We start from the raw sequence: 56,955 nt of genomic DNA on the forward strand, positions 1-56,955 counted from the left end.
GAAAATCCGTACGGCGGCGTCGTGCCCGAGCTGCTGGAGAACCTGCGCGCCGGGCGGATGGCCGAGCAGTTCCAGCTGATGCTGCTGGAGGCGACGACCTACGGCTGCAACCTGTCGGTGCCGTACGGGGGCTGGATGGGCAACACGATCCGCGACGCGTTCTATGCGCCGAAGGCACCGACGATGGCGGTGCAGCAATTCCTGAAGCGCAACGCGCATCTGATCTCCGACGTGTCGGGAGCGGAGGTCGTCGTCAACTACAGCTACCCGAGCTACTATTACCGGGAGAACGACGCGGTGGAGAACGATCCGAATCAGGCGACGATGCTGTCGTCCACGGTAAACAAGGACGTGGTGATGCCGTTCTGGGACATCATCAAGGAGATGAGCCGGCAGCACGTGCCGTTCGACGTCTTGATCTCGTCCGACGGAGAGCTGTTCCAAGATACGTTCGACCTGGCGAGTCTGAGCAAGTACAAATGCCTCGTGCTGCCCGACAACAACAAAATGACGTCCGAGCAGCTGCGGGTCGTGCTGGACTATCTGGAGAAGGGCGGCAAGGTGGTCGTGTACGGCCGGCTGGCGAACGAGATGGGCGATGCGGCGCTGGCGGAGCGGATATTGGCGCATCCGGGAACGAAGGTGTGCGACCCGGCGGAGAAGCTGTGGGGATTTGTCGGTTCCATACGCGAAGTGCTGCCGGATCGCAGGTTCCAGCTTGAGGTGGAAGGGCGCCCGGATATCGGGCTGAACCCGCACCGGCTGACGGACGGGCGGACGGCGGTGCATCTGGTGAACTACCAGTTCCACCGGGAGCAGGACCGGGTCGTACCGATCGAGCGTGTGACGTTCCGGCTGCGGGTCGACCGTCCGGTGGAAGGGCTGGCGCTGCATACGCTGGACGGGCGGGAGCTGGGAGCGGAGTGCCGTTACGAGGACGGTTATTTGATGGTGACGATTCCGTCGATGCCGCTGTACGTGCTGGTAGAGTGCCTGACGGCGGAGTCCCCATGAGCGGACGGCCGGAGATCAAGACGTACAAGTCGTTGTGGGAATACGTCGGATTCGAGGGCTCGCCTCTCTCCGTTCGCATGGATCGCGATATCGGACGCACGTTCGAGCGGATCGCGGAGGCCGGCTACCGGGGCATCGAATGTCCGCTTCCCGTTCCGGAGCAAGAGCCGCTGTTTCGCGGGCTGCTGCGGGAGCACCGGCTGGCGTACATCGCGCAGGTGCTGACCGACGGACCCGATCACGCGCGCTCGTTCGAGCGGCAGGTCGAGCGGGCGGCGGCTTTCGAGCCGGCGCTGATCGTCTCGCAGAGCGGCAAGGACAGCGGTTCGCCGGAGGAGAGCCTGGCGTATTTCGAGCGGGCGCTGGAGACGGAGGCGCGAATCGGTATCCCCGTCGCTCATGAGACGCACCGGGGAAGGGCGCTCTATACGCCGTGGCATACGGCCGAACTGCTTCGCAAGCTTGAGGGACTGAAGCTGACCGCCGATTTCAGCCATTGGTGCTGCGTGACCGAATCGCTGCTCGAGGAGCACGAGGAGCGGATGGCTGCGGCATGCGTCCGCACGATTCATATTCACGGCCGCGTCGGGCATCGCGAAGGCCCGCAGGTGTCCGATCCCCGCGCGCCGGAATACGCGCAGGAACTGGAGGCGCACGAACGCTGGTGGAAGCGGATCGTCCAAGGACTGCTCGCCCGGGGCGCGACGGAGATCACTTTTACGCCGGAGTTCGGGCCGCCCGGATATTTGCCGACATTACCCTACACGAGGCAGCCGGTCGCCGATCCGTGGGAGCTGAATCGCTGGATGGCCGAGCGCTTCTCCCGGCTGGCCGCGGAAGCGGCGGCAGAATTCGCAAGGGGATGAGGCCCTGCGGAATGGGGTTCCAGGGGGCTATGCGGGCTCTATGGAAAAGAGAAAAGGAACGGTTTTACCGCAGAAAAGGAGGAAACGGATCATGACAACGATCGAACGGGAGGAAGCCCGTCAACGGACGATTCTCCAGCTCGAGAAGGCGGGCATCGTACTGACGGCCGAAGAGAAAGCCAACGTGGAAGTCGCCGATATGGGACTGGGAGAGCTTGCCGTCAGCGGCTTGCAGCTGATCACCTATGTCAATTCGGAGCGCTATTGCGCCAAGGATCTGGTGCTGTTCCCCCGGCAGACCTGCCCCGAGCACCGGCATCCGCCCCTGGGGGCGGACAATCCCGGCAAGCAGGAGACGTTCCGCTGCCGGGCGGGCCGGGTGCTGCTTTACGTGGAAGGGCCCGCGACCGCGGCTCCCCGCGCCAAGCCGCCGGCGGGCAGTGAAGCCTACTATACCGTCTTTCATGAAATCGAGCTGAATCCCGGAGAGCAATACACGATTCCTCCGAATACGCTGCATTGGTTCCAGGCCGGGGACGAAGGCGCCGTCGTATCGGAATTTTCCAGCATGAGCCGCGACGAATCGGATATTTTCACGGATCCGAGAATTCTCCGCGACGCGGGACTATGAAGGGCTTAACGGCGTTCCGCGGCAAGCGCGCGATCGTCGCGGCCACTGCGGCCGCGGCCGTTATCCTGGTCTTGATCGCGGTCTTCGCGACCCGCGGAGGCAGCAGCGGCGAACCGGAGAATTCACCGGACTCGACCCCGCCGCCTTCCCAAGAGGAGACGGCCGCAGCGGCCGGAATCCGCAAGGAGGCGCTGCTGCACGACAGCTGGGACCTGCGCTATCGCAGCCCGTTCGGCGCGGTCGAGCAGGGGACGGAGGTGACGCTCGCGTTCCGCACGGCCAAGGACGATGTCGACCGGGTGTCGCTGCTGCTGGACGGAGAAGCCGTGCCGATGGACAAAATCTCGTCCGACGAAGCTTACGACTATTACGAGGCGAAGCGCGTCTTTGGGGAAATCGGCGAAACCCGCTACGCTTTCGAGGCCGTTCGCGGCTCCGAAAGCGTCTATTATTCCGCGGCGTCCGGCCCCGGGGAAGCCTACGACGCTCAAGGCGCGGGAGACGAATACACGCTGGTGTCCTATATCGAAGGCTACCGGACGCCGGATTGGCTGAAGCTGTCCGTCACGTATCAGATTTTGCCCGACCGGTTCCGCAACGGGGATCCGTCCAACGATCGCGCCGTTCCTTTCTTTTACGCGGACGCCGAGCTTCAATACCCCGAATGGGAAGCCTACGACCGATACGAGGATTCGCGGTATAATTCGGTCAATGCCGAGGAGTATGCCAGATTGTCGGAGGAGTGGGGCTGGGACGAAAACTGGTTTAACGAGACGTACGGCGGGGATTTGCGGGGCATCGAGCAGAAGCTGGACTACCTGCAAGCTCTGGGGGTCAAGACGCTCTATTTGAATCCGATATTTTACTCCCTCAGCTCGCATAAATACGATACGGCCGATTACGACCGGATCGATCCCCGCTTCGGCACGGAGGAGGATTTTAAGCGCCTCGCGGCGGAGGCCAAGCGGCGCGGCATGTTTATCGTGCTCGACGGCACCTTTAACCATGTCAGCAACGACAGCAAGTATTTTAATCAATACGGTAAAAAATACGGCGAGGAATTGGGCGCTTACGAGGCTTGGGTGCTGAGGGGCGTGCGGGAAGGCAACGAAGCGGCCGAGCGAATCTACCGCGATTGGTTCGGCAACGCGTATTTCGGCGAGGCGCACCCGCTGGATTTCAGGGGGAAGGCCTATTACGAAGCGATATTGGCCGGTTCGCGGGACATCGTGTCGCCTTACGATCATTGGTTCACGATTCACGACGACGGCTCCTACGAGATGTGGGAAGGAATCCCGAATTTCGTGCAGCTGAATACGCCGGAGGGCAGCCATCTGAACCTGGAAGGCTTCGCCGAACAGATTTTGGGAGGGCCGGACGCGCTGTCGCGACAGTGGATCGAGAACGGCTCGAGCGGCTGGAGGCTGGACGTCTCGCCGCAGATCAACAGCGATTTCTGGAATGCGTTCCGCGACTCGATCAAGGGGGAGAACGCTCCGGAGTGGCCGAACGGAGAGCCGGTCATGATTGCGGAGAACTGGGAGGATTCCACCTCCGATTTCATTAACGGCACGTTCGATTCGACGCAAAATTATTTGTTCCGCAGCGCGGCGATCTCGTTCATCCTGGACGAACCGTACCAGTCGCGATACGATTTCGGCGGATCGAACGCGATGGAGCAATGGCAGCCGATCGACGCCTTCGAGCTGAACCGGGAGCTCATGACATTTTACGAGAAATACCCGAAGGAAACGTCGTTCGCCCTGCTTAACGCCTTCGGCAACCACGACGTGCCCCGGATTCTGACCGTGTTCGGCTACCTCGAACGCAACCGTCCGCTCTACCCGGGCGTCCGCGATTGGGTCGCCATGGAGCTGGACATCAGCCGCGACGTGCGGAGCGTGCTGTACTTGGACGACTTCGTCAAGGAAGGCTTCGCTTCGCAAGAGCAACTGGACGAGCTGATCCGGGAGCGCGACGAGTTGGCGGAGCGCCGGCTCATGCTGGCCACGATTCTGCAGATGGGGTACCCGGGCTCTCCGACGATCTACTACGGCGACGAAGCCGGACACCCGGGCCAAGGCGATCCCGACAACCGCAAGCAGATGAACTGGGAGAAGGCGACGCCGGACAATCCGCTGTGGGCCGCCATTGCCAAGATCGCGGGGATTCGCGACGATTACCAGGTACTGAAGACGGGCGAGCTCGTTCCGCTCTTTGCCGAAGCCGGCAGCTCCGTCTATGCGTTCGGGCGCTCGATTCAAGGGCAGACCGACGCGCTGGGCAGAAGCGAATATATTTATAATTACGCCACCGGCTCCAGGCTGGAGATAGCCGAGCATAACGGCCGGGCCGTCGTTGCCGTCAACAAGGACCGCAGCCGGGAGCAGGACGTACAACTGGACGTGGCGGGCTTCGCCCCGGACGGAACGGTGTTCGAGGATCGCCTGAACGGCGGAGAGTATACGGTGCGGGACGGCCGCCTTTCGCTGAAGCTCGGCCCGTTGACAGGCGCGATGCTGGTCGACAGGAATTCTCCAAAAGCACCCAAATAAGTTTATTGTTGCATTAGGATATTGACGATACGATGGCTTGGTGCTATGGTGAAAAGAATGAATAAAAACGTTTTTATGCACAGTGAGTCACAATGAAGAAAGAAGTTGGGAGAACATGAAAGCGACCATCAAGGAAGTGGCCAAGGAGGCGGGCGTCTCGATCTCCACCGTATCGCGGGTCATCAACGGCCGGGACAGAGTCAGCAAGCAAACGCTGCGCAAGGTGCAGCAGGCGGTCGACAAGCTGCAATTCCGCCCCGACCATGTCGCGCGAACGATGATCAACAAGAAGACGAAGACGATCGGCCTGATCGTCCCGCAGCTATCCAACGAATATTGGGCGCTCATGTCGGAAGTGATTCAGAACGAGCTGTGGTCGATGGGCTATACGACGCTGATTTGTTCGACGGACAGCGAGGTGGACAAGGAATCCGCCTATTTGAAAATGTACATCGAACGGCGCGTGGACGGCATCATCTACTGTTCGTTTCCGTACACGCAGGGCGCGACCCAGGACCAGGTCGACATTTTGCGCCAATCGGGCATTCCGGTCGTCACGCTCGATCCGGCGATCAGCGGCTTTAGCTGCGTCGTCGGGGACCACCTGTTCGGCTCCTTCTCCGCGGTCGAGCATCTGATCCAATTGGGACATCGCAGCATCGCCTATATCGGGGGACCGGCTGTGTCCATCGAGCGGGAATTCGGCTATCGCAAAGCTCTGATGATGTACGGGGTGAATGTCGAAGAATCGTTGATCTGCCTGGTTAACGGGCAATCTTTCTCCGACGGCCATAATGCGCTGATGAAGCTGCGGGAATCCGGGGCGGCCTTCGACGCCCTGTTCTGCGGCAACGACTTGCTCGCGTTCGGCGCGATCAAGGCGATGGAGGAAGCGGGCGTTCGCGTCCCCGAGGACGTCGCGGTCGTCGGCTACGACGACATTTTCTCGGCCCGGCTGTTCAAGCCGGCGCTCACGACGGTTCGTCAGCCGATTCCCGACATCGCCAAGGAGCTCGTCACGCTGTTGATCCAGGCGGTGGACCTGGACCCGGATCAGCGGCCCGCCCGCAAAATCGTTATTCCGACCGAGCTGGTCGTGCGGGAAAGCTCGGGCGCGGCCCAGCCCGTCGCGGCGTCGGACTGAACGTCGCGCGAATGGGTTCGGCGGACACGTCCCGGAGAAGTCGCCCCGGCCAAGAAAGAGAGCGTCTTGGCGCGGGGTTTTCTTTTATCGGATTTGTAAAAACGTTTCGACATTCGAGAGGAGAAGGTTCGATGCGGAAAATCAAAGTCGGCGTCGTCGGAATCGGAGCGATCGCCCACATTTTTCACCTGCCGAATTATCGTCGGCATCCTCAAGTGGAGCTTGCGGCGGTAACGGACGCGGACGCCGGACGCGCCGTCAAAGCGGCGGAAGAATGGGGAGCGAAAGCCTACGCGTCCGCGGACGAGATGTTCCGGCTTGCGGAACTGGACGCGGTCAGCATCTGCACGTTTAACGCCAGCCACGCGGAGCTTGCGATCCGCGCGCTCGAGGCGGGGCTGGACGTGCTGGTGGAGAAACCGATGTCGGCTACGGCCGAGGAGGCGGAGCGGCTTAAGCTCGCGGCCGAGAAATCGGGCAACATCGTCATGGTCGGCATGAGCAGCCGCCATCGCCACGACATTCGGGCTCTGCGGGGGATCGCAGAAGCCGGAGAGCTGGGGGAAATCTATTACGCCAAGGCCCGGATCATTCGCCGCAGGGGCGTGCCGCTCGGATGGTTCACATCCCGGGCGCTGTCCGGGGGCGGCCCGATGATGGACATCGGCGTGCATGCGCTGGACGCCGCGTGGTGGCTCATGGGCATGCCGAAGCCGGACAAGGCAATGGGCAAGCTATTTCGCAAAATCGCGCCGTACCAAACCGAAGCTTCCGGCTTTTATGAAGCGATGTCCGCGGACAACAAGATCGATCCGGTCTACGACGTGGAGGACATGGGCACGGCTTATTTCACGTTCGCCAACGGCGCCGCGCTGACGCTGGAGGCGAGCTGGGCGGCGAACGGCGTGCAGGACGACGCGATGAAGCTCGAGCTGTTCGGGACCAAAGGGGGCGCCAGCCTGGACCCGCTGTTCCTCTTCAAGGAAGCCGACCGCATTCCGGCGGAGTGTCGTCTCGACGTTCCGGAGAACGATTATTACCGGGACGAGATCGATCATTTCGTGCAGTGTGTCCTCCATCGCAGGCAGCCCATCTGCGACGTTCGACAAGGACTCGAAGTGGTAAAAATGCTCGATGCGGTTCGTCGTTCGTCCGAGTCCGGCGATGCCGTCCGAGTTTCGGGCTGAGGCTGCGGGAATGCGGAGCGTCTACGCGGGAGTCGATATCGGCGGCACGAACACGGTCCTCGTCCTGTACGACGAACGGAGGCGTCCGCTGGCCAAAACCAGGTTCCCCACGTTGGGAGAGCGACGCGAGCTTTACGGCAATCCTTCCGGATACATGGACCGTCTGGAGACGGAACTGCGGCGAGCGACGGAGGAGCTGTTTCCTTCCGGCGGCGCGAGATTGACGGCCGTCGGCATCGGCGTTCCGGGCCAGGTCGCGCCGGAGACGGGCATCGTCCGCGACGCGACCAACCTCGGATGGGGCGAGGTGGAGCTGGCGGGGCGGATGGCGGCCCGTCTTCGGACGCCGGTTCGCATCGAGCACGACGTGCGGGCGTTCGCTTGGGGAGAGACGATGGCGGGCTCCGCCCAAGGCAGTCGGGTCGCGATCTGCCTGACGATCGGCACCGGCATTGCGGCGGGCGTCGTGCTGGACGGCAGGCTGGTCTACGGCAGCCGTTATCTGGCGGGCGAGATCGGCCACGATTCCGTCGACGGTCTTCGGACGGCATGCGCATGCGGCAAAACCGGCTGTCTGGAGACGGTCGTATCCGCTCCCGGCATCGCGCGGCTGGCCGAGCAGGCCGGGCTGGGCGATGCCGGGGGCTATCCGTCCCGGCCGAGCGCCGCCGACGTATCGCGGATGTGCGAGGACAACGATGAACGCGCGCTGAATCTGTATCGTTACGTGGCCGGAACGCTCGCAGGAAAGCTGGGCACGGCCGTCGCGCTGCTCGATCCCGACGTCGTGGTAATCGGAGGCGGAGTGGCCGAGGCGGGAGAGTGGCTGTTCGGGCCGCTGCGCGAGCGGCTCGACGCGGCGTTCCCCTGGCTGGAAGGCAAGCTGCGAATCGTCAAGAGCGCTTTGGGAGAGGATGCGGTGCCGCTAGGCGCCTTGCATCTGGCGTATCCCGAAGATTAAGGAGGAGCGGGGCGAAAATGGCGGCAGAAAAGACGCTTTACCGCAACTGTACATTGTATACCGGGACGCGGGTCATTCGGGGCGGCAGCCTGCTTGTCGACGGGGCGGGCGTCGTTGTTGACGCAGGCGGCGGGCAAACGGTTTCGGTTCCGGCAGACGCCCGGGTCGTCGATCTGAAGGGCCGTCTCGTGCTGCCCGGGTTCGTCGACGTCCACGTTCACGGCGGGGGCGGCTGGGATATGCTGCGCGGAACGCCGGAGGATTTTGCGGGCGCCGCCCGCTACCATGCCGCCCACGGCACGACGTCCCTATTGGCGACGACCGGGGGAGCGCCCGAAGCGGATACGTCGGAGCTGCTGCGCCATGCCCGCAGAGCCATCGAGGAGCGCAACACCGGAGGAGCGGACGTGATCGGCGTTCATCTGGAAGGGCCGTTTCTTCATCCGGCGCGCAAGGGAGCTTTTCGGGAGGAATGGCTGCATCCGCCGGATTTCGGCGAAATGGATCGGTATCTCGACACGTCGGGAGGGACGATCCGCATCGTCACGCTGGCCCCGGAGCTGGAGGGCGGCGAAGCGTTCGTCCGGCGGCTGTGCGCGCTGGGCATACGGGTCTCGGTTGGGCATTCGGACGCGTCCTACGAGCAGATGCTGGATGCGGTAGAGTGGGGCGCGCGGCGTACGACGCATCATTTTAACGGCATGCGTCCGCTGCACCATCGCGATCCCGGGGCGGCCGGAGCGGGATTGATGCTCCCGGCGCTGACGACGGAGCTGATCGCCGACGGCCTGCACGTCCATCCGGCTGCGATCCGGTTTCTATTCGACGTGAAGGGCGTATGTAGCGTATGCGTGATTACCGACGCCGTGGCGCAGGCCGGGCTGCCGGACGGCGTTTACGGCTCCGTGGAGACGAGCGGGGGCGAGATTTATTTGTCGGGCACCCGCACGCTCGCCGGCAGCTCGTCCACGATGCTGGGGTCGCTTCGCAGGGTTCTGTCCTATACGGGGCGGACCTTGGAGAATGTCCTCCCTTCGTTTACGGCCGTTCCGGCCAGGGAGGCCGGCGCGGCAAGCCGCAAGGGCACGCTGGAAGCGGGGAAAGACGCGGATTTCCTCGTGCTGGACGAAAGCCTGGAGCTGCTGGAAACCTACGTGCGCGGCAGAAGAGTGTATGTCGGTGCTGGAGCAGCTTACGAAGACGAGCGAGGAGGCGATGGGTCATGTTGAAAATCGGATTGATCGGCGCGGGCATGATGGGGCGCGCGCATGCGGAAGCTTACGCGGCGGTTCGCGGAGCCCGGCTGGCCGGCATTGCCGACGAACGCGCGGAAGCCGCCGCCGAGTTGGCGGAGCGCATCGGCGTGCCGTATTACGCTTCGATGGAGGAACTGATCCGCGCGGAGCGGCCGGATGCCGTCGACTTGTGCCTGCCGACGGGGCTGCACAGGGAGTTTGCGGTCCGCGCGGCGGAAGCGGGCCTGCATGTGCTGTGCGAAAAGCCGATCGCCCTGACGATGGAGGATGCCGGGCGGATGATCGAGGCGTGCCGGAAGGCGGGAGTCATGCTGATGGTCGGCCATGCGCTTCGTTTCTCCCCGGACTATCGGATGGCGAAGACGATGGCGGATGAAGGAAAGCTCGGCAGGATCGGAACCGTCAGAATGATCCGGGAGAGCGCGATGCCCGGCTGGGGAGCCTGGTTCGCGGACAGAAGCCGTTCCGGCGGGGTGCTGCTGGATCTGGCGGTTCACGATCTGGATTGGCTGCGCTGGACGTTCGGCGAACCGAGACGGGTGTTTGCCAGGTCGGTATCCGCGGAGCAGGGGCTGCCGCGCGGCGAGCATGCTTTCGTATCCGTCCGCATGAAGAGCGGCGTCATCGCGCACGTGACGGGAAGCTGGGCGCAGCCGGACGGCTTCCGCTCGTATCTCGAGCTGGCCGGAACCGGAGGCGTGGCTGCGCTGGATTCGGACGAAACGCAGCCGATCCGGATCGCGCTTCGCGCCGAGGAGGGCGGGCAGTCCCGGAGGTTCTCGGAAAGTCCGCTTGCATTGGACGCTTACGCGGCCGAGCTGCAGCATTTCGTCGATTGCATTCGAACGGGGACGGAACCGCTCGTGAACGGAGAAGAAGCGGCTCTGACGCTGGAGCTGGCTCTGGCGGCGATTCGTTCCGCCGATACCGGGCAGGTCGTTCATTTCGATTAAAGGGGAGGCGCGCAAGATGAAAATCGGAATCGTCAGTTTTGCCCATATGCATGCCTGGTCTTACGCCCACGCGGTCCAGAGAAATCCGTACGCCGAGCTGGCCGGCATTTTCGACGACGATGCGGAACGCGGCCGCGGCATGGCCGAACAATTCGGAGTCAAAGAATACGGAAGGCTTGAGGAACTGCTGGCCGACGTCGACGCCGTGATCGTCTGTTCGGAGAACGCCAAGCACGCCGCCCATACGATCGCGGCCGCCGAAGCGGGCAAGCACGTGCTGTGCGAGAAGCCGATCGCGACGACGGTCGAAGACGGCAGGGCGATGATCGAAGCCGCGGAGCGCAACGGCGTGCAGCTGATGATCGCGTTTCCGTGCCGCTTCAGCACGGTCGCCCGGCGGATGAAGGAGCGGATCGCTTCCGGCGAGCTTGGCGAATTGGCGGCGCTGAACGGCACGAACCGGGGCTCGATGCCTTGGGGCTGGTTCGTCGACCGCTCCATGTCGGGCGGAGGCGCGGTGATGGACCATACCGTGCACGTCCTCGACGTGATGCGATGGTACATGCCCGGCGCGGAGGTGACCGAGGTTTACGCCGAAGCGGACCGCTTGTTCTACGAGACGGCCGAGATCGACGATTGCGGGCTGCTGACGTTTATTTTCGACAACGGCGCGATCGCTTCTCTGGACCCATCCTGGTCGAGATCGCAATCTTATCCGGTCTGGGGCGATCTGACCCTGGATATCATCGGGACGAAAGGCACGGCGAAAATCGACTTGTACCGGCAACACTTCACGCTGCACAGCGACGATACGATGAAGACGACGCAGCCGTTCTGGGGGGACGATCCCGACCAGGCGCTGATCGATCATTTTATCGCTTGCGTCGCGGAAGACAAGCCGGTCTCGGTTACGGGAACCGACGGCCTGCGCGCGTTGGAGGTGGCGCTGGCCGCTTACCGGTCGGCGGAGCTGAAGCAGCCGGTCGCATTGGCGCGATAGAAGGATTGCCGGGCGGGTCGTGGGCTGCTGCGCTTGTCTTCGCGAGCGCAGCGCCGATCGCAACGGTCGTTCCCGACGCTAATAATTGCGGGGCAAAACCTCCATACTATCCCTGTAACGCACAGGAGCGGAGGGAGTGCATGTCCGTAATCAAGTCGGCGACGCTTATTGGAGTTTGCCTGCTCATCGTCGCGGTGGCGTGCGGCTTTGAGGCGCAACCGGTCAGAAAAACGAGGGCGTATTACGAGGAACGCGAAGAGGTCGTATGGGAAGTGCCGATGAAAGAGAAGCTGATCGCTCTGACGTTCGACGACGGTCCCAATCCCGTCACCACCCCGAAAATACTCGATCTGCTGGCGGAGAACGAAGCGAAGTCAACCTTTTTCGTAGTCGGCAAACGGATGGACCGGTTCCCGGACGTCGTGAGACGCGAGGCGGAGGAAGGCCACGAAGTCGCGAATCATACATACAGTCATCTGTATTTGAACAACCGGATCAGTTCGGAGCGGCTGGTGGAGGAGCTTAACCGGACGGAAAAGCAAATCGTAAGCCTGACCGGGAAGCACAGCCCCTGGTTCAGGCCTCCGGGCGGCTTTTTCAACGATTCGGTCGTTCGGATCGCGCGCGAGCGCGGCTATACGATGGTGTTGTGGTCGTGGCATCAGGATACGAAGGATTGGAGCTCTCCCGGCACGGGCAAAATCATCGACAGAGTGCTGAAGAACGTTCGAAACGGCGATATCGTGCTGTTTCACGACCATGTCGAAGGTTCGATGCAGACGGTTCAAGCTTTGCAGACGATCCTTCCCGAGCTGAGAAAGCGCGGCTACCGCATGGTGACCGTCTCCGAACTGGTCAAGCACAGGAAATCGAATTCCTTGCTGGGAAAGCCGCATTCCTGAATACGCCCGCCCGGATCTGCCTTAAACGAGGCAGGTCTTTTTTTTATTTGGGAAAAAAAGAATCGGCCGTCATATCGCATCGACGCCTCCGTAAATATGTAAGAAGGGGAGAAAGGGGCGATGACGATGGAGTGGTGGGCGATCTGGCTCATTGCGGCGGGACTGCTGCTGATTGCCGAGCTGCTGACGTTAACCTATTACATGCTGTGGCTGAGCGCGGGCGCCGCGGTTGCATCCGTCGTTTCCCTGCTCGCGCCGGAAAATTACCTGATTCAGGCGCTGGCAGGAGGCGTTGCGGCGGTTGCGCTTACGCTTCTGACCAAGCCGTTGATGCGAAGGCTTAAGCGAGGAACGGGCTTTCGCGACGCGCACGAGGAATTGGTCGGCAAGCAAGGCGTCGTGCTCGAACGGATTTCCGCGGAGCGTCCCGGCATCGTAAAGGTCGGTTCCGAGACATGGAGCGCGACGTCCGGGGAAGAGCTTCATCCGGACGACCGGGTGACGATCGTCGGACGAAGCTCCACCGTGCTCAAAGTTCAAAAAACGGGAGGTATGCCGGAATGATGTATGTCGTATTGCTCATCGTAGTCGTCCTCGTGCTGGTCGTCGCGCTGTCGATCAAGATCGTGCCGCAGCAGAGGGTCGGCGTCGTCGAAAGATTGGGGAAATTCAATCGTCTGCTGACCCCGGGCGTGAACGTTCTCGTTCCGTTCATCGACAACGTTCGCGTATTCCACGACCTGAGAATTCAGCAGGCGAACGTTCCGCCGCAGACGGTCATCACCAAGGATAACGTCCAGGTGCAGATCGATACGATTATTTTCTACCAGATTGTCGCTCCCGAGCAGGCTACATACGGGATATCGGACTACGTGTACGGAGTGCGCAACATTACGACCGCGACGCTCCGCCAGATCATCGGGAACATGGAGCTGGACGAGACGTTGTCGGGCAGGGAGCGGATTTCCTCGAACATTCGCCTGGCCTTGGACGAAGCCACCGAGAAGTGGGGCGTGCGGATCGAACGGGTCGAGGTGCTCGACATCAAACCGCCGGGCGACATTCAGGAAGCGATGGATAAGCAGATGAAAGCGGAGCGGAGCAAACGCGCGATCGTCCTGGAGGCGGAGGCGGCCAAGCAGGATTTGATTCTTCGTTCCGAAGGGGATAAGCAGAGCAAAATCTTGAAGGCGGAAGGCGAAAAGGAGGCGCGGATTCGTCAAGCGGAGGGCTTGCGGCAGGCGCAGGAATTGGAGGCTCTCGGGGAAGCGAAGGCGATTCTGGCGGTGGCCGAGGCCGAGAAGGCGAGGATCGAGCTGCTTCGGGCGGCCGGGCTTGACGAGAAGGTGCTGGCGTACCGTTCGTTCGAGGCGCTCGGCGAAATCGCCAAAGGGCCCGCGAACAAGGTGTTCCTGCCCTCCAACGTGGCCGATACGATGGGCAGCTTGGGAGCGCTGGGGGATCTGTTCAAGTCCAAGAGCTAGAAGCGGGAAGCCGTCCCGGCTATGTATGGCCGGGACGGGACGGCTCCTCGCGCGATCAGAGCACTCTTCTCGCCGTGATATAACGCTTGGAATAGCTGCTCAACTTGCTGATGATAATGCCGTTGACGTTGCTGCCGATCGTGTTATGGATGAACTGCCCGTTGCCGATGTAGATGCCGACATGGTTCACTTTGCCCGGCTTCGATACGCTGAAGAAAACGAGATCGCCTGCTTTCAGATTGCTTTTGGATACGTAGACGCCCTGTTTGCTCTGCGCCTGGGAGCCCCACTTCAGACTGACGCCTTGCTTGGCGAAGACGTATTTCGTGAAGGAAGAGCAGTCGAATATGAGCTTGGCGGGGTTGTTGACTCCGAATTTGTATTTCACTTTGCCCTTAAGCTGCTTGGCCGCGGAGACGATGGCGTTCGCTTTCTGCGCGGAAGTCGCGCTGGCCGACACGGATGCCGCGTGCGCGGACGGCTGCTCCCAGGCGCCGGCGCCTGTCGCGAGTATCGCGAAGCAGGCCGTGCCGATTGCGATTTTTTTGAGCCGATTGGCGAAATTCATGTCAATCCCTCCTGAAGTTGATCTTGATGACAAAAAGGAGTATAACATGCTGCTTGTCCCTGTATTGAGAAATTAAGGGCATCTTAATATTGGCAATATGTACCGTCCTCTCGGTTCCCGCCGGGCGTCCCGGAATAGGCGTTCCTTCGGCTCAGGCGATTGACGATTCAAGCTTCCGTCTTCTATAATTAATAATTATCGGATAATTCTGTATATTGTAGCGGGACGTTTTTTCCTCACAAAAGAAGGAGAGGAGGCGTGTGCGGATGCTCGAAACGAATCGGAATCGGATTTTCGTCTTCACCGGTCCGGACGGTTCCGGAAGAAAGTCGGTCGCGGAAGCGGTCGGCCAAACCTTCGGCATGGAGAAGATCGTTTCCTATGCGACCAGATCGCCCCGGCCGGGAGAGGTGCAGGGACAGGATTACGTTTTCGTAAACCATGACGAGTACCGGGCAATGGAAAGGCAGGGCGAGTTTCTGGAAAGCGTGGAGATCGACGGGCAGCTGTACGGCATTCGCAGCCGGGATATCGAGAAGAAGCTGGATCACCGAGATTCCGTCTACCTGATTTTGAATCATGAAGGCGCTAGCATTCTGAAACAGATTTACGGGGACAAGGTCGTTCGCCTGTTCCTCTATGTCGACCGGCCGACGGCGGAGGAACGGCAGCGCAAGCTCGGCCTGGCGGAGGACGTCATCGCCAAGCACCTGAACCATTACGAACGGGAGCTGGACTACCGGGCCTCTTGCGAGCACGCGTTCGAGAACTACGATCTGGCGCAGACCACCTTCGAGATTACGAACACGCTGGAGACATACCTGCAGCGGGATCTGGTCGACAAGGATTAGCCGCGGCGCGGAGAAACGACCGTTGACGGCGATGGAAGGTTATGGTATCGTAAGGCTACAAATTCAATAAGTGGAAAGCGGAAGCACCGCAAATTTCGACGCGTTATTCGTCGGGGTTTGCGGTTTTTTTGTTTTCCGGAGGGGAGGCGCGGGGCGATAATGAGAATCGTGTTGGCCGCGGAGGAGAGGGAATATGTCGCCAAGCTGGCCGAATATTTGCGGGAAGAGGAGAAGGGCTGGGAAGTGGCGGCCTATTCGCACGGCAGCGCGCTCAGAATGGAATTGCAGAGCGGAGGGAAAGTCGACGCGTTGATTGGAGACCGGGAGATGGCCGGACAGGCGCTTGCTTCGGGCGGATACGCCGGCAAGATCATCGTACTGGAGGATTCGGACGCAGCAGCCGGCCGGGGCGAAGAGGGCGAGGAAGCGTGGCTGACGATCCCCCGCTACCAGCCGCTGCCGGCGCTGCTGTCCTGCATCCGCGGGGCGTTGGGGAACCGGGGAGCGAAGCGGAACGAGGGGTGCCAGGTGTGGACGGTGTTCTCGGCCTCGGGCGGCGCGGGCAAGACGACCGCGGCGTTAAACCTCGTCCGGCAAGCGGGGGAGAGAGGACTTCGCGTACTGTACCTGAATCTGGAGGAGCTGAACGCGACGTCGCTCCTGTTCGGCAGCGGCGAGCCGGACGCCTTGTCGAGACTGCTCTACGCGCTGCAAGCGCGTCCGGAGCAGTGGGAGGAACTGGCGCGGCGGTTATGCCGGCATCAGCCTCACCTGCGGGCCGATTATATCGACGCTCCGGAGCATCCCGGGGAGAGGCTTGCGCTTTCCCCGGAGATTGCGGCCGAGCTGATCGGCAAGCTGAGGGCGGGGAACCGGTACGACGTCATCGTCGTCGATCCCGATTCCGGCGCCGGGGAGTGGCATGCCGGTCTTCTCGGGCTGAGCGACCGGGTCGTCTGGCTGACGCTCGACGACGCGCAATGTCTGCGGAAGGCCGAGAAACTGCTGCGCTATTGGGAGTCCCGGCTGGACGGTCTCGCGTTTAAGCTGACGTTCGCGATGAACAAGGCGGTCGGGGGTCGGCCCGTGAATCGCTGGACGCTTCCGGGCGATCTGCCCGCGGTCGCGCTCCCGTATATTCCGCAGTGGAAGGCGACCGATCACCCGGGGAAATGGCTGGCTTCGCCCGCGTACTCCGGAGCGGCGGAGAAGCTGCTGGACGTTCTGTCCGGCTCGACGGACGGCCGCGGGAGGAGGGAGGAAGGCCATGGCGGACAGCGGTCTCGCGATCGAGGAGCTGGTTGAGCTGAGGAACGCCGTGCGCTCCCGCTTGACGTGGGACGACGCGATCTCGGACGAGGACCTGCGGAAGCTGATCGAGGACGAGCTGTTCCGCAGGGAACGGGTGCGGCGGATGACCGCGGGGGAGCGCAAGGCCGCGGTGCAGCGCCTGTTCCATTCCTTCCGGGGACTGGACGCCCTGCAGCCGCTGCTGGAGGATCAGGAGATTACGGAAATTATGATCAATTCCCATCGCGAGATTTTTATAGAGAAAGGCGGGGAGCTGCGCGCGGTCGATCTCGGCTTCGAGAGCAACGAGAGGCTGGAGGATCTCATTCAGAGCATTGTCGGGCGCGTGAACCGGATCGTGAACGAAGCTTCGCCGATCGTGGACGCGCGGCTGCCGGACGGATCGCGGGTGCATGTGGTGCTGCCGCCGATCGCGCTGAAAGGGCCGACGGTGACGATTCGCCGTTTCCCCTATCAACCGCTCGGCATCGCGGATTTGATCGCCAGGGAGGCTATTTCGGCGGAAGCGGCCGAGTTTCTGCGGGAGCTGGTAACGGCGAAATACAATCTGTTCATCAGCGGCGGCACGGGCTCGGGCAAGACGACGTTCCTGAACGCGCTGTCCCAGTGGATTCCTCCGCACGAACGCGTCATTACGATCGAGGACGCGGCCGAGCTGCAGCTTCGCGGAATCGCCAATCTCGTGTCGCTGGAGACGCGCAACGCGAACAGCGAAGGCAAAGGACAGCTGGGCATTCGCGAGCTGATCCGGGCGTCCCTGCGGATGAGACCCAACCGGATCATCGTCGGCGAAGTCCGCGGCGCGGAGGCGCTCGATATGCTGCAGGCGATGAACACCGGGCACGAAGGAAGCTTGTCCACAGGGCATGCCAACGGCGCGAAGGATATGATCTCCAGGCTGGAGACGATGGTGCTCGGCGGCGCGGATTTGCCGGTGCCCGTCGTTCGCCAGCAGATCGCTTCCGCGCTCGACATCGTCGTCCATCTGAGCCGCTTCCGGGATTCGACCCGCAGAGTCGCGGAAATATGCGAGGTGACGGGAATCGAGCAGGGAGAGGTTCGGCTGAACGCGCTGTTTCGCTTCGAGGAGGAAGGGGAGCGGAACGGACGCATCGCCGGGCGTCTGCGCAGAACGGCGCCGCTTCGCGATACGGGCAAGCTGCGCCATGCCGGCTTGATGAAGGAGGGGGGAGGATGACCGACTATTCGAGCTATCGTCTGAGCGCCAAGGAGAGAGGATGGGCGATCTGCGTCGGCTGCGCGGCCTGTTTTGCGATCGTCTGGCTGCTGTATCGGAATTCGGTTATCGCGGCCGCCGCGGCTCCCTTCGGGCTGCTGTACCCGAAATATTACGCGCTGAGCCTGTGCCGCCGGCGCAAGGACAAGCTGAGGCAGCAGTTCAAGGACGCCTTGCAGGCGCTGGCTTCCCTCCTGTCCGCGGGCAGATCGGTGGAGAACGCCTTCGCGGCCTTGGAAGGCGACCTGGTTCTGCTGATCGGGGACAGCCGTTCCGATCTGATCAAGGAGCTGAGGGGCGTCGCCAATCGGCTGAATAGCGGCGAACAGCTGGAAACCGCGCTGCAGGACCTCGCGGCGCGTTCCGATTTGGAGGAGGTGAGGAATTTCGCCGAAGCGATCGCGATTTGCAAGCGGGCGGGAGGAGATCTGATCGAAGTGACGAGGAGAACCTCGCTGCTGATTTCCGAGAAGATGGACGTCGAGCTGGAAGTATCGGTGCTGATCGCCCAGAAGCGGTTCGAGGCGAGGCTGATGATGGTTATGCCTTTTGCTTTCGTCGGCATATTGGGTTTTCTGGCCGCCGATTATATGCAGCCGATGCGAGAGGGGATGGGAATTGTCATGCTCACGGTTTGTTTGCTGCTGCTCGCGCTTTGCAGTTGGTGGATGCTGCAGATTATGGATATCAAGCTATGAGCGGTTGGCCGATCGCGCTGCTTTGCGCCGCGATGCCCGGCGTCTACGTTTGTCTGGCCGCGATGTCCTGGCGGCAGCTGGGAGGCCGCCGGATTCGCCTGCATATCGATCCGTTCGCGGCCGCGCTGCGGCATCCGGCCGTATGGAAGAGAGTTCTGCCTTTACTGGACCGAGCCCGCGTCTCGTTGGCTCTGCTGAACGGGGGCGCTTGTCCGGAGGTGAAGCTGATCGACTGGGCGGCGGAGGGGCTCGGACTCGGTTATTTGACGCTGACGGGCATGAGCGTGCTGGCCCTGGCGACGGATACGCCGGCGCTGCTCGCGCTCGGGGCGATACTCGGAGCGGGTTTGCCGCTCTTGCGATTGAAGGAGCTTGCCGGACAAGTCGCACGGCGTCGTCAGAGCATGGTTATGGAGCTTCCGGAATTGCTAAGCAAGCTGCTGCTTATGGTGAACGCGGGAGAGAACGTACTGCGCGCGCTGGCCCGGACGGCGGAGACGAGGCGCGGAGCTTCCGCCGACAACCCTCTGTATACGGAGCTGAGAGCCGCGATTGCAAGCATGAAACGGGGGGAAAGTCTCACCGCCGCGCTGGAGGAGTGGGGGCGTAGATGCGCCGTGCCGGAAGCGAAGCTGTTCGCGACGACCGTGCTGATCAATGCCAGACGAGGCGGAGACGCCTTCGTGCCCGCCTTGCGGGAATTGACGCGGCAGATGTGGGAGAAGAGGAAGGCGATCGCGAGAACGTTGGGCGAGCAGGCTTCCTCCCGGCTTGCGTTTCCGCTGACGCTCGTGTTTCTGCTGATCATGGTTCTGGTCGGAGCCCCGGCCGTGTTTATGATGTGAGGTTCCAATTACTTAAATCGGGAAGGAAGATGGAAAATGATCGGATTTCTGTATCGGTACGGCTGCAACGCCTGGAGAATCTTGCGGGACGACGAAGAAGGAATCGGCACGCTCGAGCTGGTGCTGATCGTCGCGGTTCTGATCGCGATCGTGCTTGTGTTCCGCGAGGAGATTATCGGGTTTTTGAGAACCTTGATGGAAAAGGTGGAGAACAAGTCGAACGAGGTATTCGACTGACCCGCGGGCCGGGCATGGGGAGGGAAATCGATGGAGAGAAAGCCGCTGGAGAGAGGAAGGGCAATGGCGGATTCGTCCGGCTCGTTTACGCTCGAAGCGTCCATGCTGCTTCCTTGGGTGCTGATGCTGACCTTTATGCTGCTCTTCTTCGCGCTTTACATTTCGCAGGGAGCGCTGCTCTATTACAGCTCGTCCGTCATGGCCGAAAGAGCCGCGTTCGGGTGGTCGAACTCCTCTTCCGACGTACGCACGGGCGGTTACTCCCCGGGACGGTACGACGGCTTGTATTGGCGGTTGACCGACGACGCTTTGGTTCAAAGCCTGTTCGGCCTCGCTTCGGGAGAGGCGGGATCGCGCGCCGAGGTGTACCCCGACATGGAAGAGGGGGAAGGCGGGGGCGCCGTCGGCAAGCTGAAACGGGCGGCCTATGCGACGACGGCCAAGCACCGTATAGGCACTGGAGAGCTGCGCTACCGGAACGTCGGCCTTAAACGCGAGATCGATGCGGAGCTGTCCAGTGTATGGCTTGCGGTTCCGCTTGTCCGTTTCCGGGGAGGGGGCCCTGCGGAAGCGCAGGTGACCGCGCTTGTCGTGGAGCCGGCGGAATTCGTGCGCTCGTTCGATTTGGTCCGCTATTACGCGGCCAAGCTGCGCGGCGCGCCGGAAGGGGAAGAGAAGCGGCGCGCCCAAGCCGGCGAAGTGTTGAACAAGCGCAAGGAGCCGCTGGGGAAGGGAGGACTCGGAGGATGAGAAACACGCGGGCGAAGGGGACTTCCGGGGCCGTGTCGGTCTACTTCATCGTGGCGACGGCTTCGCTTTTTCTGCTGACCTCCCTGCTGATCGATTTCGCCCGCATCGCGGCCTTCCGCAAGCAGGCGGAGCTGGCGGTCAAGTCCGGCGCGCGTTCGGCGATGTCGTCTTTCGATCCGCTTGTTTACGCCAAATACGGCTTGTTTATCCGGGGAGGCGAAGCCGCGAACGACATCTTTCAAGCGACGCTGGAGGGAAACTCCCCGGCGGAAGGCGGCGGGGAGTTCGCTTTCTTGGATACGCGCTGGGAGCGGGCGGAGGTGACGGAGAGCAGGCCGCTGGCCGGCCACGATTTATTTCGCAGGCAGATTCTGGAGGAGATGAAATACAAGGCGCCGATCGATCTGACGATCGAGCTGGCCGGTCGATTCAAGGGGCTGTCGGGCACGATGAAGGAGGCGGCCCGCACCGTGGATCTGCTGGAGCGGATGCGCCAAGCCTACGATCGCAGGGAGAAAGCGCTGGACGAAGCGTACGATAGCCAGAAGAAACACGGCGAGAGAGCGGGGCGGCGGGCCGAAACCGCGCTCGGTCCGGCGGGAGGAGTCGTCTCGGGCTATAGCGACTATGTCGCGAAGAGAGAGGAGGACAAGTCGAGAAGGGAGTCCCTTCGGCGTTGGGAGGAGGAGCGGCGCAAACGGCTGGACAACGGAGAAGATCCGGAAGAGATCGAGCGGGATAAGCCGGAGGGGCCGCGCTACGAAGCGGAGGTCGCGGCGTACGAGTCGCGGGCCGTCGCGGCGGCCCGCGAGCTCGGAAGGGCTTCCGACGAAACGCGGGCGGAAAGCAACGGCTTTGTCTCCAAAGCCAGGGAGGCGCTGGCCCGGGCAAGGCAGGCCAACGAAGAGATGATCGCGATCGTGGAGCAATCGAACCGTGCGGACGGGGCGAACGGAGAGACAAGCGGAGACGCGATGGAAGCCGAACACCGCCACACGATGGAGGAGCTTCGCAAGTCCGCGGAAGATTTGATTTTGAAGCCCGGATTTTTCAGCGATTACGGCGCCGAGATCGACCGGCAGTACGCCGACGGCGTTTCGCTGGCGGGAGAATTAAGCTCTTACTCGTCGTTGATAGGCTCCGCTCCCGGCTCTACCGGCATGGGAGCGGCCTTAAGCGCCGGGGAAACGCGGGCGAACGGCCGCCTTTCCGAATTTTCCGGGAGCTACGGTTCGGGAGGCCGCGTCGTCGCGGCGCGGCTGAAGCTTCTGGAAGATCATCGTTCCCATGACGACGAGCGCAAGCGGGCGGAGAGCGAGGCCGAAGCCGAGTGGCAGGGCGCGGGAAAGTTTTTGAACTCGTTCTCCGGGTTGTCAGGCTCCGAAGAGGACCAGGCAGGCTTCGAACGCGTCGGCGAATTGTACAAGACCAATCGGGAATGGAACCGGGCGGAGGAGGAGGCGGTCAGGGGGAACCGGAACGGCGATCCTTCGCAAGGCAGAGACGAGGCGCTGACTTCGGTTAACGGCCTGCTGGACGTGCTGGAAGGCGCGGTTGAAGGGACGCGGGATCAACTTTATTTTTCCGAGTATACGCTGGGAAGAATGTCGCATTTCGCTCCTTCCTCCGTCAAGAACCTGCTGGGAGCGAGCCCGGGCTCCTTGGATGTTCACGCTCAGGAAACCGAGTACATTTTATACGGCTTGAATCATCCTTCAGGCAACATCGCGGCGGCGTACGGGGAGATTTTCGCCTTCCGCCTGGCGATCCGCACGGTGGAAGGATTGATCGAGTGCCGAACGATGGGGCATCCCTTGCTGGTTCTGGCCGCGGCGCTCGTCTACGGCATTACGCAAGCGATGTCGGACATGGGCGCGCTGCTGAACACCGGTAAAATCCAACTGTCGAAATATTTGAAGGTAGACACGTACTATACCGATTACTTGCGCCTTTTCCTGCTGCTTCACGGGGGCGGCGCGAATCCGACGGCGAGAACGATCGCGGTGATGGAGCATGCATCCGGACTCGATTTTCGCGGCGCTTATACGTATGCGAGCGGAGAGGGGACCGCGTCGATTCGTTTATGGTTTTTTCCGGGCCTGCTTAAGGTAATGGGGAAAGTGGGGAATTTGGGAGGAACGATAAAGGGGAACCGCTATGAAGCGACGTATATCGCAGATCACTCCTACGTATAGACGGACCGGTGCGGCCGGGGCCGCCTCGGGCAGCGTGACGCTGGAGAGCGCCCTTGTTATGCCGATTTTCCTGTTGTTTGTCCTGTTTCTGATCTTCCTGGTGCAGACGGCGGTCGTCTCCATGGCGCTGCACGGCGCATTGTCGCAAACGGCAAGGCAGGCGGCTTCGGCCTGGTACCCGGTCGCGCTGGCGACGGACAAGGCCAGGGGCTCCGAGCTGAACCGGCAGCTCGAGCAGTGGAACGACAAGTGGCTCAGCGTGGCGGATACGCTCGGCGAGTACGGACGGTGGCTGCCCGCTCCGATGAACGAATGGGCGGAGAAGGCTTCCTCCGTATCGTTCTCGGTCGAGGAGCATGCCGCCAGGCTCGCGTTCGGGGAGCTGATGAAGCCTTTTCTGGACCGCCGTGTTCTGAATTCGGCCAACGTCCGTATCGTCGCGGTCGGACTTCCGGATGTCGAGGATCGGGCGAACGCTTATTTGACCTTGGAAGGCGAATATGCGCTGCCGATGAGAGTTCCTTTTCTCGGACGCAGACTCGTGCTGCGGGAGTCGGCCAGAGAACGGGTGTGGATCGGAGGAAGCCCCTCGTCCTCCCGACAAGCCGGCGAAGAGCGGACGGGCGAGCCGTTCGAGGCAGCATTCGTATCGCTCGATCCGAATCCGGTAAAGCCGGGGCGCAAGGCGACGCTGGTCATCCGGACCGAACTGGGGACGGTCGTCGATCTATCGATCCTGTACAAGAGCGGCCCGAGCCAGGCGAAAAATCTCGGAAGTGCGGTGGCGGACGAATCCGGATTGGTCTCGTGGACCTGGCACGTTTCCGGAAGAACGACGCCGGGACAATGGAGCATGCAAGTAACGAACGGAGACGGCGGGATCTGGCAGCATTTGTTCGAGGTTGCGGGCAAAGCCGCGAGCGAGGAGGGAAAAAGTTGACTTGGTGGGAATGGCTCGTTGTCGGCGCGCTGCTGGGCGCGGCTTGCTGGACGGATTTGCGCCGCATGCGGATCCCGAACGGACTGAATCTGATCTTCGCGGCCGGAGGATTGACGTATCACGGGCTCTCGCACGGAAGCCAGGGCTTGGCTTGGGCCTGCCTCGGGGCGTTATGCGGCATAGTGCCGCTGTACGCGATGAATCGTCTGGGCGGCATCGGCGGAGGGGACGTCAAATGGTTCGGAGCGTTCGGCACATGGGCCGGGCCTTCGCTCGCCTTCGAGCTGCTGATCGTCTCCGTGCTGATCGGGGGAGCGATCGCCTGCGTCGTTTTGGCGCTTCGGGCTCCGGGCTTGCGGTCGTTGGGGCGAAAGCTGAGATGGCCGTGGGGAGACCATCCGGCCGCCGGAGGAAGGAAGATCGCCTTCCCTTTTATGCTGGCGGTCGCTCCGGGATTTCTGATTCTATTGGGGAAAGGGTAGAGGCGAATGAAGACGGAGCTATCGGCGAGGTTCGAGCAGCGCAGAGGACTTGCGATGGTGCTGGAGCGGGACCCGCCGCTGACCCGAAGCGACATCAACGAGACGCAGCTGCGCATGCTTCAGCGCTGCGAAACGGCTTCGCTGCTTCCGCTTGAAGTCGAAGAGTTCGACGGACGGGTCGTTTTGAGGTACGCGCTGGCCGGAACGCGCATGCTTGCGGAAGCGGCAAGAGCTTCGCGGTGGACGATGGGCGAGATGATGGAGGCGCTGTGCAGGCTGGCGGATACGCTTGAGGAGTGCAGAATGATCATGCTGGACGTCGAGCGGGTGCGACTGGAGGACGAGTTCATCTTCGCAGGTAATGAGATTCAGGATTTGCGCTTTACTTACGTGCCTCTTATTCTGCCCCCGCCCAATTGGAAAGAAGGTTTGGAGAAATTGATCGTCCGGTGGATGATGCGCGTGCGAGAGCCGGACGGGCCGATCTTTCAGCAGGTGCTGCGGCTTGTAACCTCGACGGATTTCGTGCCGGCGGCTCTGGGACGGCTGGGCAAGCAATATTTGGCCGAAGCGATAGGGGGAGAAGCGATCTCGCCGCTTCCGGTCGTCCGTCAACCGTTCGGGAGCGCGCCGAAGCTTCCGGAGGAGAGCGGACGCCAGGAGGCCGGGAGCAGGATGGAAGAACAGAAGCCCAGAGGCCGCTCCTGGGATTTGCTGCAGCCGATTTCCGGGGACCTTCGTCCGGTTTCCGAGCTATGGGGAGAGGCCGGGCAAGTCCGCTTCGATGAAGAGAAGCGAAAATTCGGAGCAAGCACGGACGATGAGGAGAGCCGGGAACGCTTCGATCCGGGGCGTTGGCGGATTATCGTCGTCGGCGCGCTTCTGCTGCTTCTTGCCTTCACCTGGAAGTTCATTTATTTGGACAACCCGGGGCAGCGGCAGCTGCTGATCGGCCTCTGTGCAACTTTATTTGCCGGGGCGGCGGCTCTTCTGCTGTGGAACGGGCCGCCCGGGTGGGCTTCGTTCGCCCGCGGGAGAGGTTCGGAGGAACCGGGCCCCGCGGAGATCGAGGCCGCTTTCCGTCATCCGCAGCCGGCCGAGGAAGCGGGCGGCGAACCGGGATGGACGCCTCCGGGCTTCGCCGCTGCCGCCAGGCCGCACGCGCGGCGTCCGGCGGCGGACGATGTGCCGGAGCGGGGAGCAGGAGCGCCGGAGACGGCATGGATTGCCGGGCAGGATCGAACGGCTCTGCTGGACAAGCAGGCTTCCGCCGGAACGGAAGCGTATTGCCTCGTCTGGAAGTCGGGGGACGATCGGCTGCGGATTCCTCTGCGCGGGGATTCCCTCGTCATCGGCCGCTCCGGGGAAGCGGTCGACCATGTGGACGAAACGAATGGCGTTTCCCGGGCTCACGTGGAATTCGTGCGGGTTTCCGCGCAGTGGAAAGTCAAAGACCTCGGCTCCCGCAACGGCTCCCGCATCAACGACCAGCCGATGGCGCCCTACGAGCTGTATCCGCTGCAGCCGGGGGATTGTGTAACGCTGGCCCGCTCGGAATACCGGTTCCAGCTGGCGGAGGAAGTGCCCGGTGTCTGACCGGTTTGGGAGAGGAGACCGAAGAAGGTCTGACGTCCGACGGGTTTCGGAGAAGAGTCGGGTGAAGCGCCCGGCGTCTGACCGATGTCTATCCGGTTTCGGGGAGGAGGCAGAGGAGCAGACGGGAGCGAAGGGGGAGAAGCAAGCCCGCCTGTCTCCGCAAAAGAAGCCCTAGGGCGTGTATGCAAACCCGCTCAGGGGCATCTATCACCGCCTTTTCGCCCCCTGCTTCGTCACTTTTGTTTGACGTACCCCCGGTACGCCTTCACAAAAGTTCCTTGCATGGAACGAAAATTCGGCAACATCTGCTGTCCTCGGAGTATGCATACACGCCCTAGCGGGACAGGTCCCGCAGGGCTTCTTCCAATTTAGGGAAAGCGAATTTGAATCCGTGATCGAGCAGCTTGCGAGGCATCGCTTTCTGGCCGGTCAGCACAAGCGTGCTCATCTCGCCGAGGACGCCGCGCAGCAGGAAACCCGGAACCGGGAACCAGTGCGGCCGCTTCATGGCTTGGCCGAGCGCTCTGCCGAATTCGTCGTTGGACACCGGGTCGGGAGCGACCGCGTTCACGGGCCCTTCTATGGACGGATTGTCCAGGCAGAAGAGGATCAGCGCGACCATATCCTGCAGATGAATCCACGGCAGGCCCTGCTTTCCGTCCCCGATGCGCCCTCCTGCGAACAGGCGGTACGGCAGCCGGATCAGCGGGAAAGCCCCGCCATCGCGGGCGCAGACGAGTCCGATGCGCAGCTTGACCAGCCGCTTGGCCGGAATCCGGTCGGCCGCCTCTTCCCAGCGGACGACGGTGTCGCCCAGGAAGTCGGCCGGCCGCGCCGGAGACGATTCGTCGAACACTTCTTCGCCGGAATGACCGTACAGCGAAATGCCGGACGCGTTCACGACGACCTCGGGCGGATAACGCATGCGCTTCACGTGCTCGGCGATCCGTCCGGCGGCTTGAACGCGGGAGCTGACGATCCGTTCCTTGGCTTTGTCGCTCCAGCGCTGGTTAATCGTTTCTCCGGTCAGATTAACGATGCCGTCGAAGCCGGACAGGCGGTCCGGATCCGCTTCCCATTCCTCCCAGGTCACGTAGCGGGGGTGGGGAAGCGCGCTGTCGTAGGCCGCGTCGGCCGGCTTCTTCCTCGTCACGATCCACGCCTCGTCTCCTCTGGACAGCAGGGCGTGCGTTAATGCTTTGCCGATAAAACCACTTCCTCCGCACAGCAACAAGCGCATGCCGCGACCCTCCTCGCTCAACGATTACTGCTTATCGATGGAGACGATCGTTTTCTGCTCCAGCGTTCCGGCGTCGCCTTCCATTTTCTCAACGATATATTGGAATTTGACGGGAGTATTCTCCTCCCAGGAGCCGACTTTGTCGACGATTTCCGGACTGACCTGGAAACCCGCGGGACCTTGATCGGTATCGATTTCGACGGAATGGCTGTCCTGAAGTCCAACGAAATTGCCTGTTCCCTCGAATTGCTCCGGGGATGCGGGCGGGCTCTGGTTCTCCGTATCGGACGTCGGGCTCGCGGGCGGACTGGCCGAAGCGGAGGGGCTGGCGGACGGAGAGGAGCCGGAATTGCCATTGTCGCTGCAGGCCGTTCCCACCAATGCCAGAGCCAGCAGGGCCGCTCCCAGTGTCATCGTCATTCGGTTGCGTTTTTTCATCGTGTTGATGCACCTCCTAAGAGGTTAGACGAAGATTGGCGGCAAAGGTTTCGTTTTTCTCCGAAACGCCGCCCCCGGGCGGTTACTCCAACAGGTGGCTGTAGGCGGAATAATCGATATTTTTTTTCTCCAGGAAGCTGATCAGGCTCTTATGGTCCCGGGCGGGAGTCGCGCGTATGTAGCCCTCGATGCAGTGCTCCTTCGTCACCTCGGAGGCGCCGCTCTCCACCGCGATCTGGCCGATCTTGGCGGCGATAGAGTGGCTTGCAATATCGCGAAAAGGGGTCGGAACCGGAGATACGAGCGTCTGCAGCAGCTCCTTGGACTCGGGGGTCCACAGATCGCGGCTTCGTTCCACCCAATAGTTTTGCCAATCGAGCTTGGATTTCCCGTCTCTTTGCGGGAGCACCTTGAGGAATTTGCGGAACATGAAAAAGCCGCCCACACTCATGAACAAGACGAGCACGACCGTCCAGAACGCGATGAAATAAATAAACCAAGTTGGGGTCTCTCCCATAACGATCACCTCATCTTGAAATTATACCGCATTCCTAGATTTATTTCGACGTTCGCGATACAATAGGGAAATAATTGCGAGAACAAGCCCCGTAACCTCGGAGGGGACGGAACGAAGGCGAGAGGAGCCGGAAAATGTTGAAAATCGGATCTCATGTTTCTTTTGCGGACAAGGGGTTGCTGACGGCGACGAAGGAAGCGGTATCCTACGGGTCGAGCACTTTTATGATCTACACGGGCGCGCCGCAGAATACCCGCAGAAAGCCGATCGAGGATCTTTATATTCCCCAGGGCAAGGAAGCGATGGCGGAGGCGAGTATCGGCGAGATTGTCGTGCATGCGCCCTACATCGTAAATTTGGGTTCCTATAAGGAAGAAACTTACCGGCTGGCGGTCGATTTCCTCCAGGAGGAGATTCGCCGGACCCACAGCATCGGCGTCAAGAACATCGTGCTGCACCCGGGCGCGTATACGGAGAAGGACCCGGAATACGGCATCGCGCGCATTGCCGAAGGACTCAACGAGGTGCTGGAAGGAACGAAGGAGACGGACGTGAACATCGCGCTGGAGACGATGGCGGGCAAAGGCACCGAAATCGGCCGCAGCTTCGAGGAGCTGGCGCAAATTATCGAGCGCGTGCGGCTGAACGAGCGGTTGACCGTCTGCATGGACACGTGCCACATTCACGACGCGGGCTACGACATCGTCGGGGACATCGACGGCGTGCTGCACAAATTCAATGACGTCGTCGGCCTGGACCGGATTGCCGTCGTGCACGTCAACGACAGCAAAAATCCGCTGGGAGCGGCCAAGGACCGCCATGCCCCGATCGGCTCCGGCTGGATCGGATACGAAGGGATCGCGGGAGTGGTCGGGCACGAACTGCTGCAAGGCAAGCCGTTTATTCTCGAGACGCCGTGGATCGGCCAGAACGAACGCCCGATGTACGAAGCCGAGATCGCGATGCTCAGAGGAGACGCCGAAGAGAGATTCGGAGGCGAATTCATGGTCGACGTCGAACGGCTCCATCATTTCTTCGACAAGGTGGGCATCGATTCCCGCCTGTATGTGCTCAATACGTGGGAACTGTTGAAATCCGACGCCAAGGCGCGGAAAGCCGACCCTCGCGAACCGATGGAGAGGCTGTACGATATGCTGATGGAAAACCGCGTGCTTCCGGAGGACTACAGCGAAGAAGCGGTGAACCATCGGTTGCTCGCTTATTTGGCGGGCGAAGAGTGGCTGTCCCAACAATAAATCCTGCCCGCACGGGGCAGCGTCGATAAGTGAGGTAGAAGAACGATGAGTCACAATTACCAGTCTCAAGGCAATAAACGGCTCGAAGACAAAAGCGTGCGCGCGCGCATGCTCATTTCTTGCCCGGACAAAGCGGGAATCGTCGCCGCGGTATCGCAGTTCCTGTACGAGCAGGGAGCGAACATCGTCCAATCCGACCAATATACGATGGACCCGGAGGGCGGCATGTTCTTCATGCGGATCGAATTCGATCTGCACGAGCTGGAGCAGCGTTTGCCGTCGCTTCAGGAGGACTTCGGCCGCGTCGCGGACCGCTTCTCGATGCGGTGGAGCGTGTTCCGCGCGGCCCGGCGCAAGCGAATCGCGGTGTTCGTCTCGAAGGAGGACCACTGTCTGCTGGAGCTGCTCTGGCAGTGGCAGTCCGGCGATCTCGACGCCGAGATCAGCATGGTTATCAGCAACCACGAGGATATGCAGGGAATTGTGGAATCGTTCGGCATTCCTTATCATTACGTGCCGGTCACGGCGGACACGAAGGCCGAAGCCGAGCGCAAGCAGCGCGAGTTGATCGCCGGCAAGGTGGATCTGATCGTGCTCGCCCGCTACATGCAGATCGTGTCGCCGAAATTCATCGAGCAGTTTCATAACCGCATCATCAACATTCACCACTCCTTCCTGCCGGCGTTCGTCGGGGGCAAACCGTACCAGCAGGCCTACAATCGCGGGGTTAAACTGATCGGGGCGACGGCACACTATGTAACGGAAGAGCTGGACGGCGGACCGATCATCGAGCAGGACATTCAGCGGGTCAGCCACCGCGACAACGTCGCCGAGCTGAAGCGCATCGGCCGCCATATCGAGCGAATCGTGCTTGCCCGCGCCGTGAAATGGCATGTGGAGGACAGGCTGCTCGTCTATGAAAATAAAACCGTAGCGTTCGTGTAACGCCGGGCTCCGCAACGGGGTATTTCGAGCTGTCCGCGGCTCGTTAATCGAAAATCGAATAAATATGCAAATTCGGCTCGGCTGCCGCGGCGCAATCCGCGGCGGGCAGGCCAACAGTTAAGAGGAGGGCTTTTTTTCATGACAGCCAGTACGAAAACAATCGACCAATTATCCGTAACGACGATCCGCACCTTGTCTATCGATGCGATCGAGAAAGCGAAATCCGGTCACCCGGGCATGCCGATGGGGGCCGCCCCGATGGGGTATCAATTGTTCGCGAAAGCGATGAAGCACAATCCGTCCAACCCGCAATGGATCGACCGCGACCGGTTCGTTCTGTCCGCGGGCCACGGCTCGATGCTGCTGTACTCGCTGCTGCATCTGAGCGGGTACGATCTTCCGCTCGAGGAGCTGAAAAATTTCCGCCAATGGGGCTCTCTGACCCCGGGTCACCCGGAGTTCGGCCATACGGCGGGCGTCGACGCGACGACCGGCCCGCTCGGTCAAGGCATCGCGATGGCCGTCGGCATGGCGATGGCGGAAGCCCAACTGTCCGCCACTTATAATCGCGACGGCTTCGAGGTCGTTAATCATTTTACATATTCGATTTGCGGCGACGGGGATTTGTCCGAAGGCGTCGCATCGGAAGCCGCTTCGATGGCCGGCCATCTGAAGCTGGGCAAGCTGGTCGTGCTGTACGATTCCAACGACATCTCCCTCGACGGCGAGCTTAACCTGTCGTTCTCCGAGAACGTCGGCCAGCGCTTCGAAGCGTACGGCTGGCAATATCTCCGCGTGGAGGACGGCAACGATCTGGAAGCGCTGGCCAAGGCGATCGAGGCCGCTCAGGCCGAGTCCGGCAAGCCGACGCTGATCGAAGTGAAAACCGTCATCGGCTACGGTTCCCCGAACAAAGGCGGCAAGGGCGGCCATGCCGGACCGCACGGTTCCCCGCTCGGAACGGACGAAGCGGTGCTGACGAAGGCGTTCTACGAGTGGCCTCACGAGGAATTCCACGTGCCCGCGGAGGTGCGCGCCCATTTCGCCGCGATCAAGCAGGCGGGCGAACAGGCGAATGCCGCCTGGGACGCTCAGTTCGCGAAATACAAAGCCGCTCATCCCGAGCTGGCGGCGCAGTTCGAGCAGGCGCTGTCCGGCACGCTGCCGGAGGGCTGGGACGCGGACCTGCCGTCTTATACGACGGAGGACAAGCCGCTGTCCACGCGTGTCGCATCCGGCAACGCGATCAACGGGCTGGCCAAAAACGTACCGTTCCTCGTAGGCGGCTCCGCCGACCTGGAAAGCTCCACGATGACGCATATGAAAGGCTTGTCGGTGTATAAGCCGGGCAGCTACGACGGCCGCAATATCTACTTCGGCATTCGCGAATTCGCGATGGCCGCGGCGATGAACGGCATAATGCTGCACGGCGGCTTAAGAGTATACGGCGGCACGTTCTTCGTGTTCACCGACTACCTGCGTCCGGCCGTTCGTCTGGCGGCGCTGATGGGTCTGCCGGTCGTCTACGTGCTGACGCACGACAGCATCGCGGTCGGCGAAGACGGCCCGACGCACGAGCCGATCGAGCAGCTCGCTTCGATCCGCATTATTCCGAACCTGACGGTCATCCGTCCGGCCGACGGCAACGAGACTTCCGCGGCTTGGGCGTACGCGCTGCAAAACCGAAGCAACCCGGTCGCGCTTGTGCTGACCCGCCAAAACCTGCCGGTTCTCGACGGTACGGCGTCCGCTCGCGACAACATCGCCAAGGGCGGCTACGTCCTGTCCGAAGCGGCGAACGGTCAGCCGCAGGGCATTCTGATCGCGACGGGCTCCGAGGTCCAACTGGCGGTCGCTTCCCAGAAGGCGCTGGCCGAGCAGGGCATCCATGTTCGCGTCGTGAGCCTGCCGAGCTTCGATCTGTTCGAGAAGCAGGACGCCGGCTACAAGGAGAGCGTTTTGCCGAAGGCGGTCAAAGCGCGTCTGGCCATCGAGATGGCGCATCCGTTCGGATGGGAGCGCTACGTCGGCGACAACGGAGCGGTGCTGGGCATTGCCAAGTTCGGAGCATCCGCTCCGGGAGATCGCGTCATTAAAGAATACGGCTTTACGGTCGACAACGTCGTCGCCGAATTCAAAAAGCTGGTATAGACCAAACAGGGGAGCTGGAGCGAAACGATGTCGCAGTTCAACAACGTATCCGTAGTGAAGAAAGCCAACGTTTATTTCGAAGGCAAGGTGACGAGCCGGGCGGTGATCCTCGAGGACGGTTCGAAGATTACCTTGGGCATTATGCTTCCGGGCGAGTACGAGTTCGGCACGGCCCAGAAGGAAATTATGGACATTCAGGCGGGAGAGCTTTCCGTGCTGCTTCCGGGACGCGACGAATGGCTGGATATTTCCGAACCGGCCAAGTTCGAAGTGCCGGCCAACTCCAGCTTTAAGCTTAAAGTCAAGACGGTAACGGATTACATCTGCTCGTATCTCGATTGAGCTTATCCGTTAGCGCCGACAACCACTGCCGACGATGCAAGCGGCGGTGGTTGTTTTTGCGTGAGCGTCGCATTCGGGTGTGGAGGCTGTAACGATGAGAAAAAGATTGCTCGATTTCGTCATGCTCGCGGCGGGGGCGCTGCTGTTCGCGCTCTCGATCAACCTGTTCGCGATACCGAACGAGTTCGGGGAAGGCGGAGTCACGGGGATTACGATTATTCTGTATTATTTGTACGGATGGTCGCCCGGGCTCGTCAGTCTGATCCTGAATTCGTTCCTGCTGCTGATCGGCTACAAGTTTCTCGACCGCACGACGGTGGCGTATACGATTGTCGCGATCTCGCTGCTGTCCCTGTTCCTGTATTTGACCGAGGGCCTCCGCATCGATTCCCATGAGATCGTCGTAAACGCGATCTTCGGAGGCGTGATCGGCGGCGCGGGCATCGGCATTATCGTGCGGGCGGGAGGGACGACGGCCGGCTCGGTCATTTTGGCGCGGATCGCGCACAAGTACCTGGATTGGAACGTCAGCTATGCGCTGCTGTTTTTCGATCTGATCGTCGTACTCGGCTCCTATTTCATTATCGGCGCCCAGGCGGTCATGCTGACGGTCGTTATGCTGTACATCGCGACGAAGGTGATGGATTTCATCATCGAGGGGCTTAACCCGAAGAAGGCGGTGACGATTATTTCCAAGGAGCACGCGAAAATCGCCGACCAGGTCACCTCTCTGATGGATCGCGGGGTCACAGTGCTGCACGGTCATGGTTATTATACGAAAGCCGAAAAGGAAATTTTGTATATCGTCATCGGCAAGCAGGAGCTGAGCATGCTTAAACGAATCGTGAAGGCCAGCGACAAGAATGCGTTCATTACGATTCACGATGTGCGCGACGTCTTCGGGGAAGGCTTTATCGAATTGTCCAAGTAAGCGGAAGGGGCCGTGCCCTAAGCCAACCAAGTTGCTGTAAAGATAATCGATGAACAAGGGGCAAGGGGTATATACCTCCTTCCGATGCTATACGCTCCTGAAACCTGAATAGGTAAACCCGTTAATGGGTGGTTTCAGGAGCGTATGAGGCATTCTCCAGGAGGTACATACCCCTTCTTTGTCTATCGATCATCTTAGGCAACTCTGCTTAGGGAACAGCCCCTCGCAACGCAGGTCAATTTCGGCCGGCGATATATTCTTGAAGCTGAAGACGCTGATACAGCGGCAGCCCCGACAGCAGGCAGCCGTACTGGAAAGCGCCTTTGCTGCGATCGATGCGAATGATCCGCGCAGTCATCGGAGGAAGCTGCGACTCCTGCTGGAAATGGATGACGATAAACATGTCCTTCTCGAGCGGAAATTCCGATTCGATCAGCAGGCCGTCCTCGGACAAGTCGAGCAAGCGCCCGTGGACCGATTGTCCGCGGAAGCCCCCGTCGCCTTCCCATTGGTAGATCGACATCATCAGCGGAATGTCCAGCGGAACGCGCGTTTTCCTCCGGCGCTCCGCGTTTTCCGCTTGCTCCGGGTCGCCCGCGACGTCCGTCGCGTTGGGCGGAACCGCGGCTTCGAGAGCCGCTGCGGACGGATCGCCGATCTTCCGGCCGATCCAGCCCTCGTAGACGCGGGCCAGCGCCGCAAGATCCAGCTCTCCGTGTCCGGCGGCTTGTCCGAGCTGAAACAGGCTCTTGGCGGATTCCAGCATCGGGGTAGAGACGCCGAGCGTGTCGGTTAACACCGAAGACAGCTTCAAGTCCTTCAGCATAAGCGCCAACGAGAACTGGACGCTGTAATCCTCCTCGATGATCTTCCTTCCTTTCAGCTCGGCCTGCTTGCTGGCCGCTCCGCCGCCCTGCACGACGCGAAGAAACGCGGACGCGTCGATGCCGCTCTTGGCGGCGATCGCCATTCCTTCGATCAGTCCCGCGGCGTTGATGCCGACGATCGTGTTGTGAGCGAGCTTGGCGTTCGCCCCGCTGCCGCTCGGGCCCATGTAGATGACTTCCCTTCCCATTGCCAGCAGCAGCTCCTCGTGCTCCGCCACCACCCGCTTGTCTCCGCCCGCCATGAACAGCAGCGTGCCGTCAATGGCGGCCGGCTTGCTGCCGGTTACCGGCGCGTCGATAAAATCGCTGAAGCGCTCCGAGGCTTCTGCCGCAAGGCGTCGGGCAAGCGCCGGCGAAATCGTGCTGTTGTCGATCAGCACGGTACCCGGCTTCAGCGCCTGGAACAGCCCGTTCTCTCCGAAGTAGACTTCTTCGATCGCCTGATCGTTGCTGATCATTGTGACGACGACGTCGACGCGTTTGGCGATGTCCACGGGAGCGGCGGCGACATCCGCCCCGAGCTCGACCAACCGGTCGGCCTTGCCCGGGGTGCGGTTATAAACGAGGACGGAATACCCTTTGCGCAGTAGATTGGCGGCCATGGGCTCTCCCATCGTGCCCAGGCCGATAAATCCGATCGATTTCATCTGAATCGTCTCCTTGTTCGATGTATGCTTCTATTATCCCGTTCTTTCGCGGTTTTCGGAAGGTGTCGGCGCCAAATTCGTCCAAATCTTTCGAAAGAGGTGGAAAAATAATTCCAAAAATGATATCATATAAATATCAAATAAATATTAGACGAAGAGGCGATCATATGACGACAACAAAAGCTTGGCACGTGAACGGATTTCTGGCGCTGCTGCTGGCACTTGCCTCGATAGCGGGAAGCATAGCCCTGTTCGCGAGCGCGGGCGGAGGCCCGGAGCCCAATGGCTGGTTCATCGCCGGCGGCATCGTGCTGATTCTCGTATTCATCGTGTTATTGACCTCTCTGACGATCGTGCAGCCGAATCAGGCGAAAATCATTACGTTTTTCGGCCGGTACAAGGGGACGATTACGGAGAGCGGGCTATGGCTGGTTATCCCGTTCACGGGCAAGACGAAGGTGTCGCTCAAGGTGCGCAACTTCAACAGCCAGACGCTGAAGGTAAACGATGCGGAGGGCAATCCGATCGAGATCGGCTGCGTGGTCGTGTTCAAGGTCGTCGATACGGCGAAGGCGGTGTTCGACGTTGACAACTACGGCAAGTTCGTGGAAGTGCAAAGCGAGACCGCGATCCGCCACATTGCCGCGAACTATGCATACGACACGTTCTCGGACGAGCAGAGGCCGTCGCTCCGGGGGAACGCCGACGAGGTGTCGCAGGAATTGACGACCGAGCTGCAGAGCCGTCTCTCCCTGGCCGGAGTAGAGGTGATCGAGACGCGCCTCACCCATCTGGCTTACGCGCCCGAGATTGCCAGCGCGATGCTCCAGCGCCAGCAGGCGATCGCGATTATCGCGGCCAGACAGAAGATCGTGGAGGGGGCCGTGACGATGGTGGAATCGGCGCTCCAGCAGCTGAAGGATAACGGGATCGAGCTGGACGGGGAACGGCGCGCGGCGATGATCAACAATCTCATGGTGACGATCGTATCCGACCGGGCGGCGACGCCCGTGATCAACACGGGTACGATGTACGGGTAAGACGCGATATGGCTAAGGAAAAGAAGGCCTTCCCCCTCCGGCTGGATGCCGAAATTCATCGCGCCATAGAGAAGTGGGCGGAGGACGAGTTTCGCAGCGTGAACGGGCACATCGAGTATTTGCTCCGCGAGGCGCTGCGCCGGGCGGGGCGGCTCCCTTCGGGAAACCGGCCGGTGCAGCAGGCGGATGGGGATTCCGAATCGGATAACGCGCAGCAGCCATAAGCGACTATGACAAACAAGAGACTGCCGGTAATTGTCCGTTGTGACGATCGGCAGTCTTTTGTTGCTATTGCGCTCCTAACTGCAATCCTCGACAAGAGCGCTTGATGACACAGAGTTTATACGGCGAAATGGTTCGTGGCTCTTCTAAATACGGTGTGGAACTTGCCACGATTATTTTTATTCTCGAGCATCGAACTCCAAAATTCTCTCTATTATGATGCGAAATATTTTTTGATTCGACAAGGTTATGCTTACTTCGACAACAGAGAGGTGATATGGTTAATATGGGTTATATAATAAAAAAAGGAAGAGGTGTGTAAATTAGGTGATACATGGCAGTCTCGGATGAGAAAGAGAGTGCAAAAGAAATAGCTAATGGTAGAAGTTCAAACTTATGTACCAGAGAAACAGACATTTGTGTTTAGCAGGAGGAGGATTTTTCAGAGAAAATTTGCTGGAAAGTAACGGAGTTTGAAAAGATACCATACGAGGAGGAGAATTCATGAAAAAGGTTTTATTGTTTGTCACCTTATTGACTTTGCTTTTTAGTAGCTCAGCCGTTCTTGGCGCTCCAAGTGCTGACCGTGAAAGTTTAGATTCAAGCATCAGAATAAGGGAGCAACTGGGGTTTAATACTACTATATCAGATGTTCAGATTGTTAACTCAAACTTCGTATATCAGAAAACAAAGAATATCTATGGAATTGCATTAACCGACGAGGAAGTTGCAGAGATGAATACGCGCGACGTATTAATCGGAGAGGCTTCTGATCTGGAAAATACTATTTATCCTGAGTTGAATAAGAATCCTTCTTCGTCAGAAAAAGCTATGTATCATGAGGAATGGAAAAAAATATTTGCTGGAGTTTTTCTGGATAATCTAGACAATGGAACTATTAAAGTTGGAATTGTTGATTTAAAATTAAATGGTCATGTTGCTGAGCAAATGCTTAAATCATTTTCTTTACCTGATCGAGTGAAGTTTTTTAATGCCCGGATCAACAAAGAAGAACTTTCGAATATTCAAGATGAGCTTACTCCTCTATTCAGTGAATTTCCGATTACCGAATCAAGTGTTTCACTTAAAGACAATAAAGTCTTTGTTGGATTAAGTGATTTATCTTTTTCAAAATTAATTGACAATCGTTTGTCTGATTTTGCAAGGGAACATATTGATTATGTATTGGCCCCTAATAGACCCGAGCCCTTTAACACTAGAACCACAGCTTCGTTCAAGTTAAGGGGGGGATTAGGCATTGATACTCCTTCTGGAACCCCTGGTTATGTTAACGTCTGCAGTTCAGCGTTCAATGCAAGGAAAGAGCAATCAAACGGATCATATTATTATTACGTTATTACAGCTGCCCACTGCGGCGCACTAAATACCCCTTGGAGCCAAGGCGGCGATTATTTTGGTACAGCTGCTTATAGAAAATATGGCGGGCAAGCCGATATGTTGGCGATTCAAATAGTTAATTCAAATAAGGCAAGTGCTCAAATCCAAAATACCGACACCGATTTTGTCGATATTAAAGAATATGAAGCAAATCATATTGTAGGCACTTATGTATGTATCGCTGGTCGAAATAATACCCTTCCTACATGTGGGACTATAATTGATAACAATTTCTCTACTTCATATCAGAATGGTGCGATACAATTTTCGAATATGGTTAAAGTTGATAATAATCAGACTTCCGGAGGAGATAGCGGTGGGGCAGTGTATGCTAGAATATCAAATGAACCCGCTTCCAAAAGAGGTATTTATGGTGTTCTAAGCGGAGGTGTAGCAAATGATTGGTATTTCTACTCAAAAGCGGGTAGGGTATTCAGCGATCTTGGTATGACTCAGATATTGACTTCAAGCGTTTCCTTCCCCTAACAATTAATACTATATTTCTTGGTAAATCAGATGAGTCAGGCATAAGCCGTTTAGCATCGTATGGTGCTAATCGGCTTATGCCTCTTCCACACAAGCCGGCTGAGCCGAGAGAGGCTGGTAACCAAACAAGAGAAATTGCGTCTAATTATACAGAAGGAGGTGTTTAGATGAGATACCACAGGTTTTTGATTTTTATTGTCCTTGTGCTAACTTTTACAGTCGGCTGCAGTAAAGAGGATGTCAATCTCATGGAAAGTGAGGCTCCTGATCCTGCCCCGTTTGTATTTGACCGTGAAAATATCGTCAAAGTAACCATTAAGCGGGGGGACGGGCAACTTGCTGTGGAACTTACGGATAACAAAGGTTTGGATAAGCTGAAGGCCATCTTGGATAACGCAAGTTCGTTTACTGAAGCTTATCCATTCGACTTACTCGGCGTAATCGTGATCGAGTGGAAAAATGGAACGAAGCGAGAATTGGAAGTAACAGGGAACGGACATGTTTTCGTCGACAAAGAAGTCAGAATTGCTTATGCGCTAAATAAAAAAGCGTTTTTTGATTTCGTTGGCGGGTTGCAGTAGGAAAGCCTTTACGCCCCCACCTCGGCCCCGCCGAGGCACTTATTTGGCCTTCGCGCGCCGACCGCCGGGGCCCCCGTCAAGGCACTAATTTGGCCTTCACGCCCCGCCCCCACGGTGCTTGTCGAGGCACTTTAGTCTCCATACCCCGACCAGGGTTCCGCTGAGACAGCCCCCTTTTCAACTAATCCAAATAAACGGTATCGTATGGATGCTCGGCCGTGCGGCGGCGGAATTCGCCGGGTGTTAGCTGCAAATAATGACGGAAGGTTTTACCGAAGTAGCTGGGGCTGTCGAAGCCGCAGCGGATGCCGATCGACTGGATGCTGGCATCGGTTTTGCGGAGCATCGTTACGGCGGCTTCCACTCGTCTACGCTGGAGGTAGGCGAGCGGGGAGTCGTTTTCCTTCTGGAACAGTCTGCACAGATAGGAGCGGGATACGCCGCAGCTCGCCGCAATGTCCTCCAGCGTAAGCGACTGGGCAAAATGGTCGCGCATAAACCTCTTGGCCTGCCGAATCGCCGGATGTATGCCGGATTCCTTGGCCGCGTAGTTGGCATCGGAGCGCAGGAGGGAGAGCGCCCATTTGTACAGGTGGGCGGAAAGCTCGATCGGATCGGACAGTCGATCGACGGACACCGCCTGATACATCTCCCAGAAAATCGCGATCGGCTGCGATTCGGCGGACAACCGCACGACCGGCCCATGCTTCTCGACGATTCTGTCGCACATGCGCAGCGCGTCTTCTCCGCAGATATTCAGCCACACGAAGGCCCACGGCTCTGTCCCCTCCGGCGGATAGTAGTAGCGCTGCTCGCTCGGCACCCGGACGATAAATCCGTATCCGGCCGGAACCTCCCACGTTTGCCCGTCGCTATCGACGCGCCCTTCCCCGCTTAATGTATACTGAAAAACCGCATGTCCTTTATCGCTTCGAATGCGGCAGTCGTTGCCGTAGCCCGCCTCGGCGTCTGTCGACCAGCCGAGCGAATCCAACGTCATATACGGCTGCGCCTCGAAAGGGCGGAAGGCGAATGAACCCGGTTGCAGCATGGCACTTTCTCCTGGATAACATTTTTGCATCTATTATACTATAAGAACCGAATTATAAGGGGGATTTCATTTTATATCGCGATCAGAGAAGTCAATATCGTTATAGAATTGTAGAATATGTTCAGATTGTCTCCGGTATACCCTCCTGATAAGATAAAGCCATATTTATTATGCGATCAACTAAGGAGCACGCGATTAATATGGCAGAAAATCATTCGCAGTTTCAAACCCGCTGCGTCAGCTCGCTTGTGAAAGTATTTGCCGACGAAGCGCTAACGGAAGCGTCATGGAACCGGGGAACGGCGTTGTGGGCAGAAACCTTTGCCTTCCAAGTGGCTTATCGTTCTGAGGCATTGGTATATTCGCTGAAGGTTGAAGTTTCGTCCGAGCTCGCCCCATGGACAACTGTGCGTTCGGTCGGACTGGCTCCCTCCGAGCTGCCGACGTTTGCTCACTCCGACGATTATGTGTTGCGCAAGACGCCGGGGCTGTATCCCGACCCGCTCTATCCGCTCTCGAACAACGGAATGCGCGTTTATCCCGGACAATGGAGAACGTTATGGGTAACGGTCGATCTCCCGTCGAAGGAAGCATGGGCCGCGGCAGGTGGTTCTTCCGAGGGCGTTCGCTCGTTTACGTTGGACATCCAATTTAAGGGCGACGAGGGAGCGGAGCTTGGCAGCCAGCGGTTTGTGCTGGACGTTCTTCCAGCCGAGCTGCCGCAGCAGAAGCTGATTCATACGGAATGGATGCACTACGATTGCTTGGCGACGTATTACAATATCGAAATTTTCGGAGAAAAGCATTGGGAGCTGATCGAGCGCTATGCCGGGAACGCGGTTCGCCACGGCATGAATATGCTGCTCACTCCGCTGTTCACTCCGCCGCTGGACACGGCGGTCGGGGGAGAGCGGCCGACCGTGCAGCTCGTCGACGTCGAGCTGACGGCGGAGGGAGAATACCGCTTCGGCTTCGACAGGCTGGTCAGATGGGTGGAGATGTGCGACCGCGTCGGCATTCGCTACTTGGAGTTTTCCCATCTGTTCACGCAATGGGGAGCCAGGCATGCGCCGAAAATCGTAGCGACGGCGGCCGAAGGCGGAGAGCAGCGGCAAAAGCGGATTTTCGGCTGGGAGACGGAAGCGACCGGCGAGCCGTATCGCCGGTTTCTGTCCCGGTTCCTGCCCGCCCTGGACGCTTTCATTCGCGCGCATAACCTGGAGCATAGATGCTACTTCCATATTTCCGACGAGCCGAATTTGACGCAGCTGGAAGATTACCGCAGCGCCGGGGCCATTCTGAAGGAGCATTTGGGCGCTTATCCTTTTATCGAAGCGTTGTCGGATTACGGTTTTTACGAGCAGGGGCTCGTGCCGGTTCCGATTCCGGCGAACGATCATATCGACTCGTTTCTGGACAACGGCGTTTCGGAGCTGTGGACGTATTACTGCTGCGGGCAGTCGGTCGACGTGTCCAACCGCTTCTTCAATATGCCGTCGGCCCGCAACCGGATTTTGGGCTATCAGCTGTATAAGTACGGGATCAAGGGCTTCCTCCACTGGGGCTACAATTTCTGGAATACGCAGAATTCGCGGGAAGCGATCGATCCGTATCGGGTGACGGACGCCGGCGGAGCGTTCCCTTCGGGAGACGCATTCGCCGTATATCCGGGAACGGACGGTCCGCTCGATTCGATTCGCTGGGAGGTGTTCCGGGAAGCGCTGCAGGATTTGCGGGCGTGCGAGCTGCTGGAATCGCTCTCCGGCCGGGAACGGGTGCTGGAGCTGCTTGACAAGGGTTTGCCGGAGCCGCTCACGTTCCGCCATTATCCGCGCGAAGCGTCCTGGCTGCTGACGAAGCGGGCGGAAATCAACGAACGTATTGCGAAGCTGAGCGGAGCTTAAGCCGCTCTGTTCAGATCGGGGAGGGAGAAGGAACAACATGAAAGAGAAGCTGAAAATCGGCATGATCGGGCTCGGGGCGCGCGGCGCTTCGCTGCTGGAAATGATTATTCGCAACGCCAAGGACGTTGAAGTCGCGGCGGTATGCGATCTGTACGAGGATCGCCGGGAAGCGGCGGCCAACGCGGTCGAGCAAGCGGGAGGCAGCCGGCCGACGGCGATCGAACGGTACGAGGACGTGCTGGCGATGGCTGACATCGACGCCGTTGTCATCGGAGCCTCCTGGGCCGCGCATATCGAGATTGCCGTCGCGGCGATGGAGGCGGGCAAATACGCGGCCAGCGAAGTCGGGGGAGCTTATTCGCTCCAGGAATGCTGGAGATTGGTGGAAACGTACGAGAGAACGAAAACGCCGGTCATGCTGATGGAAAATTGCTGCTACGGCCGAGACGAGCTGATGGTGCTGAACATGGTCAAGCAAGGCCTCTTCGGGGAAATCGTTCATTGCTCCGGAGGCTACCACCACGATCTGCGCAGCGAGATCGCCGGCGGCGAAGAGAACCGACACTATCGGCTGCAGGAGTACATTCACCGCAATTGCGATAATTATCCGACCCATGAGATCGGTCCGATAGCCAGAGTGCTGGACGTCAACCGCGGCAACCGGATGCTGTCGCTCGTCTCGGTAGCCTCCAAGGCGAGCGGGATGCAGGAGTATATCCGGCGGACGGGAGACGACGGACATCCGCTGGCCGGCGTCCGGTTCCAGCAAGGCGATATCGTCACGACGGTCATTCGCTGCGCCCGCGGCGAGACGATCGCGATTACGCTCGATACGACCCTGCCCAGATCGTATTCCCGGGGCTTTACGGTCAGAGGAACGAAGGGCATGTTCATGGAGGATAACCATTCCATTTTCATGGACGGCGTTCACGACGAGCATCACGACGATTGGAAGGGCCAGTGGGGCAACGCGGAAAGCTATTATGAGCAATACGACCATCCGATCTGGAAAAAATACGCGAAGGAAGGCATCGTAGGCGGACACGGAGGGATGGACTGGCTCGCGTTCGCGGATTTCTTCGACTGCGTCAAAAAAGGCCGGCCGACGCCGATCGACGTCTACGACATGGCCGCCTGGATGAGCCTGTCCGCCCTGTCCGAGGAGTCGATCGCCCTGGGCGGACATCCGGTCGCGTGTCCCGATTTTACGAACGGCAAGTGGATCACGAGGCGGTAGAGGACGCCGATTGAGTTTGCGGCGTCTTAGCGAAGAGATTCGGTTTGCCGAGGTACGATGAAGAGATGCTTTAAGCGCAGCGGCGATTGCCCGCAGGCGGGGTCAAGTCTCGTTAAACGGCTTGACCCGCCTGCGGGAGAGCGGAAATTTTTCGCTTGTTTTCCGGGAATCCGATAGACTATAATACGGACTATAGCCGTTATGTAAGCGCTTGTTATGGAATCGATACCAGAGTCATGGGAGATCGACAAAGCCATCATTAAGACTTCAATATGGAATCGATACCATATTGAAGGCGGGAGGGGAATCGGGTGAAGTTCGTCGAGGTAAACGGAATCAAGCTGTCCCGGCTTGTGATCGGCACGGGAGACATCAAGAAGTGGGGCGGCACGGAGATGCTCGATCAGTTCGCGGCGGCGGGAGGCACGGCGATCGATACGGCCCACCAATACCGCGAGGCGGAAAAAATGATCGGCCAATGGCTGCGTGAGACGGGAAATCGGGAGCGGATGGTCATTCTGACCAAGGGAGCCCATCACGACGACGGCAGCCCGGGCCCGAGAGTGAATCCCGAAGCGATCCGCAAGGATCTGGCGGAGAGCTTGGAGCGGCTCGGCACCGACCGCATCGATCTGTATGCGCTGCATCGGGACGATCCCTCCGTTCCGGTTGGGCCGGTCATCGAGGAGCTGAACCGGCATCTCGAGGCAGGAACGGTGCGGGCGATCGGCGCCTCGAACTGGACGTATCTGCGGATCAAGGAAGCGAACGAATACGCCTCCGGCCACGGCTTGAAGGGGTTTATGTTCAACAGCGTCAATCTGAGCCTGGCCAAGGCGAACGAGCCGCGCTGGGAAGGCTGCGTCTCGGCGGACGAAGCGACCGCCGACTGGCATAAGGCGAACCAGCTGCCGCTGCTGTCCTGGTCGGCGCAGGCGGGCGGGTTCTTCTCCGGATTGTTCTCTCCCGAGGATCGCTCCCATGCGGAGATGGTCAGAGTGTACTACAGCGAGGACAATTGGGAGCGATACCGCAGAGCCGTCAAGCTGGCCGAAGAGAAACAGGCGACTGCGAACCGGATCGCCCTGGCGTTCGTGCTCAACCGTCCGTTCCCGAGCGGGGCGATCGTCGGCCCGCGGAGCGAAGCGGAGCTTAACGACTCGCTGCAGGCGATGAATATGGATTTGACTCGGGAACAGCTGGAATGGCTGAACCTGGAGAGGGAGGAGCCGGAGGAATGAGAGAGAAGCTTGCGGCACAGTTGTTTACGGTGCGAAACGAGTTAAAGCGGGATTTTCCCGGGACGCTGAGAGAGCTGAGGAAGATGGGCTGGGCGGCCGTTCAAATCGACGGTCTGCACGGCAACGAGCCGCAGGAGATCGCGGCGGTGATGCGGGAGCTCGGGCTTAAGGCGGCGGGCATGCATGTCGGACTCGAAAGAATGAACCAGGATTTGCAGGCCGTTCTGGAAGAGGGGCGGCTATTCGGCACGAAGGACATCATCTGCCATTCGCTGCCGGACCGGCTGCAGAACGATGAGGGATACCGCTCCGTGCGCAGAGATCTGCTAGCCGTCTCGGCAAAGGTGTCTCCGCTCGGCTTCCGGGTCGGCTACCACAATCACGACTTCGAATTTCACACCGAGATCGACGGGCGCTATGCGCTCGACCACGTATTGGAGCCGGACGCCGAACGCCCGATCTACGCGGAGATCGATACTTACTGGGTGAAGAAGGCGGGCCTCGATCCGCTCCAATACATCAGCAAATATGCGAAGCGGATGCCGATTCTGCACCTTAAGGACATGACGGCGGACGCTCGGCGCGATTTCGCGGAAATCGGCAGCGGAGCAATCGATTTCGCCCCGATCCTTCGCTGGGGCGAGGCTAACGGCGTCGAATGGTATGCCGTCGAGCAGGATTACTGCCCGGGAAGTCCGCTGGATTCTCTGGCGAACAGCCTGGAATATTTGACGAAGGAGATTTCGTTAAGCGAAGGGTGAGCGGTGCGAAACGGATATTCGAGCCTGAGAAGCGCGGCGGGAGCCGACGCTCCGCATACGGCTTGCCCTGGCGCCGGACGGGCGGCTTGCTTGGCCTGCAATGGGAGCTTGCGAACGGCGCCCGCAATCGAAAAATCGCTGTAGCCAAGAGGAAATTTATTTGATATAATCCACTCATAGTAAGCGCTTTCTTGATGAAGCGTTATTTTTAGGCGAATAACTGGTAACGATTTCAGAAATACGAAAACCACATTCGAGCAAGCCGCAGCATTCCGGTTCCCGCTTCTTGGCGGGGAGGATCGGACAGAGCGAGCGAAGTTTTGAAGCTTTTTATGGAATCGATACCAGAAAAATCGGAAAGAAGGTGATTCCCGCCAATGAAGCAAGCGAACGCCGCGCCGACGCTGCGGGCTCCACAGCGGAAGCTCTGGAAGGAAGTGCTGAAGCACCGGTATTTATACATGATGCTGCTGCCTTGTATCGTCTTCTTTGTCCTTTTCAACTACATTCCGATGGGCGGGCTGCTTCTTGCTTTCAAGGATTACAAATTTAACAAAGGCATTCTCGGCAGCCCCTGGGTCGGCTTGGATTATTTTCGGACGTTCTTCAATTCCTACCAAAGCGCCCAATTGATCAAAAACACGCTCATCATCAGCGGAATGAAGCTGTTCCTGTACTTGCCGTTTCCGATCCTCCTGGCGCTGATGTTCAACGAAGTGCGAAGCAAATGGTTCAAGAACGCGTCGCAAAGCATTCTTTACTTGCCGCACTTTATTTCCTGGGTTGTCGTCGTCGGGCTGGTCCAGCGCATATTGGCGCCGGACACCGGGTTGCTCAATCAATTCATCTTCTATATGGGCGGCGACGGAAGCACGTTCTACATGATGCAGCCGGGGTACTTCTATCAGATCATGTTCGGAAGCCATCTATGGAAGTCGATCGGATGGGATTCGATCATTTACATGGCGGCGATCGCGGGAGTGAACCCGGATATGTACGAAGCGGCCAAGATCGACGGGGCCGGGAAGTTCAGGGAAATCCGGAGCATCACGCTGCCGTCGATTATGCCGACCATCGTCATTCTCTTCATTCTGTCGCTCGGCAATATCCTGTCGGCGGGATTCGACCAGCTGTATCTGCTGAGAACGCCGGGGAATATGGAGCTCTCCGATATATTGGACACTTACATTATTCGCATTGGTTTGCAAAGCGGGCAGTACGGCTACGCGACGGCAGTCGGCATGATGCAGGGCCTCATCGGACTGCTGCTGGTCGTTGGCGCCAATCGGATCTCGCGAAAGGTTTCCGACACCTCGTTATGGTAGCGATACCATATGGCTACGGGCTCGTTCGATAAGCAGTGGGAGACGTCGAGAGGCGTATTTCATAAAACATTTTCGAAAAGGGGAAATCGCATGAGCAGAAAGTGGGTAAAACGGTTCATCGTCCCGGTGCTGGCGACGCTGCTGCTGGCAGGCTGCACCAACGGTTCCGGTTCGGGCAAACAGGAAGATGCCGCTTCGACGGATTCGGCGAACAAGCCGGCGACCTGGATTGCCGACCGTAAGATCAAAGGGCTTGTCTTCATGGACTCCGACGATTACACCGAAGATATGAATCCTGAGATCGTCGCCAAAATCAAAGAATTGACAGGCATCGATTACGAGATTCAAATTATGAAAGCCAATCAGGCCATAGACGGCTTGATCGCCGATCTGGCGGCTAACGACTTGCCCGACTTCATCACCTTCTATCTCAACAACAGCGGGCGCCCGGAGATGCCGGTCGTGCTTAAAGCGGCGCGGGAGGAGATGTTCACGGATCTCACTCCGCTGCTGAAAAACACGAAGATATACAGCAAATACCTGGAGGACGACTTCCTGCCTTTGGATACGAAATACGGCGTGATGTTCCGTCCGGAGTTTGAAGGCTCCTCCTATTTTGTCCATATGAACGTTAACCGCAAAGGCGGAGACGATCCCATGAAGCTGGTCGGAGGTCCGTATATTCGCAAGGACATCGCCGAAGCGATCGGCGTCGATCCGAGCTCCGTTACGACTACCGAGCAGCTGTACGAGGTTGCCGCCAAAATCAAAGCCGGCAATTTCAAAGACAACAATGGCAAATCGGTTGTGCCGATCGGTCCCGCTTATTGGGGCGGGCACGAAGTCGGCCGCCTGTTTAACGATTTGGAGTGGGGCGCCGACGATCAGCGCATCTACGCGTCGAAGGACGGCAAGGTCCTGCACGAAGCGGAAACGCCTTACGCGCTCAAGAAGGTGGAATACGTCCAAAAGCTGTTGAAGGAAGGCCTTCTGCAGCCGGAGTTCTTCACGATGGACGAAAGCCGCTCGACGGAAGGTGCGCTGAACGGCACCTGGGGAATCATCGCGGACATGCACAGCTACCAGGAATTCAACAAGGATATGCACTACGTTCCGCTCGGTCCGCTGAATTACGTCGACGGTCCTTACCAGATGAAGGTCGACTTCAAAGCCGGCTATTCCGCCTGGGCGATTCCGGCAACGACCAAAAATCCGGAGGACATCGTCAAGCTCGCCGACTTCCTGGCCAGCCGCGAAGGCAAGCTGCTCTGGAAATACGGCTTGGAAGGACGGGACTATACGCTGGACGGGCAAGGAAATCCGCTGGTCAAGCAGGAGGTGCTCGATCTGAAGGCGGAGGACCCGAACGAGGCGAAGAAGCTCGGGTTCGCCGGCGTAGGGAACAACTGGGGAGAGCTGCTCGGCAGCACGGATACCGACAATCTGGCGGATTTCGGCGAGGTCAACTACGGCGATTCGTTAAATCCGGACGGCATATCCACTCCGCACAAAGTCGCCGAGCTATGGAAATTCGACGAGAAAAGGCAAAACGCAATCATACAGGATGCATACACGCCGTTGTCGTTCCTCGGCGAATTTAACCAATCGATGGAATTGAAGGCGGCGCTGGACAATTATAACGACAGCCTCGTTCGGGCGTACTACAGCAAAAGCCTGGATCAAGCGAAAGAGATTCTGGACAGCGCCTTAAAGCAGCTTAGAGCCTCCGGATTGGACGATTATCTGAAGCTGGTGGCGGACAAGAACGCCGATCCGAAAACCAAAGTGAAGTATTAAAGCGCGAAGCGGGCTTTGCATTCACAAGCAGACGGCCGGGCGGTTCATCCCCTACGGGGGAGCCGCCCTCCCTTCTTGCAGGAGGTGGGAGAGAGTGGGACACGTTCACTACCGACGGAGCGCCGGCGAGAAAATCTTCATAATCCTGAACTATCTGCTGATCCTTTTGCTATGCTTATCGATAATTCTCCCGTTCCTGAACATTGTTGCGCTTGCTTTTAACCCCGGGAAGGACGCGGAAAGAGGCGGAATTTTCTTCTGGCCGAGAATCTGGTCTCTCGAAAATTTCGAGAAGGTGTTCCAGGCGGGCAATATCGGCAGCGCATTTGCCATTTCCCTATTTCGGACCTTCGTCGGCACGATAGCCGGCGTGTTTCTCTCGGCGATGGCCGCGTATGCGCTCAGGAGCAAAACGCTGCCCGGCGGGAAGTTCTTCATGATGCTCGTCTTCTTCACGATGCTGTTCAGCGGCGGGATCATTCCGTACTACATGCTTCTGAAGTCGATTCATCTGACCGACAGCATCTGGGTTTACGTTCTTCCGGGGCTCTACAGCGCATGGAACCTTATTATTCTCCGGACGTTTTTTCAGCAGATCCATCCAAGCCTCGAGGAATCGGCGCGGATTGACGGATACAACGACTTCTCGATCTTTCTTCGCATTATTATGCCGCTTAGCAGACCGGTCATTGCGGTGATCGGGCTGTTCACTGCGGTCAACCACTGGAATGACTGGTTTACGGGAGCGTTCTTCATCCGCTCGGCGAAGCTGCGTCCGTTATCTACGCTGCTGCAGGAAATGCTGACGAGCGCGGAGGCGATGAGGGATACTTTGAACCAGGCGGCCGGAATCAAGTACCAGCTGCTGGATAAGATCCAGATTACCGCCGACTCTCTGAAGATGGCCACGATTATCGTCGTTGTCGCGCCGGTCGTCATCATCTATCCGTTAATCCAGAAGTATTTTTCCAAAGGGGTCATGATCGGTTCGATGAAGGAGTAGGTTGGAAAGAATAGGAAGGAAGCAGGAAGGCCGGGCGGCGATGGCCGTGCACCTGGCGGCGTATGGGAAGGCGGTTATTCCGCGTTCTCCCGGTCTTTCTTCGTAAAAAAGGAGCAAGCGGACAGGAGTTGGCGGCTGTTCCGGCGAATTGAGCTTGTTGGATGTTTTTTCAGCTATTAACGAGGTGAATGAGATGCAGGTTAAAATCAAAGACGTGGCCAAAAAGGCGGGCGTATCCGTGACGACCGTCTCCAGGGTGCTCAACGGGGAGAAATACGTCAAAGACGATCTCAAAGCAAAAGTGAACCGGGTCATCGAAGAACTGGGATACGCTCCGAGCCAAATCGCCCGCAGTTTGGTGCGCAAAAAAACGAACCTCATCGGAGTTATCGTGCCTGATCTAACGTCCAGCTTCTATTCGACGATTCTGAGCAGCATCGAGGAACGGGCGAGCGCCAACGATTACAATCTGCTCGTCTGCAATATCAGCGAAGATATCGACAAGGAGTACAAGTATCTAAACGTGTTCCAGGAGATGCGGGTGGAAGGCATCATCATTATGCACGAGAAAATCAACGAGCAGATCCGCGCTTTCATTCATAAAATCAACACGCCCGTGCTGTTCTCCAGCGTAAAGCCGATCGATCAGAAGTTTATTTCGGTCATCGTCGACGACTACGCCGCCGCCTACGACGCAACGCGTTACCTGATCGAGCAGGGGCACGAGACGATCGGGTTTATCGGCGGGGACATGCGGGACGTAACGTCCGGACAGAACCGGTACAGCGGCTATCGCAACGCGATGTCGGACTTCGGGAGGAAGCTGGCGTTCGATCATATCCGGTTCGGAGATTACAAGGTGCAGAGCGGCTACGAGCAGATGAAGGAAATGCTGAGCGCGGGCCACCCTCCTTCGGCGGTATTCGCGGTCAGCGACGATATGGCCGTCGGCGCGATGAACTGCATTCGGGACCACAATCTGCGGGTGCCGGAAGACATCGCGGTGATCGGCTTCGACGGGAGCCAATTGACCGAGCTTGTCCGCCCTACGCTTACTTCGATGGAGCAGCCGATCCACCAGATGGGCAAGGTGACGATGGACGTATTGCTGAAGCTGATCTCCGGCGAGACGCCTCCGGAAGGCGACGTCGTGCTGGAGCATCGCCTGGTCGTGCGGGAGAGCTCGCGCAGCCGGGCCGGGCAGACGGAAGATTTACGCACGAAATAGGAAACGCAAGCGAACGGGGAAGTGACAACGGTGAAACCATATGACGCAATCGTAGTCGGCGATGCCAACATCGATCTGGTCGTCGCGGGGTGCGAGCAAATCCCCGGACCCGGCCAGGAGGTATTCGTTCCCAACATGACGCTGCATGTCGGCGGGGGAGCGGCCTTGTTCAGCCTGGCGCTGGCCAAGCTGGGATTAAAAATCGCATTTAACGGGATTCTGGGAGAGGACGGTTTCGGACAATTTATCCGGAATCAATTTTCTCTTTGTGGAATCGATACCAGATATATTCGCTCCAGCACGAAGAACAACACCGGCATCTCCATCGCCCTTAATCCGGAGAAGGATCGTTCCTTCATCACTTACGCGGGCGCCAATTCGGAGATCAGCCTCGGAGAGCTGGACATGGACAGCGTCGCCGCGGGACGGCACGTTCATCTGACGGGCTACCGCGGGAGCTGCAACCATAGGGAATACGTGGAGACGACGCGAAAAATCAAGGCGCTCGGACTGACGACCTCGCTCGATGTAGGCTGGGACGACACCGGGGAATGGTATGACGGCATCTTCGAGCTGATGGAAGCGGTGGATGTCTTCTTCATGAACGAGGTCGAAGCGATGAACTATACGGGCTGCGCCTCCACGGAGGACTGTCTGCGGGCATTGTCCCGGCACAGCCGCCACATCGTGCTCAAGCTCGGCGCCAAGGGGGCCGTCGCGTCGGTCGGCGGGACAACGACGTACCGATCCGGTTTTCCGGTCGCCGTCAAGGACACGACGGGGGCGGGGGATTCGTTTAACGCCGGTTATATTTACGGATTTCTGTCCGGTCGCGGCACGGAGCAGTGCCTGCTGTACGCGAACGCATGCGGCGCGATGTCGGTCAGCCAATACGGGGGCAGCACGGGAGCGCCGGACGGGCCGGCTATGGAGCGGTTCGTCGCGGAGAGGATCGGTAATACGACGGACAGCATATCGATATGAGCGGCACGAAGGAAGCGCCGTCCGCCGAAGATCGGCACGCGGTCGGCGCAGCCGGCTTCGGCGCTCGAATGCTTGCCGAATGCGCTGCGAAGATGAAGCAGGCGGAGGCCGCTTTGGGCTGCACGTGCCTGCGGCGCGATTGCCCGCGTGGCGGTTCGCGGGCAATCTTCATCAAAACTTCATCGAAGCTTGCTTGTATGAATTGGAATAATTCAGTATTCTATAGCTAATGTTTATTGACCGAAACGCGGTCGAAACGAGAAAGGGAGATGGCAATGAGCAAAACCGTTCAGTTCGACTATTCCAAAGCGCTGCAATTCGTCGGCCAACACGAGATCGACAATCTGGCGCCGGCCGTCAAGCTGGCTCACGAGCAATTACATAACGGAACCGGAGCCGGTTCCGATTACCTGGGCTGGATCAATCTTCCGTTCGATTACGACAAGGAGGAGTTCGCCCGCATCAAGAGCGCGGCGAAGAAAATCCAATCCGACTCGGAGGCGCTGATCGTTATCGGCATCGGCGGCTCGTACCTGGGAGCGCGCGCCGCGATCGAGATGCTGCAGCATTCCTTCTACAACACGCTGTCGAAGGAGCAGCGCAAAACTCCGCAAATTTTCTACGCCGGCAACAACATCAGCTCGACCTACGTAACGCACCTGCTGCAGGCGCTCGAAGGCAAGGACTGGTCGATCAACGTCATCTCCAAATCGGGCACGACGACCGAGCCGGCGATCGCCTTCCGCATTTTCCGCGAAGCGCTGGAGAGCAAGTACGGCAAGGAAGAAGCCCGCAAGCGCATCTACGCGACGACCGACAAGGCGCGCGGCGCGCTGAAGGTGCTCGCCACCGAGGAAGGCTACGAATCGTTCGTCATTCCGGACGACGTGGGCGGCCGCTATTCCGTGCTGACCGCCGTCGGCTTGCTGCCGATCGCTACGGCAGGCATCGACATCGATGCGATGATGAAGGGCGCGCAGGACGCCGCAACGGTCTACAACAACCCGAACCTGAGCGAAAACCAGGCGTACCAGTACGCGGCCGTCCGCAACGCGCTGTATCGCAAAGGCAAAGCGGTCGAAATTCTCGTCAACTACGAGCCGGGACTGCACTTCGTCTCCGAATGGTGGAAGCAGCTGTACGGCGAGAGCGAAGGCAAGGACTATAAAGGCATCTACCCGGCGTCCGTCGACTTCTCCACGGATCTGCACTCGATGGGGCAGTTTATCCAGGAGGGCAATCGGATTATCTTCGAAACGGTGCTCCAGGTCGGAGAAGTATCCGAACAGATCTCGATCCAGAAGAGCGACGACGACCTGGACGGCTTGAACTTCCTGGCCGGCCAGACGCTCGACTTCGTCAACAAGAAGGCGTTCCTCGGAACGCTGCTCGCGCACACGGACGGCAACGTGCCGAACCTGATCGTCAATCTGCCGGACATGAGCCCGCACACGTTCGGGTATATGGTGTATTTCTTCGAGATCGCCTGCGGCGTCAGCGGCTACCTGCTCGGCGTCAATCCGTTCGACCAGCCGGGCGTCGAAGCGTATAAGAAAAACATGTTCGCGCTGCTCGGCAAGCCGGGCTTCGAGGAGCAGAAGAAAGCGCTGGAAGCTCGTTTGTAATCGATTGTGAATATCAGAGGGCGCCTTCGGGCGCCCTTTTTTCAAAAGGGAAGGATCTGCGATTGGGAGATGCTGATCTGAAATCCGCTTTTCGAAACTGAGGATAAGGGGATAACGAGCCGAATGATCGATATTCATACGCATATTTTGCCGGGCCTGGACGACGGGGCGTCGGACTGGGACGAGACGTTGAAAATGGCTCGAGCGGCCGCAGCGGAAGGGATAACGACGATTATCGCCACGCCTCACCATGCGAACGGCCGCTATGACAACCCGGCCGCAGAGGTTCGGGAGCTCGTCTCCCGGGCGAACGGGCGGCTGACGGATGCGGGCGTACCGGTCACGATCGCGCCGGGGCAGGAAATTCGCGTGCACGGCGATCTGCTGGACGCGTGGCACAGGGGAGAGCTGCTGACGCTGGCCGGAACCGCCTACGTATTGATTGAAATGCCGTTCTCTCATACTCCCAAGGACATGAACGAGCTGATTCATGAGCTCGTCGTTCTGCGGCTGCGGCCGATCCTCGCCCATCCGGAGCGCAATGCGGAAATCGCGGCCCGGCCCGGCCTGCTCGCCGAACTGGTCGAACGCGGCGCTTATGCCCAAATGACGGCAAATTCGCTGCTCGGCGGCTTCGGAAGGCAGGTTCGGCAAGCCGCATGGACGCTGTGCGAGAGCGGCCTCATCCATCTCGTGTCCTCGGATGCCCACGATCCTGAGCGAAGGGGATTTCGCCTGCGCGAGGCTTACGCTTCGATCAGCGAGCGGATGGGCGAACCGTGGGAAGCGTATTATAAGCGCAATGCGCAATGCGTTGTCGAAGACGGGCTTTTCGACCGTCCGCCGTCGATCATGCGTCCCAAGGACAATGTAGTGCGACGCATGATCTCCTTTTTGACCGGGACATCGCGTTAAAAGGAACGAAATTAATGCTGGAGATGCAAGCGCCCGGCGAAGCGACCGGGACTCGGAGAAGTCGAATCGGCGACAAAAGACGCTCCAAAAGGGAAATAAACATAAAATAGGCAAAATGAAGGGGGTAAAATCGGCAAATCGACGAAATTTTTTAGATTTTTGCCCAAATGGAAACGATTACATCCCTAACGATGAATTTGACGGGCAAAACGTTGCATCCCCCTGAAAAATGGCTGAATTCTCCTACAACTTGCCGGATGACTGTCCTAAGTCCCCCTTTTCCCCCGATTGCGATCGCCTTTCTTGGCGGCCCGACGTCCGAACAATCGACACGAACATACGAAAACCTTGACTGGGCAAGGCGGCACGCGGACGGGATCGTCTCCCGGACGGCGGGTCTATAGTCTCCATAGGCCCCCCGGGAAGTAGAGCGCTTCCATGGAATGAAAAGGCGCTTCAATGCTTCCCAAATGATGGTTGCGCGCTCGCGGACCTCATCTAAAAATGAGCAGGAATGGCTAATCGGCATCATGTCTTTAATCCCTCTTGGAATTTTATTTTCTATGTCATACTTAAATTCAAATCGCGGCAGCACCGCCAGTTGACGACGACTCGGAGACGATTCGGGTAGAGGTGAAAAGTTCGAACTTCTACCGCAAGCGAAGGTGATTGGAGATGGACGTTTCGAATCCGGAGCTGATGCAGAAGCAGGAGCGGCTGAGGCTTTTTCTGGAAAAGCTCTCGCAGGACGCCTCTCTGAGCCCCTGTCACGATTCCGCAAGCGCATTGTCGTGGGAAGAACTGCTGATCTACACCGGGTACGATTCCCGGAACGGAACGGTCGACGTGGCCGAGCTCGTGTCCCTGACGCTGGAGAAGCTCGGAATCGACGCCGACATGAAAGCGATGATGGAGTATATTTTAAGCGGCGGAACGGTCGGGGAATTTATGAATGCGGCTTGGCACAGACCCGAATCGACCGGCAGCAACGCCCGGGATCAGGCTTGCGACGAGGGATAAACGCGAGAGAAAGGCTGCGAAACGAATAGACGGCCGGATGAAGCGGCGCTTCGTCCGGATTATTTCGGTCCAAAAGTTCTCGTTTTGAATAATAAAATTCTAATCTTATTCTAATTGAACTAATTTTTCGGTTTGAAGAGTGCTATAACACTACGAGCGACGGAGGAAACGAGATGGAACTGAAACAATACTGGCTCATCGTCAAAAAAAGACTGCTGCTGATCGCCCTGATCGCAACCGTCGTCTGCCTGAGCGTCGGCATCTATTCCTACTACTTCATCACGCCGCAGTACCAGGCCTCGGCCAAGCTGATCGTCAACCAGTACAAGGACAGCAGCTCCCTGCTTCCGAGCATCGACGTCGGCTCCATCAACTCTACGATCGGCCTGATCAAAACCTACAAGGAGATTATAAGGACGCCCCGCATTATGAAAAGCGTCAGCAAGGATTACCCCGAGCTGAAGATGTCCTACGGCGAGCTGATCGGCAAGGTCAGCGTAAGCTCGGTGAACGAAACGCAGGTGATGTCGATCTCCGTCCGCGACCGTTCGTACGAGCGGGCGGCCAAGGCGGCCAACGCGGTGGCGGTCGTCTTTCAGAAATCGGTCCCCGAGCTGATGAAGGTCGACAACGTGTCCGTCCTGGATTTCGCCGACCCGAAGGAAGCGCACGGCCCGGTCGCCCCGAATCCGAAAATGAACATCGCCGTCGCTTTCCTCCTGTCGCTCATGCTGGGCGTGGGCATCGCTTTCCTGCTGGAATATTTGGACGACACGATCAAGACGGAGGAGGATATCGAAGCGCTGTTCCAGGTGCCGGTGCTGACCGCGATTCCGAGGTTCAAGGAGCGGGACGCGACCGAGCGCGGCGGCAAAGACCAGCTGCAAACGAACGGGAGGGAAAGCCATGTCTCGTTATAAGTGGAGCGTCATTACGGACGCGAATCCGAAATCTCCGATCTCCGAGGGTTACCGGATGCTGAGAACCAACGTCGAGTATTCGGCGATAGACCAGACGCTGCAGGTGATCATGGTCACCTCCTCCAAGCCGGGGGAAGGCAAGAGCACGACGTGCGCCAATCTGGCCGTCGCCTTCGCCCAGACGAGCAAGAAGGTGCTGCTGATCGATGCGGATCTGCGCAAGCCGTCGCAGCACCATCTGTTCGGAACCTCGAACCGGATCGGCCTCACGACCGCCCTGTTCCGGCAGAAGGAGCTTCAGGACGTGATTCTGCAGACGAACACCGACAATCTGGCGATCATTCCCGCCGGTCCGACGCCGCCGAATCCGTCGGAACTGCTCGCCTCCAAACGGATGGCCGCGCTGCTGGAGACCGCAAGGGAACGCTACGACGTCGTTATTATCGACACGCCTCCGCTCATGTTCGTGACGGATGCGCAGATCGCGGCCGCCCAGAGCGACGGCGTCATCCTCGTCGTCGAAGCGGGCAAGGTGAAGAAGGACGTGGCGCTCAGAGCGAAAGCTTCGCTGGACCACGTAAAGGCCAGATTGATCGGCGTCGTGCTCAACAACGTTCCCCGCAAGCACTCGGACAGCTATTACTACTATTACGGCGATCGCGACGATGCCTGAGCGAAGGGGAAGCGGCCCGGACCGCAAGCGCGGTAGGTAATGTCTCCTGCACCTTTATCACCGGAGGCACTCGGTCATGCTGTGGGTCAGCCGACCTTAGACGTATATCGTCAAGGGTATGACGTGAGGAAGGGTTAAATGCCCTAATAGGAAGTTCCAAAAGTCCGATTTTGATCACGAAGAGGTTCGAGGGAGCGGATTCGGCATCGAATCTTGAATTCAGCCGTCTCTTCCGGTGCTCACGTAGCTTCCACTACGCTCCGCTCCTCATCAACGGTCTTCATCCAACCTTCCAGGATGCATGGGCGAGCAGTTCGCCGTAAGGCGAACGACCAGCCTCGGTGCTGAAAATCGAACTTTTTGAACCCTGATTGGTAGGGAATTCAAGCGAAAGGGCTGCCCCTGCTTAGGGCGTGCAGGGAGAACAAGATGATCAAAGAAACGAGAAGTGCGTCTGTCTCCTGGAGACTGCCTCATACGGTCTTGAAATGACATTGTGACGGGTTTACCTATTCAAAATTTCAAGA

The 56,955-nt window shown here is 58.9% G+C and carries 53 protein-coding genes and 1 pseudogene; 47 read left to right on the forward strand and 7 right to left on the reverse strand.

Translation table 11 applies throughout. The annotated features are described in order from the left end of the window. The 13 genes from ACFFT4_RS32375 to ACFFT4_RS32435 all read left to right on the forward strand — a co-directional run. Positions 1–1,014 (forward strand): type 1 glutamine amidotransferase family protein (locus ACFFT4_RS32375; RefSeq protein ID WP_378053487.1); only part of this gene is annotated, 1,014 nt, incomplete at its 5' end. Next, a complete protein-coding gene (locus tag ACFFT4_RS32380; RefSeq protein ID WP_378053489.1) occupies positions 1,011–1,880 on the forward strand; it encodes a sugar phosphate isomerase/epimerase family protein in 870 nt (289 codons plus the stop codon). The genes ACFFT4_RS32375 and ACFFT4_RS32380, both read left to right, overlap by 4 nt. 91 nt (positions 1,881–1,971) lie before the next feature. Beyond that, positions 1,972–2,511, forward strand: a complete 540-nt coding sequence (locus ACFFT4_RS32385) for a D-lyxose/D-mannose family sugar isomerase (RefSeq protein WP_378053491.1) — start codon at positions 1,972–1,974, stop codon at positions 2,509–2,511. Next, on the forward strand, positions 2,508–5,066 hold the full coding sequence (locus ACFFT4_RS32390; protein WP_378053493.1) for a glycoside hydrolase family 13 protein: 2,559 nt from the start codon (positions 2,508–2,510) through the stop codon (positions 5,064–5,066). The genes ACFFT4_RS32385 and ACFFT4_RS32390 overlap by 4 nt, the downstream gene beginning before the upstream one ends. 115 nt (positions 5,067–5,181) lie before the next feature. Next, positions 5,182–6,210, forward strand: a complete 1,029-nt coding sequence (locus tag ACFFT4_RS32395) for a LacI family DNA-binding transcriptional regulator (RefSeq protein ID WP_378053495.1) — start codon at positions 5,182–5,184, stop codon at positions 6,208–6,210. 131 nt (positions 6,211–6,341) lie between these two features. Then, entirely contained in the window at positions 6,342–7,397 is a 1,056-nt protein-coding gene (locus tag ACFFT4_RS32400) for a Gfo/Idh/MocA family protein (RefSeq protein WP_378053497.1), read from the forward strand. Between the two features lie 10 nt (positions 7,398–7,407). Then, positions 7,408–8,358, forward strand: coding sequence for an ROK family protein (locus tag ACFFT4_RS32405; protein ID WP_378053499.1), 951 nt, complete (start codon positions 7,408–7,410; stop codon positions 8,356–8,358). 17 nt (positions 8,359–8,375) lie between these two features. Continuing rightward, on the forward strand, positions 8,376–9,587 hold the full coding sequence (gene nagA / locus ACFFT4_RS32410) for an N-acetylglucosamine-6-phosphate deacetylase (RefSeq protein ID WP_378053501.1): 1,212 nt from the start codon (positions 8,376–8,378) through the stop codon (positions 9,585–9,587). Next, positions 9,581–10,567: a Gfo/Idh/MocA family protein gene (locus ACFFT4_RS32415; RefSeq protein WP_378053503.1), complete on the forward strand. Its 987-nt coding sequence runs from the start codon at positions 9,581–9,583 to the stop codon at positions 10,565–10,567. Before nagA ends, ACFFT4_RS32415 begins: the two co-directional genes overlap by 7 nt. Positions 10,568–10,583: 16 nt before the next feature. Further along, positions 10,584–11,567 (forward strand): Gfo/Idh/MocA family protein, encoded by a 984-nt coding sequence (locus ACFFT4_RS32420; RefSeq protein ID WP_378053505.1) that lies wholly within the window; start codon positions 10,584–10,586, stop codon positions 11,565–11,567. Between the two features lie 140 nt (positions 11,568–11,707). Continuing rightward, positions 11,708–12,469: a polysaccharide deacetylase family protein gene (locus ACFFT4_RS32425; protein ID WP_378053507.1), complete on the forward strand. Its 762-nt coding sequence runs from the start codon at positions 11,708–11,710 to the stop codon at positions 12,467–12,469. A gap of 120 nt (positions 12,470–12,589) precedes the next feature. Continuing rightward, positions 12,590–13,033 carry an NfeD family protein gene (locus tag ACFFT4_RS32430; protein WP_378053509.1) on the forward strand — a complete coding sequence of 148 codons (444 nt, stop codon included), beginning with the start codon at positions 12,590–12,592 and terminating at the stop codon, positions 13,031–13,033. Continuing rightward, positions 13,030–13,953 (forward strand): SPFH domain-containing protein, encoded by a 924-nt coding sequence (locus ACFFT4_RS32435; protein ID WP_378053511.1) that lies wholly within the window; start codon positions 13,030–13,032, stop codon positions 13,951–13,953. The genes ACFFT4_RS32430 and ACFFT4_RS32435 overlap by 4 nt, the downstream gene beginning before the upstream one ends. 55 nt (positions 13,954–14,008) lie before the next feature. On the opposite strand, the gene ACFFT4_RS32440 is transcribed toward ACFFT4_RS32435, so the two are convergent. Then, on the reverse strand, positions 14,009–14,521 hold the full coding sequence (locus ACFFT4_RS32440) for a C40 family peptidase (RefSeq protein ID WP_378053513.1): 513 nt from the start codon (positions 14,519–14,521) through the stop codon (positions 14,009–14,011). Positions 14,522–14,787: 266 nt separating this feature from the next. On the opposite strand from ACFFT4_RS32440, the gene ACFFT4_RS32445 reads away from it, so the two are divergent. The 11 genes from ACFFT4_RS32445 (at position 14,788) to ACFFT4_RS32495 (ending at position 25,663) form a co-directional block, all read left to right on the forward strand. Then, complete coding sequence (locus tag ACFFT4_RS32445) at positions 14,788–15,372, forward strand: guanylate kinase (RefSeq protein ID WP_378053515.1); 585 nt, start codon at positions 14,788–14,790, stop codon at positions 15,370–15,372. Positions 15,373–15,531: 159 nt separating this feature from the next. Then, positions 15,532–16,677, forward strand: coding sequence for a P-loop NTPase family protein (locus ACFFT4_RS32450; protein ID WP_378053517.1), 1,146 nt, complete (start codon positions 15,532–15,534; stop codon positions 16,675–16,677). Continuing rightward, a complete protein-coding gene (locus ACFFT4_RS32455) occupies positions 16,640–17,881 on the forward strand; it encodes a TadA family conjugal transfer-associated ATPase (RefSeq protein ID WP_378053519.1) in 1,242 nt (413 codons plus the stop codon). The genes ACFFT4_RS32450 and ACFFT4_RS32455 overlap by 38 nt, the downstream gene beginning before the upstream one ends. Continuing rightward, positions 17,878–18,618 carry a type II secretion system F family protein gene (locus tag ACFFT4_RS32460; RefSeq protein WP_378053521.1) on the forward strand — a complete coding sequence of 247 codons (741 nt, stop codon included), beginning with the start codon at positions 17,878–17,880 and terminating at the stop codon, positions 18,616–18,618. Before ACFFT4_RS32455 ends, ACFFT4_RS32460 begins: the two co-directional genes overlap by 4 nt. Continuing rightward, positions 18,615–19,463, forward strand: a complete 849-nt coding sequence (locus tag ACFFT4_RS32465) for a type II secretion system F family protein (RefSeq protein WP_378053523.1) — start codon at positions 18,615–18,617, stop codon at positions 19,461–19,463. Before ACFFT4_RS32460 ends, ACFFT4_RS32465 begins: the two co-directional genes overlap by 4 nt. Before the next feature lie 36 nt (positions 19,464–19,499). Next, positions 19,500–19,700, forward strand: a complete 201-nt coding sequence (locus tag ACFFT4_RS32470; RefSeq protein WP_378053525.1) for a Flp1 family type IVb pilin — start codon at positions 19,500–19,502, stop codon at positions 19,698–19,700. A 30-nt stretch (positions 19,701–19,730) separates the two neighbouring features. Next, complete coding sequence (locus tag ACFFT4_RS32475) at positions 19,731–20,450, forward strand: pilus assembly protein (RefSeq protein WP_378053527.1); 720 nt, start codon at positions 19,731–19,733, stop codon at positions 20,448–20,450. Continuing rightward, positions 20,447–22,645, forward strand: coding sequence for a hypothetical protein (locus tag ACFFT4_RS32480; RefSeq protein WP_378053529.1), 2,199 nt, complete (start codon positions 20,447–20,449; stop codon positions 22,643–22,645). The genes ACFFT4_RS32475 and ACFFT4_RS32480 overlap by 4 nt, the downstream gene beginning before the upstream one ends. Further along, a complete protein-coding gene (locus ACFFT4_RS32485; RefSeq protein ID WP_378053531.1) occupies positions 22,608–23,585 on the forward strand; it encodes a TadE/TadG family type IV pilus assembly protein in 978 nt (325 codons plus the stop codon). Before ACFFT4_RS32480 ends, ACFFT4_RS32485 begins: the two co-directional genes overlap by 38 nt. Further along, on the forward strand, positions 23,582–24,067 hold the full coding sequence (locus ACFFT4_RS32490; protein ID WP_378053533.1) for an A24 family peptidase: 486 nt from the start codon (positions 23,582–23,584) through the stop codon (positions 24,065–24,067). The genes ACFFT4_RS32485 and ACFFT4_RS32490 overlap by 4 nt, the downstream gene beginning before the upstream one ends. Positions 24,068–24,073: 6 nt before the next feature. Then, positions 24,074–25,663, forward strand: a complete 1,590-nt coding sequence (locus tag ACFFT4_RS32495) for a DUF6382 and FHA domain-containing protein (protein ID WP_378053535.1) — start codon at positions 24,074–24,076, stop codon at positions 25,661–25,663. 334 nt (positions 25,664–25,997) lie between these two features. Here ACFFT4_RS32495 and ACFFT4_RS32500 read toward each other — a convergent pair whose 3' ends face one another. The 3 genes from ACFFT4_RS32500 to ACFFT4_RS32510 all read right to left on the reverse strand — a co-directional run bounded on the left by ACFFT4_RS32500 (position 25,998) and on the right by ACFFT4_RS32510 (position 27,858). After that, a complete protein-coding gene (locus tag ACFFT4_RS32500; RefSeq protein WP_378053537.1) occupies positions 25,998–26,903 on the reverse strand; it encodes a TIGR01777 family oxidoreductase in 906 nt (301 codons plus the stop codon). A gap of 24 nt (positions 26,904–26,927) precedes the next feature. Then, a complete protein-coding gene (locus ACFFT4_RS32505; RefSeq protein ID WP_378053539.1) occupies positions 26,928–27,341 on the reverse strand; it encodes a LytA/YqiH family protein in 414 nt (137 codons plus the stop codon). Positions 27,342–27,423: 82 nt separating this feature from the next. Further along, positions 27,424–27,858 (reverse strand): DUF2621 family protein, encoded by a 435-nt coding sequence (locus ACFFT4_RS32510; RefSeq protein WP_378053541.1) that lies wholly within the window; start codon positions 27,856–27,858, stop codon positions 27,424–27,426. Between the two features lie 134 nt (positions 27,859–27,992). Here ACFFT4_RS32510 and ACFFT4_RS32515 point away from each other — a divergent pair, with 134 nt between their 5' ends. The 5 genes from ACFFT4_RS32515 to ACFFT4_RS32535 all read left to right on the forward strand — a co-directional run bounded on the left by ACFFT4_RS32515 (position 27,993) and on the right by ACFFT4_RS32535 (position 33,483). Continuing rightward, entirely contained in the window at positions 27,993–29,114 is a 1,122-nt protein-coding gene (locus ACFFT4_RS32515) for a deoxyribonuclease IV (RefSeq protein ID WP_378053543.1), read from the forward strand. Positions 29,115–29,159: 45 nt separating this feature from the next. After that, positions 29,160–30,059, forward strand: a complete 900-nt coding sequence (gene purU, locus ACFFT4_RS32520) for a formyltetrahydrofolate deformylase (protein WP_378053545.1) — start codon at positions 29,160–29,162, stop codon at positions 30,057–30,059. A gap of 138 nt (positions 30,060–30,197) precedes the next feature. Next, a complete protein-coding gene (tkt, locus tag ACFFT4_RS32525; RefSeq protein WP_378053547.1) occupies positions 30,198–32,210 on the forward strand; it encodes a transketolase in 2,013 nt (670 codons plus the stop codon). Positions 32,211–32,237: 27 nt separating this feature from the next. Beyond that, positions 32,238–32,552 carry a pyrimidine/purine nucleoside phosphorylase gene (gene ppnP / locus ACFFT4_RS32530; RefSeq protein ID WP_378053549.1) on the forward strand — a complete coding sequence of 105 codons (315 nt, stop codon included), beginning with the start codon at positions 32,238–32,240 and terminating at the stop codon, positions 32,550–32,552. 94 nt (positions 32,553–32,646) lie between these two features. Then, positions 32,647–33,483, forward strand: coding sequence for a YitT family protein (locus ACFFT4_RS32535; protein WP_378053551.1), 837 nt, complete (start codon positions 32,647–32,649; stop codon positions 33,481–33,483). A 235-nt stretch (positions 33,484–33,718) separates the two neighbouring features. Here ACFFT4_RS32535 and ACFFT4_RS32540 read toward each other — a convergent pair whose 3' ends face one another. Then, the gene (locus tag ACFFT4_RS32540) at positions 33,719–34,153 is read right to left on the reverse strand and encodes a PilZ domain-containing protein (RefSeq protein ID WP_378053804.1); all 435 of its coding nucleotides are present in this window, start codon (positions 34,151–34,153) and stop codon (positions 33,719–33,721) included. Beyond that, positions 34,136–35,023 (reverse strand): annotated as a pseudogene (locus tag ACFFT4_RS32545) (NAD(P)-dependent oxidoreductase); the annotation flags it as partial. The pseudogene ACFFT4_RS32545 and the gene ACFFT4_RS32540, both read right to left, overlap by 18 nt. Before the next feature lie 161 nt (positions 35,024–35,184). Between ACFFT4_RS32545 and ACFFT4_RS32550 the strand changes: the two are divergent. The 4 genes from ACFFT4_RS32550 (at position 35,185) to ACFFT4_RS32565 (ending at position 38,744) form a co-directional block, all read left to right on the forward strand. Then, complete coding sequence (locus ACFFT4_RS32550) at positions 35,185–36,057, forward strand: SPFH domain-containing protein (protein ID WP_378053553.1); 873 nt, start codon at positions 35,185–35,187, stop codon at positions 36,055–36,057. A gap of 8 nt (positions 36,058–36,065) precedes the next feature. Then, complete coding sequence (locus ACFFT4_RS32555; RefSeq protein WP_378053555.1) at positions 36,066–36,281, forward strand: type II toxin-antitoxin system antitoxin; 216 nt, start codon at positions 36,066–36,068, stop codon at positions 36,279–36,281. 502 nt (positions 36,282–36,783) lie between these two features. Beyond that, a complete protein-coding gene (locus ACFFT4_RS32560) occupies positions 36,784–38,163 on the forward strand; it encodes a S1 family peptidase (protein WP_378053557.1) in 1,380 nt (459 codons plus the stop codon). A 167-nt stretch (positions 38,164–38,330) separates the two neighbouring features. Next, entirely contained in the window at positions 38,331–38,744 is a 414-nt protein-coding gene (locus ACFFT4_RS32565; RefSeq protein WP_378053559.1) for a hypothetical protein, read from the forward strand. A 181-nt stretch (positions 38,745–38,925) separates the two neighbouring features. Here ACFFT4_RS32565 and ACFFT4_RS32570 read toward each other — a convergent pair whose 3' ends face one another. Beyond that, on the reverse strand, positions 38,926–39,795 hold the full coding sequence (locus ACFFT4_RS32570; protein ID WP_378053561.1) for an AraC family transcriptional regulator: 870 nt from the start codon (positions 39,793–39,795) through the stop codon (positions 38,926–38,928). Positions 39,796–39,995: 200 nt separating this feature from the next. Here ACFFT4_RS32570 and ACFFT4_RS32575 point away from each other — a divergent pair, with 200 nt between their 5' ends. The 14 genes from ACFFT4_RS32575 to ACFFT4_RS32640 all read left to right on the forward strand — a co-directional run bounded on the left by ACFFT4_RS32575 (position 39,996) and on the right by ACFFT4_RS32640 (position 56,428). Continuing rightward, positions 39,996–41,699: a DUF4091 domain-containing protein gene (locus ACFFT4_RS32575; protein WP_378053563.1), complete on the forward strand. Its 1,704-nt coding sequence runs from the start codon at positions 39,996–39,998 to the stop codon at positions 41,697–41,699. Positions 41,700–41,736: 37 nt separating this feature from the next. Beyond that, positions 41,737–42,936, forward strand: a complete 1,200-nt coding sequence (locus tag ACFFT4_RS32580) for a Gfo/Idh/MocA family protein (protein ID WP_378053565.1) — start codon at positions 41,737–41,739, stop codon at positions 42,934–42,936. A gap of 311 nt (positions 42,937–43,247) precedes the next feature. After that, positions 43,248–44,177, forward strand: coding sequence for an aldo/keto reductase (locus ACFFT4_RS32585; protein ID WP_378053567.1), 930 nt, complete (start codon positions 43,248–43,250; stop codon positions 44,175–44,177). Next, on the forward strand, positions 44,174–44,938 hold the full coding sequence (locus ACFFT4_RS32590) for a sugar phosphate isomerase/epimerase family protein (protein ID WP_378053569.1): 765 nt from the start codon (positions 44,174–44,176) through the stop codon (positions 44,936–44,938). Before ACFFT4_RS32585 ends, ACFFT4_RS32590 begins: the two co-directional genes overlap by 4 nt. 377 nt (positions 44,939–45,315) lie before the next feature. After that, the gene (locus ACFFT4_RS32595; RefSeq protein WP_378053571.1) at positions 45,316–46,263 is read left to right on the forward strand and encodes an ABC transporter permease; all 948 of its coding nucleotides are present in this window, start codon (positions 45,316–45,318) and stop codon (positions 46,261–46,263) included. 90 nt (positions 46,264–46,353) lie between these two features. Continuing rightward, complete coding sequence (locus ACFFT4_RS32600; RefSeq protein WP_378053573.1) at positions 46,354–48,060, forward strand: extracellular solute-binding protein; 1,707 nt, start codon at positions 46,354–46,356, stop codon at positions 48,058–48,060. A gap of 94 nt (positions 48,061–48,154) precedes the next feature. Next, complete coding sequence (locus ACFFT4_RS32605) at positions 48,155–49,063, forward strand: carbohydrate ABC transporter permease (protein ID WP_378053575.1); 909 nt, start codon at positions 48,155–48,157, stop codon at positions 49,061–49,063. Between the two features lie 193 nt (positions 49,064–49,256). Further along, positions 49,257–50,291 (forward strand): LacI family DNA-binding transcriptional regulator, encoded by a 1,035-nt coding sequence (locus ACFFT4_RS32610; RefSeq protein WP_378053577.1) that lies wholly within the window; start codon positions 49,257–49,259, stop codon positions 50,289–50,291. A gap of 30 nt (positions 50,292–50,321) precedes the next feature. Continuing rightward, the gene (locus ACFFT4_RS32615; RefSeq protein ID WP_378053579.1) at positions 50,322–51,275 is read left to right on the forward strand and encodes a carbohydrate kinase family protein; all 954 of its coding nucleotides are present in this window, start codon (positions 50,322–50,324) and stop codon (positions 51,273–51,275) included. Positions 51,276–51,550: 275 nt separating this feature from the next. Further along, complete coding sequence (locus tag ACFFT4_RS32620; protein ID WP_378053581.1) at positions 51,551–52,900, forward strand: glucose-6-phosphate isomerase; 1,350 nt, start codon at positions 51,551–51,553, stop codon at positions 52,898–52,900. Between the two features lie 123 nt (positions 52,901–53,023). After that, entirely contained in the window at positions 53,024–53,815 is a 792-nt protein-coding gene (locus ACFFT4_RS32625; protein WP_378053583.1) for a tyrosine-protein phosphatase, read from the forward strand. A gap of 675 nt (positions 53,816–54,490) precedes the next feature. Then, positions 54,491–54,835 (forward strand): hypothetical protein, encoded by a 345-nt coding sequence (locus ACFFT4_RS32630; RefSeq protein ID WP_378053585.1) that lies wholly within the window; start codon positions 54,491–54,493, stop codon positions 54,833–54,835. Between the two features lie 173 nt (positions 54,836–55,008). After that, positions 55,009–55,755 carry a YveK family protein gene (locus tag ACFFT4_RS32635; protein ID WP_378053587.1) on the forward strand — a complete coding sequence of 249 codons (747 nt, stop codon included), beginning with the start codon at positions 55,009–55,011 and terminating at the stop codon, positions 55,753–55,755. Then, positions 55,742–56,428, forward strand: coding sequence for a CpsD/CapB family tyrosine-protein kinase (locus ACFFT4_RS32640; RefSeq protein WP_378053589.1), 687 nt, complete (start codon positions 55,742–55,744; stop codon positions 56,426–56,428). Before ACFFT4_RS32635 ends, ACFFT4_RS32640 begins: the two co-directional genes overlap by 14 nt. Positions 56,429–56,955: the final 527 nt, after the last annotated feature.

Origin of the sequence: Cohnella cellulosilytica, assembly GCF_042431195.1 — a bacterium.
GTDB lineage: Bacteria > Bacillota > Bacilli > Paenibacillales > Paenibacillaceae > Cohnella > Cohnella cellulosilytica.

What these genes read in the sequence shown, in the direction of transcription:
- ACFFT4_RS32380 (WP_378053489.1), top strand. Translation starts at nt 1,011, where the DNA reads ATGAGCGGACGGCCGGAGATCAAGACGTACAAGTCGTTGTGGGAATAC.
- ACFFT4_RS32385 (WP_378053491.1), top strand. Translation starts at nt 1,972, where the DNA reads ATGACAACGATCGAACGGGAGGAAGCCCGTCAACGGACGATTCTCCAG.
- ACFFT4_RS32390 (WP_378053493.1), top strand. Translation starts at nt 2,508, where the DNA reads ATGAAGGGCTTAACGGCGTTCCGCGGCAAGCGCGCGATCGTCGCGGCC.
- ACFFT4_RS32395 (WP_378053495.1), top strand. Translation starts at nt 5,182, where the DNA reads ATGAAAGCGACCATCAAGGAAGTGGCCAAGGAGGCGGGCGTCTCGATC.
- ACFFT4_RS32400 (WP_378053497.1), top strand. Translation starts at nt 6,342, where the DNA reads ATGCGGAAAATCAAAGTCGGCGTCGTCGGAATCGGAGCGATCGCCCAC.
- ACFFT4_RS32405 (WP_378053499.1), top strand. Translation starts at nt 7,408, where the DNA reads ATGCGGAGCGTCTACGCGGGAGTCGATATCGGCGGCACGAACACGGTC.
- nagA (WP_378053501.1), top strand. Translation starts at nt 8,376, where the DNA reads ATGGCGGCAGAAAAGACGCTTTACCGCAACTGTACATTGTATACCGGG.
- ACFFT4_RS32415 (WP_378053503.1), top strand. Translation starts at nt 9,581, where the DNA reads ATGTTGAAAATCGGATTGATCGGCGCGGGCATGATGGGGCGCGCGCAT.
- ACFFT4_RS32420 (WP_378053505.1), top strand. Translation starts at nt 10,584, where the DNA reads ATGAAAATCGGAATCGTCAGTTTTGCCCATATGCATGCCTGGTCTTAC.
- ACFFT4_RS32425 (WP_378053507.1), top strand. Translation starts at nt 11,708, where the DNA reads ATGTCCGTAATCAAGTCGGCGACGCTTATTGGAGTTTGCCTGCTCATC.
- ACFFT4_RS32430 (WP_378053509.1), top strand. Translation starts at nt 12,590, where the DNA reads ATGACGATGGAGTGGTGGGCGATCTGGCTCATTGCGGCGGGACTGCTG.
- ACFFT4_RS32435 (WP_378053511.1), top strand. Translation starts at nt 13,030, where the DNA reads ATGATGTATGTCGTATTGCTCATCGTAGTCGTCCTCGTGCTGGTCGTC.
- ACFFT4_RS32440 (WP_378053513.1), bottom strand. Translation starts at nt 14,521, where the DNA reads ATGAATTTCGCCAATCGGCTCAAAAAAATCGCAATCGGCACGGCCTGC.
- ACFFT4_RS32445 (WP_378053515.1), top strand. Translation starts at nt 14,788, where the DNA reads ATGCTCGAAACGAATCGGAATCGGATTTTCGTCTTCACCGGTCCGGAC.
- ACFFT4_RS32450 (WP_378053517.1), top strand. Translation starts at nt 15,532, where the DNA reads ATGAGAATCGTGTTGGCCGCGGAGGAGAGGGAATATGTCGCCAAGCTG.
- ACFFT4_RS32455 (WP_378053519.1), top strand. Translation starts at nt 16,640, where the DNA reads ATGGCGGACAGCGGTCTCGCGATCGAGGAGCTGGTTGAGCTGAGGAAC.
- ACFFT4_RS32460 (WP_378053521.1), top strand. Translation starts at nt 17,878, where the DNA reads ATGACCGACTATTCGAGCTATCGTCTGAGCGCCAAGGAGAGAGGATGG.
- ACFFT4_RS32465 (WP_378053523.1), top strand. Translation starts at nt 18,615, where the DNA reads ATGAGCGGTTGGCCGATCGCGCTGCTTTGCGCCGCGATGCCCGGCGTC.
- ACFFT4_RS32470 (WP_378053525.1), top strand. Translation starts at nt 19,500, where the DNA reads ATGATCGGATTTCTGTATCGGTACGGCTGCAACGCCTGGAGAATCTTG.
- ACFFT4_RS32475 (WP_378053527.1), top strand. Translation starts at nt 19,731, where the DNA reads ATGGAGAGAAAGCCGCTGGAGAGAGGAAGGGCAATGGCGGATTCGTCC.
- ACFFT4_RS32480 (WP_378053529.1), top strand. Translation starts at nt 20,447, where the DNA reads ATGAGAAACACGCGGGCGAAGGGGACTTCCGGGGCCGTGTCGGTCTAC.
- ACFFT4_RS32485 (WP_378053531.1), top strand. Translation starts at nt 22,608, where the DNA reads ATGAAGCGACGTATATCGCAGATCACTCCTACGTATAGACGGACCGGT.
- ACFFT4_RS32495 (WP_378053535.1), top strand. Translation starts at nt 24,074, where the DNA reads ATGAAGACGGAGCTATCGGCGAGGTTCGAGCAGCGCAGAGGACTTGCG.
- ACFFT4_RS32500 (WP_378053537.1), bottom strand. Translation starts at nt 26,903, where the DNA reads ATGCGCTTGTTGCTGTGCGGAGGAAGTGGTTTTATCGGCAAAGCATTA.
- ACFFT4_RS32505 (WP_378053539.1), bottom strand. Translation starts at nt 27,341, where the DNA reads ATGAAAAAACGCAACCGAATGACGATGACACTGGGAGCGGCCCTGCTG.
- ACFFT4_RS32510 (WP_378053541.1), bottom strand. Translation starts at nt 27,858, where the DNA reads ATGGGAGAGACCCCAACTTGGTTTATTTATTTCATCGCGTTCTGGACG.
- ACFFT4_RS32515 (WP_378053543.1), top strand. Translation starts at nt 27,993, where the DNA reads ATGTTGAAAATCGGATCTCATGTTTCTTTTGCGGACAAGGGGTTGCTG.
- purU (WP_378053545.1), top strand. Translation starts at nt 29,160, where the DNA reads ATGAGTCACAATTACCAGTCTCAAGGCAATAAACGGCTCGAAGACAAA.
- tkt (WP_378053547.1), top strand. Translation starts at nt 30,198, where the DNA reads ATGACAGCCAGTACGAAAACAATCGACCAATTATCCGTAACGACGATC.
- ppnP (WP_378053549.1), top strand. Translation starts at nt 32,238, where the DNA reads ATGTCGCAGTTCAACAACGTATCCGTAGTGAAGAAAGCCAACGTTTAT.
- ACFFT4_RS32535 (WP_378053551.1), top strand. Translation starts at nt 32,647, where the DNA reads ATGAGAAAAAGATTGCTCGATTTCGTCATGCTCGCGGCGGGGGCGCTG.
- ACFFT4_RS32550 (WP_378053553.1), top strand. Translation starts at nt 35,185, where the DNA reads ATGACGACAACAAAAGCTTGGCACGTGAACGGATTTCTGGCGCTGCTG.
- ACFFT4_RS32555 (WP_378053555.1), top strand. Translation starts at nt 36,066, where the DNA reads ATGGCTAAGGAAAAGAAGGCCTTCCCCCTCCGGCTGGATGCCGAAATT.
- ACFFT4_RS32560 (WP_378053557.1), top strand. Translation starts at nt 36,784, where the DNA reads ATGAAAAAGGTTTTATTGTTTGTCACCTTATTGACTTTGCTTTTTAGT.
- ACFFT4_RS32565 (WP_378053559.1), top strand. Translation starts at nt 38,331, where the DNA reads ATGAGATACCACAGGTTTTTGATTTTTATTGTCCTTGTGCTAACTTTT.
- ACFFT4_RS32570 (WP_378053561.1), bottom strand. Translation starts at nt 39,795, where the DNA reads ATGCTGCAACCGGGTTCATTCGCCTTCCGCCCTTTCGAGGCGCAGCCG.
- ACFFT4_RS32575 (WP_378053563.1), top strand. Translation starts at nt 39,996, where the DNA reads ATGGCAGAAAATCATTCGCAGTTTCAAACCCGCTGCGTCAGCTCGCTT.
- ACFFT4_RS32580 (WP_378053565.1), top strand. Translation starts at nt 41,737, where the DNA reads ATGAAAGAGAAGCTGAAAATCGGCATGATCGGGCTCGGGGCGCGCGGC.
- ACFFT4_RS32590 (WP_378053569.1), top strand. Translation starts at nt 44,174, where the DNA reads ATGAGAGAGAAGCTTGCGGCACAGTTGTTTACGGTGCGAAACGAGTTA.
- ACFFT4_RS32595 (WP_378053571.1), top strand. Translation starts at nt 45,316, where the DNA reads ATGAAGCAAGCGAACGCCGCGCCGACGCTGCGGGCTCCACAGCGGAAG.
- ACFFT4_RS32600 (WP_378053573.1), top strand. Translation starts at nt 46,354, where the DNA reads ATGAGCAGAAAGTGGGTAAAACGGTTCATCGTCCCGGTGCTGGCGACG.
- ACFFT4_RS32610 (WP_378053577.1), top strand. Translation starts at nt 49,257, where the DNA reads ATGCAGGTTAAAATCAAAGACGTGGCCAAAAAGGCGGGCGTATCCGTG.
- ACFFT4_RS32620 (WP_378053581.1), top strand. Translation starts at nt 51,551, where the DNA reads ATGAGCAAAACCGTTCAGTTCGACTATTCCAAAGCGCTGCAATTCGTC.
- ACFFT4_RS32625 (WP_378053583.1), top strand. Translation starts at nt 53,024, where the DNA reads ATGATCGATATTCATACGCATATTTTGCCGGGCCTGGACGACGGGGCG.
- ACFFT4_RS32630 (WP_378053585.1), top strand. Translation starts at nt 54,491, where the DNA reads ATGGACGTTTCGAATCCGGAGCTGATGCAGAAGCAGGAGCGGCTGAGG.
- ACFFT4_RS32635 (WP_378053587.1), top strand. Translation starts at nt 55,009, where the DNA reads ATGGAACTGAAACAATACTGGCTCATCGTCAAAAAAAGACTGCTGCTG.
- ACFFT4_RS32640 (WP_378053589.1), top strand. Translation starts at nt 55,742, where the DNA reads ATGTCTCGTTATAAGTGGAGCGTCATTACGGACGCGAATCCGAAATCT.